This is a genomic window from Xanthomonas sp. WHRI 7945, from assembly GCF_035026585.1.
This window is the reverse complement of the sequence record NZ_JAYIQP010000024.1, coordinates 1-44,979: the sequence shown is the minus strand read 5'-3', so window position 1 is coordinate 44,979 and position 44,979 is coordinate 1. Positions and strand designations below refer to the sequence as shown.

Genomic DNA, 44,979 nt, shown 5'->3' with positions numbered 1-44,979 from the left:
GCTTCAGCCGCGACAGGCACTATCGGCAACGCCTGTCGCGGCTGAAGCCGCTCCTACAAAAGGCCCTGAACCTTGGTCGTTCACCCGGCGCCTGTCACCATAATTGGGGTTGGCGCTAGCGCAGCAGGTCGCCATGCACGATGCATTCGCCGTCGCTGCGCGCCGGGCCCGGGGCGTCGTACAGCACCAGCCAGCTCGGCACGCCCGCGGTCAGCGCCGGCGGCAGGCTGCACAGCGCTTCGGCGCGGTCGCTGTCCTCGCCGTGCGGCAACACCAGCGACTTGACCAGCTCGCGCTGAAACCGCACCGGTGCGCGGTTGTCGGCTAACGCGGTGCGCGCGCCGGGCCAGCGGAACAGGCGGATCTCGCCGTTCAGCACCATGGTCGGGCCGGCCAGCAGGTACAGGTCGTCGCCGTGGAAATGCAGGTCGCGCACGCCCAGCCCGCCCAGTTGCAGGAAATGCTTGCGCAGCAAGGTGCCCTCTGCGTCCAGCGGCACCAGCCGCAGGTGGTCGTGGTGCGCTTCCACCGCGATCTCCAACAGCCCGGCCCAGCCGCGCAGCACCGGGCCGCGCAGGCCCAGCAGCAGGCGCTGGCCGTCCACCGCCATGCCTTCGATGTCGAAGCCGTTGTCCTTGCCGGGGATCTTCAGGTAGGCGCCGAAATGCGGATCGTCCTCGAGCAGCGCGGTGAGCTGGTTGTGCTTGGCGTCGCCCTTCAGCCGCAGCGCGCGGCGGCCGTCGGCGGCTTCGCGCACCAGCTGCGGCGCACCGTCGGCGTCGTGCTCGATCGGCAGGCAGGCGAGCAGGCGGCGGTTGGCGTCGAGCTTGAGCTTGGCCAGGCGCTTGCCGTTGTCGGCGTCGTCGCGGTCGGGCTTGGCGTTTTTGCGCTTCATGCCGTGCGAACCGACCACCCACAGGTAGCCGGGCGACAGCGCCATGCCCTCCAAGTCGGCCTCGTCGTCGCGGTCGCCGGGCAGGTCGAGCAGATCGCCCAGCGCGAAACTGCGGCCTTCGCCGAAGCGCAGCGTTTCCTCGCCGACCGGCGCCAGCGCGTGCAGGCGGTCGACCGCGCAGGCCTCGTCGCCGGCCACCCACAGCCAGTCGTCGGTGAAGGCGGCGCCGGACAGGTTGGCGTGGACCAGCGCGCCGGGCGCGAATTCGAGGCGCACGGCGTGCGGCTGCAGGGTCTTGGGCATGGGGCGATGGGCCGGTAGCGGAGCGGAAGCGACAGCAGAACGCATCGTGCGTTCGGATGGCGTGTGCTGCACGGGCACGAGGAGGCCGCGGCGCGAGACGATCGCGCGCTCGGCGCCATGCCTGGTGCGGCGAGCGGAGGCGGGTCCCATGCTCGGCATCGCGGCGCACCTAGGCGTCTGTGCGCCTGCCCGCGCGGCGGCAGCGCAATCCGAACAAGCCGGCACGGACGCGCGCAGCCGCCCCGTTCTTCCATTGCCGCGCACGCGATTGCCGCGCACGCGCTCGAGCGCCGCGGCGATGCCGGGCGCGCCAGCCAGCGCTACTGGAAGCCGCCCAGCTCCGCGCGCACGATGGCCGGCGCCAGCTGGCCGCGCCAGTCGCGGTCGTTGGCGACCTGGGCGCTGGCGCGGCTGGCCTCGAACGCGTCGAAATCCAGCTCGGCCACCGCCCAGACCTGCTCGCCGCGGGTCTGCGCGACGATGCCGTCGGCCGGGAAGCCGGCGTCCATCGGCGCGTAGATCGCCGCCTCGCCGGTGTTCACGTCCAGCGCCGGGCTCCATTCGGCCAGGCCGGCGGTCACCGACTGGGCGACGAAGATGCGGTTCTCCAGCGTGCGCGCCAGGCAACCGATGCGCACGCGGGTGGCGCCGGCCTCGGTGTCGGTGCAGCTGGGCACCACCAGCAGCCGCGCGCCGGCCTCGTACTGGGCGCGCACCGGCAGCGGGAATTCGCTGTCGTAGCAGACCGCCACCCCGGCGCGCACGCCGTCGGCGGCGAACACCTTCAACGCGTCGCCGCCGTCGATCAGGCCGGTGGCCTTCTCGAAGCCGGTCAGCTGCAGCTTGTCCTGCCAGCCATGGCCGCCGTCGGGCGCGAACCAATAGGCGCGGTTGCGGTAGCGGCCTGCGCCGTTGGCCAGCAGGAAACTGCCGGCGACCAGATGCAGGCGATGCCGCTGCGCCAGCTGCGCGAACAGCGCCAGGTATTGTGGATGCAGCGCCTGGATCGCCGCCAGCGACGCCGGCAGGTCCGCGGCCACGGCCGAGTCGAAGGTCGCAGCCAGTTCCAGCGACAGGTATTCGGGCAGTACCGCCAGCTGCGCACCGGCCTGCGCGGCCTGGCCGATCAGGGCCGCCTGCTTGTCGGCGAAGGCGGCGAAATCGACCGGCGCACCGATCGGGTACTTGGCGACGGCGATCTTCATGCGGCGGGCTCCAGCGGACGGGTCCAGAAACTCAGGCTGTGCGTGATCTCGCCGCGGTCCAGTTCCTCCCACGGCAAATGCATGCGCAACGACGGCTGCGGTTGGTAGCCGCGCTTGCGCCAGAACACGTCGTTGCCGCGATAGCCGGGCGGGCGCCGCGGATCGTCGGGATCGCGGTCCACCGCGCAGAACGCGGTCAGGCGGAAGCGGCCGAGCGCGCGCGCATGCGCCTCGCGCTGATCGAAGAAGGCGTGGCCGACGCCGCGGCCGCGATACGCCGGCAACAACACCGATTCGCCGAAATAGAACACGTCGGCCACCGCGATGGCGCTGCCGGCGAAGGTCCCGCCGAACGCTTCGGCATCGTCGGCGAGCGGCAGCCCGGTGGATGCGCCGACCACGCGCTCGCCGTCGCGCGCCAGCACGAACACGCTGTCCGGCGAGGCGGCATAGGCGGACAGGTAGCCGCGCTCGTAGTCCAGGTCGCCGGCATACAGATAGGGCCAGTCGCGGAACACCGCGATGCGCAGCCGCGCGACATCGTCCAGGAACGGGGCGATCTGCGCGCCGCGCAGGCGCTGGATGGGGAGCGGAGAGTCCATCCGTGAACTCTACCGCAGGCGTTTCCCTGGCGCTGCCGGCTTGGCGATGCCCTGATCGGTGGTGCTCCTGGCGCCGTTCCTGGCGGCGGGCGTCCTGCCCGGTCCTGCGTGCTGCGTCCTGCGGCCGCGTCCATGGCCACGGCTGGGTTGCGCGAGAGCGCTTGCCGGCCAGGCCACGCATGTCGCCATCCATGGCGGTAGGCATCCCTGCCCGGTATTGCGTCCTGCGATGGCGTCCATGCCGTGGCTGCGTTGCGCGAGAGTGCCTTCCGGCCTGCCGCGCATGTCGCCATCCATGGCGGTGGGCGTCCCTGTCCGGTATTGCGTCCTGCGAAGGCGTCCATCGCCGTGGCTGCGTTGCGCGATAGCGCTTGCCGGCCTATCCATGCGTGTCGCCATCCATGGCGGTGGGCATTCCAGTGCCCGACATTGCGTCCTGCGGCAGCGTCCATGCCCGCGATGCCTTTTTGAGACGGCTAGCAGCACGCGCGCCGCAAGCTAAACGGCGTTTCCGACAGCGCCGTCGCGCGCTTCATCGCCACCAGCGGCACAGCAGCGCCGCCTGCGCCGGCAGCACCAGCAGCCGTGCGCGGCCTTGCGCTTCCCAGGTCACGAACCCGGCTGCGTGCGCAGGCTGCTCGCCCTGCCCGGCCGGCGCCCAGGCCGAATCGCGGCGCAGCGCCCTCCACGCGCAGTAGCGCCAGGGCTCTGCCTCGCCGGGCAAGGCGGCGCGGGCCTGCAGCGCCGCTGCCAGGAACGCCAGGCCGTGCGCGGCCAGCGCCTCGCGGCTGCGTTCGCTCAACCGCAGCCACAGCGCGCCGCCGCGGTCGGCGGCGGTGACCAGCGCCGCCTGCGCGCTGCGCGCCAGCGCCGCGCCGGCATTGCCGCGGTGCAGGCCGCGGGTGTCCAACGCGTCCGGCAACAGGGCCTGGACGCGGCGGTGCAGATGGGTGTGCACCGACATGGCGTGGTCCTCGTCGCGTGCCGGCTCAGCGCAAGGCCGCGCCGAGTTCGTACCAGTCGATCTTGCGGGTGATCCACATGATCGCGGCGAGGATGCCGAACAGCAGCAGCGAGCCCATCAGCAAGGCGCTGTCCTCGGAGGCCAGCAACCCGTACAGCGCGCCGTACAGCAGGGTCAGCATGCTGGCGAAGCCGGCGGCGCGGCCGCGGCTGCGCAATACCCCGGCCAGGTAGAAGAACTGCAGGCCGATGCAGGCCACCGCCGAGATCAGGTACGCCTGCCAGAACGCGATGTGCTCGGACAGGCTGAGCAGCAGCAGGAAGAAGATCGCCAGCGCCAGGCCGACCAGCAGGTACTGCAGCGGATGGATCGGCAGGCGCTTGATCAGCTCGAACAGGCCGAAGGCGACGAAGGTCAGCACCACGAACAGGATGCCGTACTTGCTGGCGCGATCGGCCTGGGTATAGACGTCGACCGGGTCGACCAGGTCCACGCGCAACGCATCGACCTCGCTGCTGCCGGTCGCCAGCTGCGACTGGGCGCCGGTCGCCAGCGACGACAGCGCCCAGCTGGCCTGGAAGCCCTGCGGGCCGAAGCGGCGCTCGTTGGGCAGGAAGCGGCCGCCGAACAGCGGGTGCGGCCACGGCGAGGTCAGCGCGATCTGGTTGTCGTCGCCGACCGGCACGATCGACAGCGCCTGGGTCCCGTCGAGCACGAATTCCATTTCCACGCTGTGCAGGTCGGTGAGCCGGCCCTGGCGCGCGTCGGCCAGCGCCGGCAGCACCGCATGCACGCCCTTGGAGATGCCGGTCATCGCCAGCGAGCCCGGCTGCAGCCCCAGCGCCTTGCCGTCGGCGCGCAGGTTGGGCGTACCGACCAGGCCACGCACGTCCTCGATGCCGAGCACCAGGTAGGGCTGGCCATAGGTGCGGCCGTCGACCTCCTCGTAGTCCAGGTCGTCGAACTGCGCCTTGAGCCGCGCGTGCAGGCTGTACACCTGCACCTTGAACAGGCCGATGCTGCGCTGCGATGGCTTCATCTCGCCGTTGATCGCCAGGTGCCGCGGGGTCTGCAGGTCGTAGCCGGTTTCCGTCTCGCGCTTGACCACGCGCTTGCCGTCGGCGTCCACCACTGCGACCTCACGCACCTGCGACCAGGGCAGCACGCGCATCGGGCCGAGCAGGCGCTGCTCGCCGGCCTTGCTCTGCGACACGCGCTCGACCGCCTCGTCGCGATAGCGCTCGCGGCCGCTGATGGTGCCGCGGATCATCAACAGCGGGATCAGCAGCAACAGGATCAATCCGCCGATGGTGGCGAATCGCAGGACAAGCTTCAGGGATTTCATCGACGGTCCTCGGTGTTGGAGGACGCCAGGGTGCCGCTGCTGGGTGTGCGGGGTTTGAGGCGAATTTGAAGCGAGTGTGAAGTCGGCGGCATGCGTGCGCGAGTGGGTTGCTGCCCACGCCGATCCTGGCCGGGCTGAGCGTGGCCAGGCGTTCCACGCGCTACTGGTTCAGGCATGCGGCCGAAACTAGTTCGAGCATGCGGCCGAAAGCGGCAGCGCGCCGAAGCGCCGCGGTTGCTGCTGCCGGCGCGTTCGCGGCCAATGCGTCGGGGCTGAAGTCCCTCCCACAGTGCACCCATCAAGCACCAATGCTTCCTGCAGCAGCGGATTCAGCCGCGATGCGCGCTCCAAGGAGCTCATCGCTGCCGGCGATCTGTCGGGGCTGAAGCCCCTCCTACAGGGCTCCAGCCAACCCCACGCAGTCCCGCTTAGCTTTTTTGTAGGAGCGGCTTCAGCCGCGACGAACGAAGCAGCAGACTTTCCGATGCCGGACATCGTCAGGGCTCGAGCCTCTGCAGTGACCCAGCCGACCAAGCACGACCCCCCTGTAGGAGCGGCTTCAGCCGCGACGAACGAAGCGAGAGGCTTTCCGATGGCGGGACGCCGTCAGGGCTCGAGCCTCTGCAATGAACCAGCCGACCAAGCGCGAATCCGCCCCTGTGGGAGCGACTTCAGTCGCGACGCGCCAAGCTCAGCCCGCCGGCAACGACAGCCGCGCCACGGCGCCGCCGGCCTCGCGGTTGCGCAGGCTCGCCTCGCCACCGTGCAACCGCGCCACTTCGCGCACGAACGGCAGGCCCAGGCCGGAACTGCGCTGCCCGCTCGCCGGCCGCGCCAGCGAATAGAACCGCTCGAACACCCGCTCCAGCGCGTAATCGGGAACGCCGGGCCCCTCGTCTTCCACCAGCAGCACGATGCGTGCGTCGCGGTCGCGCTCGGCGCGCAGGGCCACACTGCCACCGGCGGAAGAGAACCCGATCGCGTTGTCGAGCAGGTTGTGCAAGGCCTGGCGCAGCAGATAGGGATCGCCGACCAGCGCCAGCTCGGTGTCCGCGAGCTGCACCTGCAGGCGCACGCCGCTGCCCTGGAGCTGCGGCGCCAGCGCCTCGGCCAGCTGCGCGAACAGCGGCGCCAGCACGATGCGCTCGCGCCGCTGCAGCCAGCCGTGCTGCTCCACTTCGGCCAGCGCCAGCAGCTTGTCGATGGTCTCGGTGAGGCGCTGCTGCTGCTCGGCGATGTTGCGCACGAAGCGCTGCCGCTCCGCCTCCGGCAACGGCTCCTGCAGCAGTTCGGCGGCGCCGCGGATGGCCGCCAGCGGGCTCTTCATCTCGTGGGTCAGCGACTGCACGTACTGCTCGACATAGGCCTTGCCCTCGAGCTTGCGCCGCATCGTCTCCAGCGCGCGGCCGAGGTCGCCGATCTCGTCGCGGCGCGGCGGCGGCGGCGGCACCGGCTCGCCGGCGCTGACCGCCTGCGCATAGCGGTTGAGCCGGCCGATGCCGCGCAGCAGGCCCCAGGTCATCAGCAACCCGATCAGCGCGGAGATGCCGATCAGCCAGGCGCCGCGCAACAGGATGCTGCGCTGGCTGGCGACGATGAACGGCTCGATGCTGCGGTTGGGCTGCGACAGGGTCAGCACCCCGATCAGGCGGCGGCCGTCGGTCGGGTCGTAGACCGGCGCGGCCACGTGCATGACGGTGTGGTTGGGGTCGCCGTCGCCCTCGGCGCTGGAGCGCGCGCCGTACTCGCCGCGCAGGGTGCGGTAGACGTCGTTCCAGCGCGAGTTGTCGCGGCCCAGGTCCTGGCCGCGCGAGTCGAACACCACCACGCCGGCCGCATCGGTGATGGTGACGCGGTAGTCGACGCTGCGCTTGGGAAAGCGCCACACCATCGCGCGCGGATTGCGCCGTTGCGCGGCGCCCAGGTCGCGAGCGAAGACGCCGCTGCCGATGCGCCCGGCCTTCAGGTCGGCCGCGGCCATCTGCGCCAGCACGTTGGCCGCGTCCACCAGGGTCGATTCCATCGCCTGGCGCACGCCCGGCTTGACCTCGTTGACGAACACCCGCATCACGAAGAACGCGGCGACGCCGACGATCAGGAAGAAGCCCAGGAACAGCTTCAGCCCCAGCCGCATCTCAGTGCTCCAGCGCGTAGCCGAGGCCGCGATGGGTGCGGATCGGGTCGTGCGCGGCGCCGGCCGCGCGCAGCTTGGCGCGCAGGGTCTTGATGTGGGTGTCCACGGTGCGGTCGGCGCTGTCGGCGCTGGCGTCCCAGCCGCGGTCCATCAGTTGCGCGCGGCTGAGGATGGCACCGGGACGCTGCAGCAGCGCGGCCAGCAACGCGTATTCGTAGCGGGTCAGGTCCAGCGCCGCGTCGCGGTAGTGGATGCGGCGGCCGTCGCGGTCGATCGCGAAGTCGCCGTGCTTCTGCCAGCCCGGCTCGGCAGCCGCCACCGGCGCGGCCGGCCGCCGCAGCCGCGCACGCACCCGCGCGACCAGCTCGCGCGGCGAGAACGGCTTGGCCATGTAGTCGTCGGCGCCCAGTTCCAGGCCGAGCACGCGGTCGATCTCGTCGTTGCGCGCGGTCAGGAAGATCACCGGCACCTGGCTGAAGCTGCGCAGTTCGCGGCAGACCTCGAAGCCGCCCAGGTCCGGCAGGCCGACGTCGAGCACCACCACGTCGATGCCGCCGGCGCGCGCCTGCGCCAGCGCCTCGCGCCCGAGCAGGCAATGCCGCACCTGGTAGCCCTCGCTGCGCAACGCGTACAGCACGGTATCGGCGATGGCGGATTCGTCCTCGACGACGAGGACACAGGGGGCGGCGGGCGCAGACATGGCGCGCAGCATAGCCGCAGCCGGGCGTGGCGTGCAGCGGGCGTCCCGCTGCGGCAACACCGGGCGCTTCGACACGATTGCCGCAGCGGCTGGCCGGCGCCGGCGGGCGAGGCGCACTGCCCCGGCGCCGCGCCGGTGCATGGGGCGGCTCAGCGCAGGAAGCGCACTTCGTCCACTTCGACTTCGGCGGAACGGAAGTCCTTGTCGAATTCGCCCAGCAGCTCGACCTGGGCCTTGTCGTCGAACGGACGTCCGGCCGGCAGCCGGTGCGCATCGATCTCGACCTTCACGCTGCCGGTCGCGTCGCGGAAGGTGTAGCGGTCGCCGCCGTCGTGGGACACGATGTTCCCGCGCAGCACCACGTGCTGCTCGTCCTTGCCCTGGTCCAACAGCTGCTTGACCGTGGTCACCGGCACGCTGTTGGGCCCGGTGTACTGCGCGGCGGCCTGGCCGGCGGCGAGGACGGTAAGGGTGGCGATGGTCAGCGTGGAGAGAATGGTCTTGCGCATGGAGTGCTCCTTCGGTTCGATGTCATGGCCGATCGCCATGGACGTCATTGCAACCCACGAAGCTGAAGTGGATCTGATGTCCCGGGCTGCGGTTCAGGCAGGCGCCCCCGACCGGGCGCTGCATCGATTGGCGTACCAGCCCCGCTGCGGTCCTGGCGGCCGCGCGTCGATGCCGCCGCAGCCGACGCTGCGCATCGCGGCAGTGGCGCTCTAGCCGGCCGCCGGCGACCCGCGCTGCGGCAACTCGATCCGCACCGCCAGGCCCATGCCCTCGCCGCCGGAATCCAGCCGCAGCTGCCCGCCATGCAGGGCGACGATGCGCTCCACCAGCGACAGGCCGAGCCCGCTGCCCTGCCCCGCATTGCCGAGCACGCGGAAGAACCGCTGGGTGAGCCGGGCCAGATCGGCCGGGGCCACGCCGGGGCCATCGTCGCGCACCACGATGCGCACCGCGGACAACGCGCCGGCGGCACCGTGCACCGCGGCAGCGTCGATGCGTACCTGGCCCTGCATCCTGCCGTAGCGCACCGCATTGTCGAGCAGGTTGCGCAAGGCGCTGCGCAGCAGATCGGCATGCGCCCACACCGTGCCCACGCCGATGTCCGCGTGCAGATCGATGCGCTTGGCCGCCGCCGCGGGCGCGACATCGGCCAGTACCGCATCGACCAGCGCCGGCAACGCCACCGCTGCGCAGGCCAGGCTGCCGGGTTGCTGCGGATCCAGCCGCGCCAGCATCAGCAGGTTGTCCACCAGCGCCGTGGCGCGGTCCACGTCGCTGCGCAGCGCGGCCAGGTCCTGGCGCTGCGCCGCGTCCAGCGTCGCCGCGTGGCTGCGCTGCATCAGCTGGATCTTCATGCGCAGGGCCGCCAGCGGCGTGCGCAGTTCGTGCGCGGCATCGGCGGTGAAGCGGCGCTCGGACTGCAGCGCCTCGCCCAGCCGCGCGAGCACGCCATTGAGCGCCTGCACGATCGGGCGCAGTTCGTCGGCCTGGCCAGCCGCGGACACCGCGTTCAAGTCCTGCGGCGACTGCCGGCCGATGTCCTCGGCCAGGCGCTCCAGCGGCCGCAACTGGCGGCGGATCACCCACCAGTTGAGCGCGGCCAGCAGCGCCAGCAGCGCCAGCGCCGGCCACACCAGGTTCTCGGCCATGTCCTCGAGCAGCTCGGTGCGTTCTTCCAACGGTTGCGCGACCTGCACGTACAGATCCTGTGCGCGGGCGTGCAGCACGTGCACGCGCCACAGCCGCTGCGCGTGGCGCACGGTGCGTGTCGCATCGTCGCCGTGCAGCTGCCGCGGCGGCACGAACGGCTGCCGCGGCACGTCCGCCGAGCGGCGCAGCACCGTGCCGTGGCGGTCGACGATCTGGTAGTACAGGCGCACGCCGCCGTCGGCGGCCGCCGTATCGCCGTCGTCGGACGCGGCGGCGCCGTGCAGCAGGCCGGGGCCGAAGGTCGCGACCAGGCGCGCGCTTTCCTCCAGCGCGTCGTCGAACACGTCGCTGGTCTCGGTCCAGGCCACGCCGACGATGACGCCCAGGCTGACCAGCCAGCACACGATGCTCGAGCCCAGGGTGGTGGCGATCAGCCGCCGGCGCAGCGAGTAGCGCGCCTGCGCCGGGTGCGCCGCGACCGCTGCGCCGCGCCGCCAGCGCGGCCATGTCATCGCGGCGCTCCCAGGCAGTAGCCCTGACGCCGGATGGTGGTGATCAGTTCGCTGCCCAGCTTCTTGCGCAGGTGCGAGATGTGCACCTCGATCGCGTTGCTCTCCACCTCCTCGCCCCAGCCGTACAGCGCGTCTTCGAGCTGGTCGCGGCCGACGATATGGCCCTTGCGCGCCAGCAGCGCGTGCAGCACCGCGTATTCGCGCGCGGTCAGCGCCACCACCTCGCCGTCGCGGGTGACGCGCTTGGCGACCGGGTCCAGCTGCACGTCGCCATGCGCCAGCACCACGCTGGGATTGCCGTTGCTACGGCGCAGCGCCGAGCGGATCCGCGCCGACAGCTCTTCCAGGTCGAACGGCTTGACCAGGTAGTCGTCGGCGCCCAGGTCCAGGCCCTGCACCCGGTCCTCCAGCGCATCGCGCGCGGTGATCATCAGCACCGGCGTGGTCACCCGCGCCGCGCGCAGCGTGCGCAGCAAGGCGTCGCCGTCGAGCCCGGGCAGGCCGCGGTCGAGCAGCACGCACTGGTAGGGCTGGGCCTGCAGCGCGGCGCGGGCCTCGTCGCCGCGGGTCAGCCAGTCGACGGTATAGCCGTCCAGTTTCAGCCACGCGCGCAGCGTGTCGCCGAGCGAGGGATCGTCTTCTACCAGGAGGATGCGCATCGCGAAAACCTAGCGGGCCGGGCTTAAGGGAATCTGACGGCCGCGACCATACGCCATGCGGGGCCCCGCCGGCGCGAGGACGCGCGCGGGCGAGAACGGCACGCCGCTGGCGGACGGACCTGCGCGATGCCGACATCGGCACCCACCGCCTCGCGCGCCGGCATGGCTCCCCGCGGTGGCGCCCCGTACACTGCGCGGATGAACTATCGCCACGCCTACCACGCCGGCAACCATGCCGATGCGCTCAAGCACACCGTGCTGCTCGCGCTGATCGATGCGCTCAAGCGCAAGGACAGCCCGTTCTTCGTGCTCGACACCCATGCCGGGCGCGGCCGCTACCTGTTCGCCGGCAGCGAGAGCCGCAAGACCGGCGAGGCCGCGGCCGGGGTGCTGAAACTGATGGGCCAGCCGACCCTGCCCGAGGTGTTGGAGCGCTACCTGCGCGCGGTGCAGGCCGACAATCCGGTCGGCGCGCTGGTCGCCTATCCCGGCTCGCCGCTGCTGATCGCCCAGGCGATGCGCGAGCAGGACCGGCTCGCCGCCTGCGAACTGCAGCCCGAGGAAGCGGCCGAGCTGAAGGCGCTGTTCGCCAATGACCGCCGCGTACAGGTGCATGCCGGCGACGGCTACGCGTCGATCCGGGCGTTCCTGCCGCCCAAGGCGGGCGCGACCAAGATCGGCCGCGGCCTGGTGCTGATCGACCCGCCGTACGAGGCGCAGGACGCCGAATACCCGCTGATCGCCGCGACCCTGCGCGAAACGCTGACCCGCTGGCCGCAAGCGATGTGCGCGGTGTGGTACCCGATCAAGCAGCGCCGCAGCCTGCAGCCGTTCTTTCGCAAGGCCGCGGCGATGCCGGCCAAGGCGGTGCTGCTGGCCGAACTGCAGGTTCGCCCGGACGATTCGCCGCTGCGGCTCAACGGCAGCGGCATGCTGCTGCTCAATCCGCCATGGCAGTTCGAGCAGGTGTTGGCGAGCGCGCTGCCAGCGCTGAAGACGCACCTGGGCGAAGCGGGCGCATCGACGCGTCTGGAGTGGTTGAAGCGCGAGGAGTGACGGGCTCTGCGCCTGGCTGGCCGCGCATACCGATATCGCCCGCTCACCGCGCAGCGGGTGCGACCTGCCTTCGATCGCGTGCCTGCATGCCGCGGCGTCGCGGCCCAGCCGCTCGCCTCAGTAGCAATCCCAGTGGAACGCGACCCGGCTGAAGTCGCCGCGCTGCAGGTCGGCCGGATCGATGAAGAAGTTGGCGATGCCGCTGTCGCCCCACATCATGTCTTCGTCGCTGTCCAGCTGCAGCAGCAACACCTGCGCATCCTGCGGCGTACGCGGATCCTGCTGGGTGAATTCCGGATAGCCGCCGAGCTTGTGCCCATTGCGGCTCAGGCTTTCGTACAGCGCATCATCCACTTCGTCCTGCGGCCTGCCGTGTGTCTTCGCATAGGCCGCGGCGACCGCGTCCAGCGGCTGGCCCAGCGCCCGTTCGAAGCCCACATCGCTGCTGCCGATGGTTTCCTCGCCGACGCTGAAGTGCATCGCCCGCGGCCGCGCCGGATCGAACGGCAGCGTGTCCGCGGACAGCAATGGCACAGCGACCTGGCGCGCCGCCGCCTCGGGCCGCGGCCAGTACACCACGCGGAAATTGCGTTGCGCGCTCAGCGCGGCCAGGTCCATGTCGCCGTCGAAGTTGGCGCCGTAGAAGTCGTCGCTGCCGATGAAGAACTGCAGCATGCCCTGCGCCGGATAGCCGCGCAGCGGCGGCATCGTCGCCAGATCGACCTGCGCCAGCAACGCCAGCGGCTGGCCGCGGGTATCGCGCGGGTATGGCTTGTCCGCGGTCCAGTACGGGCGTCCGCCGACCTTGCTGGCCAGGCGATCGTCCTGCGCCATCGGCTGCAGGCGCAGGTGCGCGACCGGCTTGCGCGTCGCCTCCAGGCGCGCGCGATACGGCGCCAGCGCCTGCTCGGCCTGCACCGGCGCAGCGGGTGCGGCAGCTGGTGCCGGTGTCGCCGGCGGCAGCGGCAGCTTCATGCTGTGCTTGAGCCACAGGCTGCCGCCCAGCAGCAGCCCGCCGAACACGGCGAGCAGGGCCAACGTGATCACGGTGGATACGACGACAGCGTGCGAGGTCTTCATTCCATTGAGCGTGGTGGCGAGGCGGCGATCACTGTAGCAACCCCGGTGAGGCGCCGGAAGCAGCGCCCGCCGCGCCCGGTTCCGGCTCGAAGAAGCTCCAGCGCACCATGGGGAACTGCTGCTTCAGGCCGCGCTCGATGCGGGTGATATCGGCGAGCAGCGCCGCCGCGTCGTGCTTCTGGCGCAGCGTCGCCTGCACCGACACCATCACGTCCGCGCCGAGCTGCACCGCAATCAGGTGGATCACCCGCTCGATCTCCGGCCGCGCCTGGAAGTACGCATGCAACTGCCGCTGCAGCGCCGGGTCCACGCTTTGCCCGATCAGCATCGCCTTGATCTCGATCGCCACCAGCACCGCGACCACGATCAGCAGCGCGCCGATGGCGATGGTGCCCAGCGCGTCCCACAGCGGGTTGCCGGTCAGCACCGTCAGCAGCACCGCGGCCAGCGCCAGCGCCAGGCCGAGCAGCGCGGCCAGGTCCTCGCCGAAGATCACGATCAGCTCGGCCTGGCGGCTCTCGCGGAACCAGGTCCACAGCGAACGCCCGCCGCGCACCTTGCCGATCTCCTGCAGGCAGGTGCGCAGCGACACGCCCTCGGCGACCAGCGCGAACCCCAGCACGCCCACCGCCCAGCCCCAGCTGCTCAGCGGCTCGGGCTGCAGCAGCTTGTGCACGCCTTCGTACACCGAGAACATGCCGCCGATGCAGAACAGCATCACCGCCACCAGGAACGACCAGAAATAGATCGCGCGGCCGTAGCCCAACGGATATTCGGCGCTGGCCGGGCGTTTGGCCTGGCGCATGCCCAGCAGCAACAGCAGCTGGTTGCCGCAGTCGGCCAGCGAGTGCACGGTCTCGGCGAGCATCGCGCCCGAGCCGGTGGCCAGCGCGGCCGCGCCCTTGGCCAAGGCGATGGCCAGGTTGGCGCCGAGCGCGAAGAAAATGGCGCGTCGCGAATCGCCGCTGCCGGACATGGCCGCTCCTCATCGAAAGCCGGCGCATAGCGTAGGCAACCGCGGTGAGCGTTGCGTTCACGGCACCGGTCCCAGGTAATGCGAGAATCCAGGCTTCGTCGAGGATCATCCGGCCATGGCTACCCGCAACCGCATGCCTCCGTGGCATGAAAACTTCACCCTGCCCAGCGGCCGCGAGCTGCTGATCCGGCCGATCCGGCCGGAGGACAGCGCGCCGCTGCAAGGCGCCTTCAGCCTGCTCGGGCCGACCGAGATCCGCGAGCGCTTCCTGCATTCGATGCAGGAACTGACCGAGGACATGGCGCAGCGGTTGACCCACCCCAATCCGAAGACGGAACTGACGCTGGTCGCGGCCGAACCGCTGCCGCCGGGCGAAGCGGTGGTCGGCGCGGTGGCGCGCGCCTCGATCACGCCCGGCACCCGCGAGGCCGAGTACGCGATCCTGGTCAGCAACTTCGTCGCCGGCCAGGGCCTGGGCCGGCAGCTGATGCGCAAGCTGGTCAAGTGGGCGCGGCGCAAGTACCTGGACCGCCTGTACGGCGACGTGCTGGAAAGCAACGTGCCGATGCTGCAGCTGGCCGAGTCGCTGGGCTTCCAGCCGATGCCGCACCCGGACACCCCGGGTCTGGTCCGCGTGGTGCTGGAACTGGGCAACTGAGCGAGAGCGGCCCTGATCGGGCTGCCGCGAGGTGCGTCACCCACCTGCAGACCGCGAACCACTCATGGGTTCGCGAGCCCCAGCGGCTCACCCTCAGTGCTGCGGACGCAGCCGCCGCCTGCGCCGCCCGCCTCCGCTGTGCCCGCCCATGCGACCGCGCCGCAACGCGCGCACGCGTCCGGCCAATCCCCAATCCCGACTCCCCAATCCCAGCTTGCTAAACTAAGCGGTCAATGGCGCCTCTTTCCTTCCCCGTTCCGCCGCTGCCCAAGTCCGGCCAGCTCCGCGCCTTCTGGCGCGCCCCTGCGTCCTCGACCGCGCTGGCCTGGCATATCGCCTGCGCCGCCGCGGCGCATCGCGGGCCGCTGCTGGTGGTCGCGCGCGACAACCAGAGCGCGCACCAGATCGAAGCCGACCTGCATACGCTGCTGAGCGGCGACACGCGCCTGCCGGTGGTGCCGTTCCCGGATTGGGAAACCCTGCCCTACGACCAGTTCAGCCCGCACCCGGACATCGTCAGCCAGCGCCTGTCGGCGCTGCACCGGCTGCCGGCGCTGAAACAGGGCATCGTGGTGGTGCCGGTGCAGACGCTGATGCAGCGGGTGGCGCCGTTGCGCTACATCGTCGGCGGCAGTTTCGACCTGCGCGTGGGCCAGCGCCTGGACCTGGAGGCGGAGAAGCGCCGCCTGGAGAGCGCCGGCTACCGCAACGTGCCGCAGGTGATGGACCCGGGCGACTTCGCGGTGCGCGGCGGCCTGCTCGACGTGTACCCGATGGGCGCGGAGACCCCGCTGCGGATCGAGCTGCTGGACGAGGACATCGACTCGATCCGCGCCTTCGACCCGGAATCGCAGCGTTCGCTGGACCACGTGCAGGCGGTGAAGATGCTGCCGGGCCGCGAGGTGCCGATGGACGATGCCAGCGTCGAGCGCGTGCTGACCACCCTGCGCGAACGCTTCGACGTGGACACCCGGCGCAGCGCCCTGTACCAGGACCTGAAGGCGCGGCTGGCGCCCTCGGGCATCGAGTACTACCTGCCGCTGTTCTTCCAGGAACCACGTGGCGCCGGCGCGCCGGCGCGCGACGCCACCGCCACCCTGTTCGACTATCTGGGCGATTCCGTGCTGCCGCTGATCGCACCCGGCGTCGGCGCGGCCGCCGATGCGTTCTGGGCGCAGACCCAGAACCGCTACGAGCAGCGCCGCCACGACGTGGAGCGTCCGCTGCTGGCGCCGGAGGAGCTGTACCAGGCGCCGGACACGTTGCGCGAGAAGCTCAATGGCCTGCCGCGCATCGAAGTGTGGGCGGCCGACCACGCCCGCATCGCCGAGGCACAGGCGCTGGGCGACCAACCGCTGCCGCCGTTGCCGATCGCCGCCAAGGACGCCGCGCCGGCCGAGGCGCTGAAGGGCTTCCTCGGCAACTACCCGGGCCGCGTGCTGATCGCCGCCGACTCGCCGGGCCGCCGCGAGGCGCTGCTGGAACTGCTGGCCGCGGCCGGGCTGAAGCCCGAAGTGATCGCAAACTTCGCCGCATTCCTCCCTTCTCCCCCCGGGAGAAGGTGGCGCGAAGCGCCGGATGAGGGTACGGCGCTCGCGCCGTCTGCGCCGAAGAAGGCTTCTTCGTCCAAGCTTTCTGCAGCAGCGCAGGCAAAGGTCACTAGCGGCCGTACCCTCACCCCAACCCCTCTCCCGACGGGAGAGGGGCTGAACTCTGCCGGCGTCGAGGCTATGCCGGCTGCGTTCGCCATCGCGGTCGCGCCGCTGGACGACGGCTTCGCGCTCGACGATCCGCAGATCGCGGTGCTCACCGAGCGCCAACTGTTCCCCGAGCGCGCCGGCCAGCCGCGGCGCACGCGCCGCGCCGGGCGCGAGCCCGAAGCGATCATCCGCGACCTCGGCGAGCTGACCGAAGGCGCGCCGATCGTGCACGAGGACCACGGCGTCGGCCGCTACCGCGGACTGATCGTGCTCGATGCCGGCGGCATGCCCGGCGAGTTCCTGGAGATCGAATACGCCAAGGGCGACCGCCTGTACGTGCCGGTCGCGCAGCTGCACCTGATCAGCCGCTACTCCGGCGCCTCGGCCGAGACCGCGCCGCTGCATTCGCTGGGCGGCGAGCAATGGACCAAGGCCAAGCGCCGCGCCGCCGAGAAGGTGCGCGACGTGGCCGCCGAACTTCTGGAGATCCAGGCCCGGCGCCGCGCCCGCGCCGGCCTGGCGCTGCAGGTGGACCGGGCCATGTACGAGCCGTTCGCGGCCGGCTTCCCGTTCGAGGAGACCACCGACCAGCTGGCCGCGATCGAGTCCACCCTGCGCGACCTGGCCAGCAGCCAGCCGATGGACCGCGTGGTCTGCGGCGACGTCGGCTTCGGCAAGACCGAGGTCGCGGTGCGCGCCGCGTTCGCCGCGGCCAGCGCCGGCAAGCAGGTAGCGGTGCTGGTGCCGACCACGCTGCTGGCCGAGCAGCACTACCGCAACTTCCGCGACCGCTTCGCCGACTGGCCGCTGCGGGTGGAGGTGCTGTCGCGCTTCAAGAGCGCCAAGGAGATCAAGGCCGAACTGGAGAAGGTCGCCGACGGCGGCATCGACGTGATCATCGGCACCCACCGCCTGCTGCAGCCGGACGTGAAGTTCAAGGACCTGGGCCTGGTCGTGGTCGACGAGGAGCAGCGCTTCGGCGTGCGCCAGAAGGAAGCGCTGAAGGCGCTGCGCGCCAACGTGCACCTGCTCACCCTCACCGCCACGCCGATCCCGCGCACGCTCAACATGGCCATGGCCGGGCTGCGCGACCTGTCGATCATCGCCACCCCGCCGCCGAACCGGCTGGCGGTGCAGACCTTCGTCACCGCCTGGGACAACGCGCTGCTGCGCGAGGCGTTCCAGCGCGAGCTGGCGCGCGGCGGCCAGCTGTACTTCCTGCACAACGACGTGGAAAGCATCGGCCGCATGCAGCGCGAACTCAGCGAGCTGGTGCCGGAAGCGCGCATCGGCATCGCCCACGGGCAGATGCCCGAGCGCGACCTGGAACGGGTGATGCTGGATTTCCAGAAGCAGCGCTTCAACGTGCTGCTGTCGACCACGATCATCGAATCGGGCATCGACATCCCCAACGCCAACACCATCGTCATCAACCGCGCCGACCGCTTCGGCCTGGCCCAGCTGCACCAGCTGCGCGGCCGCGTCGGCCGCTCGCACCACCGCGCCTACGCCTACCTGCTGGTGCCGGACCGGCGCAGCATCACCAGCGATGCGCAGAAGCGGCTGGATGCGATCGCCTCGATGGACGAGCTCGGCGCCGGCTTCACCCTGGCCACCCACGACCTGGAGATCCGCGGCGCCGGCGAGCTGCTCGGCGAGGACCAGAGCGGGCAGATGGCCGAGGTCGGTTTCAGCCTTTACACCGAGCTGCTGGAACGCGCGGTGCGCAGCATCCGCCAGGGCAAGCTGCCGGACCTGGACGCCGGCGAGGGAGCGCGCGGCGCCGAAGTGGAACTGCACGTGCCGGCGCTGATCCCGGACGACTACCTGCCCGACGTACACACCCGCCTGACGTTGTACAAGCGCATCTCCAGCGCGCGCGGCGCCGAGGAACTGCGCGAGCTGCAGGTGGAGATGATCGACCGCTTCGGCCTGCTGCCGGATCCGGTGAAGCACCTGTTCGCGATCGCCGAGCTCAAGCTGCAGGCCAACACGCTCGGCATCCGCAAGCTGGAACTGGGCGAGAACGGCGGCCGCATCGTGTTCGAGGCCAAGCCCGACGTCGATCCGATGACCATCATCCAGATGATCCAGAAGCAGCCCAAGCTGTACGCGATGGACGGCCCGGACAAACTGAAGGTGAAGCTGCCGCTGCCCGAAGCGGCGGACCGTTTCAACGCCGCCCGCGGCCTGTTGGCGGCGCTGGCGCCGCGCTGACGGCGCCTGGGCGCCAGAAACACGCCACCAATCGCGTCGCGCCAGCGCACGCTCCTTACGACGGCCGGTCTTACCGGCCGTTTTCTTTTGTGGCGATGCAGCAGCGCCCGAGGTGATCGCAAACTTCGCCGCCTTCCTCCCTTCTCCCACCGGGAGAAGGTGGCGCGAAGCGCCGGATGAGGGTACGGCGCGCGCGCCGTCTTCATCGAAGAAGGCTGCTGCTGCGTCCGCGTCCTCCACAGCCGTGCAGAAGCAGATCGCTAGCGGTCGTACCTCACCCCAACCCCTCTTCCGCAGGGAGAGGGGCTCGACTCCGGCGGGCTCGACGCTGCGCCGGCTGCATTCGCCATCGCAGTGGCGCCGCTGGACGACGGCTTCGCGCTCGACGATCCGCAGATCGCGGTGCTCACCGAGCGCCAGCTGTTCCCCGAGCCCGCCGGCCAGCCGCCGTCTGGCACGGCGCATGCATTTATTCCTGGCAAGCGGTGAAGCGTTTCCCTTGGAACTGGAATGGGCTGCCGGCTCGGCGCCTGAACCGCTCATCCTTGTCAAGGATTTGCGAGACAAATATGCCATTGGGCCTAAATATTCTGAAAAGGCGCCGATATCTGCTTACAGCAAGCCCGAACCGACTTGTTCGCCCCGTGCCGCGGCCCGGTTCCGCCGTTCCCAATGTTCGTATCGGAGACATGCCATGCGCTCGACCCTCCCGGAATTCCCGCCCCTGCCGCTGCAACTGAGCGTGGAAGGCGACATGACCATCCGCCGTGCCGGCGAACTGAAGCCGTTGCTGCTGCCGGCGCTGGAGCATCCCGGCGGCCTGCAGCTGCAATTGCAGGCGGTCACCGAGATCGACGCCACCGGCGTGCAGCTGTTGCTGGCCACCCAGGCCGCGTTGCGCGCGCTGGGCCGGCCGTTCCGGCTCGACGGCTGCAGCGCGCCGGTCAACGACGCGCTCGACCTGCTCGGCCTGCGCGACACGCTCGCGCCCGGCACCAACGACATCTTGCATTGATCGGCGCCACCCCATGAATCTCGCTCAACTGCTACAGACCTTCATCGCCGAGAGCCGCGACCTGCTCGAGGACATGGAACGCAACCTGCTGGAAGCCGAACGCGGCGAAGCCGGCCCCGACGCGGTCAACGCCATCTTCCGCGCCGCGCATACCATCAAGGGCTCCGGCGGGCTGTTCGACCTGGCGCAACTGGTCGGCTTCACCCACGTCGTGGAAAGCGTGCTCGACCTGGTACGCGAGAACGCGGTGGCGCTGGACACCGAGCTGATCCAGCTGATGCTGGCCTGCTGCGACCACATCCGCGCGCTGGTGGAAGCGGCGGCCGGCGCCGACGCCGACGAAGCCGTGCTCGCCGCCGACGGCGCGCCGCTGCTGGCGCGCCTGCACACGTACCTGCAGCCGAGTGCCGCGCCGGCGGCCGCCACGGCCGCCACGGCCGCAGCCGCGACCGCGGCGCAGACCGGCTACTGGCGGATTTCGCTGCAGCTGTTCAGCGATGCGTTGCGCTTCGGCAACTCGCCGCTGCACCTGATCCGCTGCCTGCGCAGCCTGGGCACTCTGGAAGCGGTACGCACCCGCCACGAGCGCGTGCCGGCGCTGCCGGAGCTTGACCCGGAAGCGTGCTACCTGGGCTTCGACATCCTGCTGCGCTCCGATGCGCAGCAGGCCGCGATCGAGGATATCTTCGAATTCGTCCGCGACGACTGCGACCTGCAGGTGGTCGCGGTGGATCCGCACGGCGACGCCGCCAACCTGGAGCTGCCGTTGCTGATCGCCGAGGCCGGCAGCCAGGCGCACGCCGACGACTTCGCCGGTTTCGACAGCCCCGCACCGGCCGCCGCGCCCGCGTCCGTAGCGCCGCCCAAAGCCACCGCCACCGCTGCCGCTGCCGCCGCGGCACCCGCCGCCGCGCGCGCGCAGGACGGCGGCTCGATCCGTGTCGATGCAGACAAGCTCGACCGCATGATCGACCTGGTCGGCGAACTGATCATCGCCGTCGCCAGCACCGGCGCCAACGCGCAGCGCACCGGCGATGCGCAACTGCTCGAATCCACCTCGATCCTGGCCGGGCTGGTCGAGGACGTGCGCGAGAGCGCGCTGCAGCTGCGCATGGTCAAGATCGGCGGCACCTTCAGCCGCTTCCACCGCGTGGTCCACGACGTGGCGCGCGAACTGGGCAAGGACATCGTGCTGGTGGTCAACGGCGAGGACACCGAGCTGGACAAGTCGGTGGTGGAAAAGATCGCCGATCCATTGACCCACCTGGTCCGCAACGCGATGGACCATGGCATCGAACCGGCCGAACTGCGCCGGGCGCGCGGCAAGCCGGAGCGCGGCACGGTGCGGCTCAACGCGTTCCACGATTCGGGCAGCATCGTCATCCAGATCAGCGACGACGGCGGCGGCCTGAGCCGCGACAGGATCATGGCCAAGGCGCTGGAGCGCGGCCTGATCGAGCCCGGCCGCAGCCTGTCCGACCGCGAAGTGTTCGCGCTGATCTTCGAGCCGGGCTTCTCCACCGCCGAGAAGGTCACCAACCTGTCCGGCCGCGGCGTCGGCATGGACGTGGTCAAGCGCAACATCACCGCGCTGCGCGGCAGCGTGGACATCGCCAGCCAGCAGGACGTGGGCACCACCATCTCGGTACGCCTGCCGCTGACCCTGGCGATCATCAACGGCTTCCAGGTCGGCGTCGGCAGGTCGGTGTTCGTGGTGCCGCTGGACGTGGTCGAGGAATGCGTGGAATTCGCGCCGAACTACCAGAGCGACTACATCGACCTGCGCGGCGGGGTGCTGCCGTACGTGCGCCTGCGCTCGCTGTTCGGCATCGCCGGCGCGCCGCCGGCGCGCGAGAGCATCGTGGTGATCCGCCAGGGCGCGCAACGTTTCGGCCTGGTCGTAGACACGCTGCTGGGCGAATGGCAGACCGTGATCAAGCCGTTGGCCAAGGTGTTCGCCGGGGTCAAGGGCATCAGCGGGTCGAGCATCCTCGGCAGCGGCGGCGTCGCCCTGATCCTGGACGTGCCCTCGCTGCTGACCCAGGTGGAACCCGCCGCCGATTCGCTGGCGGCCTGACCGCCGCGCGCCGACACCAACCAGGAACCGCTGCCATGCCCCATCGCTCATCGTCGACCACGCCGGCAGCGGCACGGATCGACCAGGCCGTTCTCGCAACGGCCTGAACCAACGCCACTCCACCCAGCACCGGTCGCAAGACGCCTGGTGCCCGCCACTCAACCACGCACAGGTACGCCGGCATGTCCAACTCTCTCTCGCTCTCTTCCAAGCTATGGATTGGCTTCGCCGTTGCCGTGCTGGTGCCGTTGGCGGCCAGCGCAACCGGCTTGGCACTGGCGCTGCCGCCCGGCCAGGTGCTGGCGCTGGCGATCGCCGCGGCGGCGGTCGGCGCCGCAGTGCTCGGCTACGCGGTCTTCGCCGCCGCGCGCTCGCTGCGGATCGCCCTGGCTGCCCTCGCGCGCTTCGCCCGCGGCGATTTCGACGTGGTGATGCCCACGGTGCGCAGCGACCAGGCCTGCGAAATCCTGCTGGCGCTGCGCCAGGTGCAGGGCGGCGTGCGCCTGCTCGGTAGCGAGATCCAGCGCATGACGCACGAGCACGATGCCGGCGACATCGACGTGGTCATCGACAGCCAGCGCTTCGACGGCGAGTTCCGCACCATCGCCGAGGGCATCAACCATATGGTCGGCGCCCACATCGCGACCAAGAAGAAGGCCATGGCCTGCATCGCCGAATTCGGCCGCGGCAACTTCCAGGCGCCGCTGGAGAGCTTCCCCGGCAAGAAGGCCTTCATCAACGACACCATCGAGCAGGTGCGCCGCAACCTGCTGGGCCTGATCACGCAGATGAACCACATGTCCGCCGAGCACGATGCCGGCGACATCGACGTGAGCATCGACAGCACCCGCTTCGACGGCGACTTCCGCAGCATGGCCGACGGCATCAACCGCATGGTCGCCGGGCATATCGCGGTCAAGAAGCAGGCCATGACCTGCATCGCCGAGTTCGGCCGCGGCAATTTCGATGCGCCGCTGGACCGCTTCCCGGGCAAGAAGGCGTTCATCAACGACACCATCGAACAGGTGCGCGCCAACCTGCGCGCGCTGATCCGCGACACCAACCTGCTGGTCGACGCGGCCGGCGCCGGGCGCCTGGACGTGCGCGCCGACGCCAGCCTGCATCACGGCGATTTCCGCCGCATCGTCGATGGCGTCAACCAGACCCTGGATGCGGTGATCGGCCCGCTCAACGAAGTGCGCCAGGTGCTCAAGGCAGTCGAGGACGGCGACCTGACCCGCACCGCCGACAGCGCCTGCCAGGGCCAGCTGAAGGAGCTGTGCGACAGCGTCAATGCCACCGTCGCGCGCCTGGCGCAGGTGGTCGCCGAGGTCAACGTCAATGCCGAGGCGCTTGCCAGCGCCTCGGAGGAAGTCAGCGCCACCGCGCAGTCGCTGAGCCATGCCGCCAGCGAGCAGGCCGCGGGCGTGGAGGAAACCAGCGCGGCGCTGGAGCAGATGAGCGCCTCGATCGCGCAGAACACCGAGAACGCCAAGGTCACCGACGGCATGGCGGCCAAGGCGGCACGCGAGGCCAGCGAGGGCGGCGAGGCGGTGCGCTCCACCGTGGCGGCGATGAAGCAGATCGCGCAGAAGATCGGCATCATCGACGACATCGCCTACCAGACCAACCTGCTGGCGCTGAACGCGGCGATCGAGGCGGCGCGCGCTGGCGAGCACGGCAAGGGCTTTGCGGTGGTCGCCGCGGAAGTGCGCAAGCTGGCCGAGCGCAGCCAGGTCGCCGCGCAGGAGATCGGCGACGTCGCCATCTCCAGCGTCGAGCTGGCCGAGAACGCCGGCAAGCTGCTCGACCAGATGGTGCCGTCGATCCGGCGCACCTCCGACCTGGTGCAGGAGATCACCGCCGCCTCCGAGGAACAGACCTCCGGCGTCGGCCAGATCAACGCCGCGGTCGGCCAGCTCAACCAGACCACCCAGCAGGCCGCGTCCAACTCCGAGGAGCTGGCCGCCACCGCCGAGGAAATGAGCAGCCAGGCCGAGCAGCTGCAGCAGCTGATGAGCTTCTTCCGCACCAGCCAGGCGCCGGTGTTGCGACGCGCGCCAGCGACGGCGCGCAAGGCCGCAAAGCCGTCCGCCGCGCAGCGCTCGCGCTCGTTCACCTATGGCGATAGCGGCCTGGCGCTGGTGTCGGCGCCGGACGAAGCGCATTTCGACAGCTTCTGAACGATCGCGGCGCACTGCCTGCAGTCCATCCCCAATGCCACCGCGCCGCGGACGGCTCGCATTTCATCCTCAAGAGATCACGCCCGTGTTCGCCAACATGAAAATCGGTACGAGAATCGGCCTGGGCTTCGCCCTGGTCCTGCTGTTGATGCTTGGCATGGGCGTGTTCGCCACCGACAAGCTGGCCCAGGTCAACCAATCCTCGACCGACATGGCCCAGAACTGGATGCCCAGCATCCGCTACGTGCAGCAGATGAACACCAACACCTCCGACCTGCGCGTGGCCGAGCTGCAGCACGTGGTCAGCGAGCGTCCGGAGGAAATGGCCAAGCTCGATCACGCGATGGAGCAGATCCTGGCGGAGTACGCGAGCAATCGCGACCGCTATCTCAAGCTGATCTCCTCGCCTGAGGAAAAGGCCGACTACGACGACTTCGCGCGCAAGTTCGACGAATACCTGGCGCTGCACAAGCAGGTGCTGCAGCTGTCGCGCGAGCTCAAGACCAGCGAAGCGATGGCGCTGATGAACGGCCGGCAGCAGACCTTGTTCGACGATTCCTCGGCGATCCTGGACAAGCTGGTCGAGATCAACGTCAAGGGCGGCGAAGCCGCCAGCGCGCAGGGCGATGCGCTGTACGCCAGCGCGCGCAGCTGGATCATCGCGGTCATTGCGGCGTGCGTGCTGCTCGGCGCCGGCATCTCGGTGTTCATCGTGCGCGGGCTGATGCGCCTGCTCGGCGGCGAACCGGCCTACGTGGCCGAGATCGCCAACAAGGTGGCGCAAGGCGATCTTGCGCTGGACGTGAAGATCCGCGCCAACGACGGCGGCAGCGCGCTGTATGCGATGCGCAGCATGGTCGAGCGGTTGAAGCTGGTGATCGACGGCCAGCGCCGCGTGGTCCTGGCCGCCAACCGCGGCGACTTCTCCGAGCGGATCGCCCTGGATGGCCTGGCCGGCTTCCAGCGCGAGATGGGCCAGGGTCTGAACGACCTGGTGGACACCACCGGCAACAGCATCCAGGACGTGGTGCGGGTGATGAGCGCGCTGTCCGACGGCGACCTGACCCAGAGCATCGACAAGCCCTACGACGGCGCCTACGCGGAGATGAAGAACTACGTCAACGACACCATCGCGCGGCTGTCGCAGGTGGTCAGCGAGGTCAACGGCAGCGCCGAAGCGCTGGCCAGCGCGTCGGAGGAAGTCAGCGCCACCGCGCAGTCGCTGAGCCAGGCGGCCAGCGAGCAGGCGGCCGGGGTCGAGGAGACCAGCGCCTCGATCGAGCAGATGACCGCCTCGATCGCGCAGAACACCGAGAACGCCAAGGTCACCGACGGCATGGCCAGCAAGGCCTCCAACCAGGCGCTGGACGGCGGCGAATCGGTCCGCGCCACGGTGCAGGCGATGAAGCAGATCGCGCAGAAGATCGGCATCATCGACGACATCGCCTACCAGACCAACCTGCTCGCGCTCAACGCGGCGATCGAAGCGGCGCGTGCCGGCGAGCACGGCAAGGGCTTTGCCGTCGTCGCCGCGGAAGTGCGCAAGCTGGCCGAGCGCAGCCAGGTCGCCGCGCAGGAGATCGGCGACGTCGCCGGCTCCAGCGTCGAGCTGGCCGAGAACGCCGGCAAGCTGTTGGACGAGATGGTGCCGTCGATCAAGCGCACCTCCGACCTGGTGCAGGAGATCACCGCCGCCTCCGAGGAACAGGCCTCCGGCGTCGCCCAGATCAACACCGCGGTCGGCCAGCTCAACCAGACCACCCAGCAGGCCGCGTCCAACTCCGAGGAGCTGGCCGCCACCGCCGAGGAGATGAGCGGCCAGGCCGAGCAGCTGCAGCAGCTGATGAGCTTCTTCAAGCTCGCCGGCGCGGCGCCGGTGCGCCGCGCAGCGGCCGCGACCGCGACCGGGCGCAAGCCGTCACAGCAGCCCGCGCGTACCGCGGCCCGCAAGCCGTTCATGCGTTTCGCCGACAGCCAGCTCGCGCTGGCCGGCGATGCGCCGGACGAAGCCCATTTCGACAGCTTCTGAGGACAGGCCATGACCGCACACGCATCCTCCGCGCCGTCCGGCGGCACCGATCTGGCGCCGGACCAGTTCCTGACCTTCCTGCTCGGCAAGGAAATGTTCGGGGTCGGCATCCTCGGCATCAAGGAAATCATCGAGTACCGCACGCCGACCGACGTGCCGATGATGCCGCCGGCATTGCGCGGGGTCATCAACCTGCGCGGCGCGGTGGTGCCTGTGGTGGACCTGCAGCAGCGCTTCGGCCGCGCCGCCAGCGACGTCACCAAGCGCACCTGCATCGTCATCGTTGAAGTCGCCAACGGCAACGAACGCCAGGTGCTGGGGCTGCAGGTGGATGCGGTCAGCGAAGTGCTGGAGATCGCCGCCGCCGACATCGCCCCGGCCCCGGCCTTCGGCGCCGGCATCCGCCGCGAGTTCATCCACGGCATGGGCAAGGTCGGCGAGCGCTTCGTGATCCTGCTCGATGCCGATGCCGCGCTGTCCACCCAGGAGTTCGTCGCCATGGCCGGCATCGCGCCGGACGTCGAGGCGGGCGTGGCCGCCTGAGTTCACCGCATGGCGTGGCGCATCGCACCGCACCCAGCCCTTGTCCACCGGACGGAGTCCGCATGTCGCTCGTTCACGAAACCGCCACGCTCAGCCAATTCGGGACCGTCCTGGTCGTCGACGACAGCCAGGTCCAGTGCGAACACGCGCTGGCGCTGTGCCTGCGGCTGGGCGCGGTGGCGGTGGAAGGCGTGCACGACGGCCATGCGGCGCTGGCGCGGGTGATCCAGGGGCCGGCGCCGGGACTGCTGATCGTGGACCTGGAAATGCCCGGCATGGACGGCGTGCAACTGCTCGATGCGCTGGCCCGCTGCAACGTGCGCGTGCCGATCGTGGTCGCCTCGCAACGCGGCGCGGCGCTGATCGACTCGGTGCTGCAGGTCGGCCGCGCCAACGGCCTGCAGGTGCTGGCCGGGCTGGAGAAGCCGCTGCGCGCCGCCGAGCTCGGCACCGCCCTGCAGGCCAATCCGCCGCCGGCGCCGGCAGCGCGCAACGACGCCAACCTGGACGGCGCGACCGACGCGGCGATGCTGCGCGAGGCGCTGCGCCGCAGCGACATCGAAGTGGCGTACCAGCCCAAGGTGGACATGCGCAGCGGCCAGGTCAGCGGCGTGGAAGCGCTGGCGCGCTGGCGGCATCCGCTCAACGGCCAGATCGCGCCGGACCGCTTCATCGCCCTGGCCGAACGCGAAGGCCTGATCCATACGCTGACCGCCAGCGTCGCCGACCAGGCGATGGCGCGGCTGGCGACCTGGAAGCAATCCGGCTTCCGCCTGACCCTGGCGATCAACCTGTCGCCCTGCCTGCTGCAGGACCCGGGATTGCTCGACGAACTGCACAGCCAACTGCATCGGCACGGCCTGGTGCCGGCCGACGTGATCCTGGAGATCACCGAAAGCTCGCTGGTCGAGGCCAGCGCGCTGGGCATGCTGGCGCGGCTGCGGCTGCAGGGTTTCGGCCTGTCGCTGGACGACTACGGCACCGGCTTTTCCTCATTGCAGCAGCTGACCCGCATCCCCTTCACCGAACTGAAGATCGACCGCATCTTCGTGCACGACGCGCACCGCAGCCGCAATCTGCGCACCGTGCTGGAATCGGCGTTGGGCATGGCCCAGCGGCTGGGCCTGAGCACCGTCGCCGAAGGCATCGAAACGGTCGAGGACTGGCAACTGCTGCAGGAACTGGGCTGCGACCTCGGCCAGGGCTACCTGCTGGCGCGGCCAATGGGCGGCGGCGCGCTGAACACCTGGTTGCTCGAGCACCAGGCGCGGCTGCAGGAACACGGACCCACTTCGGCGCAAGCGCCGCATCACTGACACGCGGACCATCATGACCAGTACCGACACCATCACCGAGCAGGAATTCGGCAGATTCCAGCGCTTCATCTTCGACGCCGCCGGCATCACCATCTCCCCGGCCAAGAAGGCGATGCTGTGCGGGCGCCTGGGCAAGCGCCTGAAGGCGCATTCGCTGCAGACCTACACCCAGTACCTGAAACTGCTGGAAAGCCGCGAAGGCAGCGCCGAGGTGCAGACCGCGATCGACCTGCTGACCACCAACGAGACCTATTTCTTCCGCGAGCCCAAGCACTTCGACCTGCTGCGCCGGCTGGCCGGCGAGCACAAGGGCAGCGCGCCGTTCCGCAGCTGGAGCGCGGCCAGTTCCAGCGGCGAGGAGGCCTACAGCATGGCGATGGTGCTCGACGACGCGCTGCAGGGACGCGCCTACGAAGTGGTCGGCACCGACATCAGCACCCGCGTGCTGGAAAAGGCGCGCACCGGCCACTACCCGCTGCAGCGCATCGAGCACATGCCGCCGGCGCTGCTCAAGCGCTACTGCCTGAAGGGCCGCGGCGAATACGAGGGCAGCCTGCTGATCGACCGCAAGCTGCGCGACAACGTGCGCTTCCTGCACGCCAACCTCAATGCGTCGCTGCCCAACCTCGGCCAGTTCGACGTGATCTTCCTGCGCAACGTGATGATCTACTTCAACGGCCAGACCAAGCGCGAAGTGGTCGCGCGGGTGCTGTCCACGCTCAAGCGCGGCGGCATCTTCTGCATCGGCCACTCGGAAAGCCTCAACGACATCAACAACGAAGTCGTGCAGGTGGCGCCGTCGGTGTATCGCAAACCATGAGCGCCACTGCGGCCTCCCAAAGGAACGACCGATGACGACGACGATCAAGGCCATGGTGGTCGACGATTCGGCGGTGGTGCGGCAGGTGCTGGTGGCGGTGCTCAACGAAGCGCCCGGCATCGAGGTGATCGCCTCGGCCGCCGACCCGCTGCTGGCGATGGACAAGATGCGCCAGCAATGGCCGGACGTGATCGTGCTGGACGTGGAGATGCCGAAGATGGACGGCATCACCTTCCTGCGCAAGATCATGAGCGAACGCCCTACCCCGGTGGTGATCTGCTCCACGCTCACCGAGAAGGGCGCACGGGTGACCATGGACGCGCTGGCCGCCGGCGCGGTGGCGGTGGTGACCAAGCCCAAGCTGGGCCTGAAGCAGTTCCTCACCGACTCGGCCGAGGAACTGGTGGCCACGGTGCGCACCGCCGCGCGCGCCAACGTCAAGCGCCTGGCCGCGCGCAGCGCCGCGCCGCCGGTGGAACCGGAGATCAAGCACAACGCCGACGTGATCCTGCCGGCGCAGGGCGGCCGCGCGCTGGCGCAGACCACCGAACGGGTGATCGCGATCGGCACCTCCACCGGCGGCACCCAGGCGCTGGAGGAAGTGCTGACCGCGCTGCCGCGGGTCAGCCCCGGCATCGTCATCGTCCAGCACATGCCGGAGAAGTTCACCGCCGCATTCGCCGCGCGCCTGGACGGGCTGTGCCAGATCGCGGTGAAGGAAGCGGCCAACAACGACCGCGTGGTGCCCGGCCGCGCGCTGATCGCACCGGGCGGCAAGCACATGCTGCTGCGCCGCAGCGGCGCGCAGTATTTCGTCGAGGTCGTGGACGGGCCGCCGGTGAACCGGCATCGGCCGTCGGTGGACGTGCTGTTCCGTTCCGCCGCGCGCGCCGCCGGCGCCAACGCGCTGGGCATCATCATGACCGGCATGGGCGACGACGGCGCGGTCGGCCTGCTGGAAATGCGCCAGGCCGGCGCGCGCACCGTGGCCCAGGACGAACAGAGCAGCATCGTGTTCGGCATGCCCAAGGAAGCGATCAAGCGCGGCGGCGCGGAGAAGATCCTGCCGCTGAGCGGGATGGCGCGCGAGATCGTGCAGCAGCTCACATAGCGCGCTCGCCGGATTCTGCATTTGTAGGAGCGGCTCTGGGTGGCCTCGGGCCATCAGCCGCGACAGATGCTATCGGCGCCTGTCGCGGCTGAAGCCGCTTCTACAATTTCGCTGCGGTGCGTGCCGCTACAACTGCGACTCCACCGGCAACCAGCCGATCACCCGCGCCGCGGCGCGGCGCCAGAGGCCCGCTTCCGGCTCGCGCGCCCAGCTGCGCGGCGGCTGCGCCGCGTCGTCGTGCCAGCGCAGCGCACCATCCTGCAACGCCAGCCGGTAGCTCACCGGTGCCGACACCTTGGCCCGGTACAGCCGCTCCAGTTCGGCCGCCGCGGCGCGGTCGCGGAACAGCAGACCCATCTCGGTATTGAGGTTCATCGAGCGCGGGTCGAGATTGAACGAGCCGATGAACCCTTCGTCGCCATCGACCACGAACGCCTTGGTGTGCAGGCTGGCGCCGCTGGAGCCGAACAGGCTGCCGCCCGGGTCGCCCTTGGGCTTGAGCTCGAACAGGGCCACGCCCTGGCGCAGCAACGGCACCCGGTAGCCGGCATAGCCGCCATGCACGGCGACCACGTCGTTGGCCGCCAGCGAATTGGTCAGCACGCCGACCGCGACCCCGCGCTGGCGCAGCTGGCCGATCCAGCGCATGCCGTCGTCGCCCGGCACGAAGTACGGCGAGATCAGCGCCAGCTCGCGCTGCGCGCGGGCCATCTCGCCGACCAGCAGCGGCGTCATCCAGTCAGCGCGCGGCGGCGCGCCTTCAGCCTTCTCCGGCGGGTCGGAAACGATCCTGGCCTCGGCGCTCCAATGGATCGGGCGCTCGCCCTCGAGCAGGTTGCGCACGCTGGGCGAACGGCGCAGGCGTTGCGCGTAGGGGTGCGCCCGCGCCGAGCCCAGGCCGGCATCGATGCTGGCGCGCAGCCTGGGCAGCGCATCCGGCTCGGCCTGCACCAGCGCGCCGAGCGGCACCGCGGTGCGGCTGTTCCAGTAGGCGTCGAAGATCTGCGTGGCCTGCGCCACCGCCGGCCCGACCACGGCGACATCGGTGTCCATGAAGTTGGTGTCGCGCGAGGCATCGAAGTATTCGTCGCCGACGTTGCGCCCGCCGACCACCGCCATGCGCCCGTCGGCGATCCAGGCCTTGTTGTGCATGCGCCGGTTGACGCTGAAGAAGCGCAGCACCAGCTCCACCCCGCGCATCAGCGTGCCTTCGCGGGCGCGAGTCGGGTTGAACAGGCGCACCTCGATCAGCGGGTGGCTGTCCAGCGCGGCCAGCACCGAATTGCTGCCGTGCACGTTCATGTCGTCCAGCAGCAGGCGCACGCGCACGCCGCGGTCGGCGGCGCGCAGCAGTTCGTTGTAGAGCAGGTTGCCGGTGAAGTCCGGATGCCAGATGTAGTACTGCAGGTCCAGGCTGCGCCCGGCCGCGCGTGCGGCCACCGCGCGCACCGCAAACGCCTCGACGTTGTCGGACAGGATCACCATGCCGCTCTGCCCGGCATGGGCCGCGGTCAGCGGCGCCACCACGCGGTCGATCGGGGTGTGCACCACGCTTGCCGGCAGCGTATGGCTGGCCGGGCCGCGCACGCGGTCGGCGAAGCGGCCGTAGAAGTACAACGCCGCCAGCGAGGCCAGGATCAGCCCGGCCAGGGCGATGCCGCTCCGCTTCAACACCTTCTTCTTCATTCGCGCACGTCCCCGGGAAGTCGGCGCAGTGTAGGCAATGCGGTGTGTAGAGGGCCGTGCGGTTCGGCGGCAGCGAGCGTTCGCGCGCTCAGCCCGAATTGATGTGCTCCTTGCAGTACAGCCGCCGGTAGGCGGTCGGGGTCATGCCCAGGCGCTGGCGGAAGATGCGGCGGAAGTAGCCGCCGTCGCTGAAGCCGGCGCGCTGCGCGACCTCGTCGACGCCGCAGGTGTTCACCAGCAGCAGCTTCTCGGCGAAGGCGATGCGCTGGCGATGGATCGCCTCGGTCAGCGTGGTGCCGAACGCACGGCGGTAGATGCGCCCCAGGTAGTCCGGATTGCAGTGCAGCTGCGCGGCCAGCGTGGAGGCGTTGAGCGCGGTGTGGAACTGGGTGCCGATCAGCTGCTTGGCACGGTACGCCAGCGCCACGCCGGCACGGTCGGAGTCATGCGGGTCGGGCCAGGCGCCGGCCACGCATTGCAGCATCGACAGCACGATCGGCTCCAGCATCGGCAGCGTGCGCCGCTCCTCCTGCTCGCCGAGGAACCAGCGGAACAGGCCGACGAAGCGCTCCGGATCGCGGATCGCGGTGCGTTGCGGCATCGACAGCAGGGTCGCCTCGGCGGATGCGGCGGCGGCCGCCGCCACATCCGCCGCCAGTTCGAAATGCACCCAGTAGAAGCGCAGGTCGTCGGCGAAGCGGCCCAGGCCGGCATGCTCGCGGCCCGGCCACAGGAGCAGGGTCTCGCCGGGGCCGATATGGAAGTCGCTGTCCTGCTCGCGGATCGACAAGGTGCCGCGTTCGACGAAGATCAGTTCGTAGGACTGGATCACCCGCGTCGGATGCGCGCCGAGCCCGCGGGAAATGAACAGGCCGCCGTTCTGGACCCGGATCGGATAGGCGACTGCGAGTTCGAGCATGTCGGAAACGTCTCCCCTGTCGCGCCTCACGCTGCATTGCAGCAAATAACGCACGCTGCGACCGTCCGCGGCCACAGCATTGCGCAGGTCGGAATCGTACCGTTTTTATACTGCGCAGGCTCTTGTTCCGTTGCCGGCGGCATGCGACGTTTGCCGGGCGCCGCACTCCGCGCCCCGCAAGGAACCGTTCCGTTGAATGCGACCGCCGTTGGTCCCGTTGCCGCAGGCGCCGAACAGGCCGCCGCGCACAAACTCTCGCGCCTGGAAAAGTTCGGCTATGGCCTGGGCGATGCCGGCGGCACCATCGTCACCTGCCTGATCGCCAATTTCCTCACGTTCTTCTACACCGACGTGTTCGGGCTGACCCCGGCGCTGGTCGGCACCCTGTTCACCGTGCTGCGCATCGCCGACGCGGTGTCCGACCCGTTGATGGGCGTGCTCGCCGACCGCACCCGCAGCCGCTGGGGCCGCTTCCGCGGCTGGCAGCTGTGGATCGCGCTGCCGATCGGCATCGCCTGCGTGCTGACCTTCAGCACCCCGCAACTGGGCTACGCGGCCAAGGTCGCCTATGCCTTCGCCAGCTATTTCCTGCTGTCGCTGTGCTACACCGCGATCAACGTGCCGTACTGCGCGCTGATCAACAGCATGACCGGCGACCATCGCGAAGTGGTGTCGGCGCAGTCGTGGCGCTTCGTGCTGTGCGGCATCGCCGGCTTCCTGGTCTCGGTCGGCCTGCCGTGGCTGGTGCGGGTGCTTGGCGACGGCGACGTCGCACGCGGCTACCAGCTCGGCGTGGGCCTGCTCAGCGTGCTGGCGGTGGCGATGTTCCTGTGCTGCTTCTTCGCCGTGCGCGAGCGCGTGCCGGTCAGCCTGCTCGGCGAGGCGGGCATCGGCCAGCACCTGCGCGGGCTGCTGCGCAACGACCAGATGCGGCTGGTGCTGCTGATGTCGTTCCTGCTGATCAACGTGTTCAACATCCGCGGCGGCGGCTACCTGTACTTCATCACCTACGTGCTCGGCGGCAGCCCCGGCTACGCCTCGCTGTTCTTCGCGATGGTGGCGCTGGCCACGGTGCTGGGCGCGATCGTGGTCAATGCGCTGTGCCGCCGCTTCGATCCGCTGGCGCTGTACCTGCACACCAACCTGGCGCTGGCGGTGCTGGGCGTGCTGCAGTGGTGGATGCCCACCGGCCCGGCGCAGCAGACGCTGTGGCTGGGGCTGATCTTCGTCAACTGCCTGGTGCTGGGCTTCGCGCTGCCGCTGCACTTCTCGATCATGGCCTTCGCCGACGACTACGGCGCCTGGAAGAACCGGGTGCGTTCCTCCGGCATCAATTTCGCCTTCAACCTGTTCTGCATCAAGCTGGCCTGGGCCTCGAGCGCGGTGGTGATCAGCTACCTGTTCGTGCGCGTGGGCTACCGCGCCGGCGCCGAACACCAGACCGCCGCCTCGCTGCAGGCGATCACCCTGCTGGAAACGCTGATTCCCGCGGCTATCCACCTGCTGCTGGCCGCGGTGATCTACCGCTGCCGCCTGCGCCGGCCGCTGCTGGCCGAGGTCGCCGCCGACCTGGCCGCGCGCCCGGTGCACTGACGCCCTTCCCTCTCCCTCTCTCCCTCCCCAGGATCATCGCCTCCATGCCGCTTTCGCTCGCCCCGCCGCCCGAACTCCCGCTCGACCGCCTGCGCATCGCCGACCCGTTCTGGCAGCGCTACCAGCGCCTGGTGCAGGAGGTGGTGCTGCCCTACCAGTGGGACGCGCTCAACGACAACGTCGCCGATGCCGAACCCAGCCACGCGATCGAGAACTTCCGCATCGCCGCCGGCCGCAGCGACGGCGCGTTCTACGGCATGGTGTTCCAGGACAGCGACGTGGCCAAGTGGCTGGAAGCGGTGGCCTACCTGCTCGCGCAGCACCCCGATCCGGCGCTGGAACGCGATGCCGATGCCACCATCGAACTGATCGGCGCCGCGCAACAGGCCGACGGCTACCTCAACACCTATTTCACGGTGAAGGCACCGGAGCAGCGCTGGACCAATCTTGCCGAATGCCACGAGCTGTATTGCGCCGGGCACATGATCGAGGCCGGCGTCGCCTACCACCAGGCCACCGGCAAGCGCGCGTTGCTGGACATCGTGTGCCGGCTCGCCGACCACATCGATGCCACGTTCGGCCCCGGTCCGGAGCAATTGCACGGCTACCCGGGACATCCGGAGATCGAACTGGCCTTGATGCGTCTGTACGAAGCCACCGGCGAGCCGCGCTATCTCGCGCTGACCCGCTACTTCGTCGAACAGCGCGGCCGCACCCCGCACTACTACGACGAGGAATACGAAAAGCGCGGCCGCAGCTTTTTCTGGGGCGGCCACGGGCCGGCATGGATGATCGAGGACAAGGCCTACAGCCAGGCGCACGTGCCGGTCGCGCTGCAGACCACCGCGGTCGGCCATGCGGTGCGCTTCGTCTACCTGTACGCCGGCGTGGCGCATCTGGCGCGGCACAGCGGCGATGCGCAGCTGCGCGCGACCTGCGAGCGGCTGTGGGAGAACACCACCCAGCGGCAGCTGTACCTCACCGGCGCGATCGGCGCGCAGAGCTACGGCGAGGCCTTCAGCGTCGACTACGACCTGCCCAACGACACCGCCTACAACGAGAGCTGCGCGTCGATCGGGCTGATGATGTTCGCCAACCGCATGCTGCAGCTGGCGCCGGACAGCCGCTACGCCGACGTGATGGAGCGCGCGCTGTACAACACGGTGCTGGCCGGCATGGCGCTGGACGGGCGCCACTTCTTCTACGTCAATCCGCTGGAAGTGCATCCGCCCACCGTGCACGGCAACCACGGCTTCGACCACGTCAAGCCGGTGCGCCAGCGCTGGTTCGGCTGCGCCTGCTGCCCACCGAACATTGCCCGCGTGCTGACCTCGCTCGGCCACTACATCTACACCCGCCGCGACGACACGCTCTACGTGAACCTGTACGTCGGCAGCGACGCGGCTTTCGACGTGGACGGGCAGACGCTGACCCTGCGCCAGCGCGGCGATTATCCGTGGCAGGAGCAGGTCGAACTGAGCGTGGATTGCGAGGCCCCGGTCGAGGCGGCGCTGGCGCTGCGCCTGCCGGACTGGTGCCGCGCGCCGCAGCTGCGGCTCAACGGCGAAGCGGTCGCGATCGACGCGCACCTGCAGCACGGCTACTGCGTGCTGCGCCGGCGCTGGCAGCGCGGCGACACCCTGCAACTGGACTTGCCGATGCCGGTGATGCGGGTCAGCGGGCATCCGCGCGTGCGCCATCTGGCCGGCAAGGTCGCGCTGCAACGCGGGCCGCTGGTGTACTGCCTGGAGCAGGCCGACAACGGCGCGCAGCTGCATCAGCTGCGCCTGCCCGCCGGCGCGGCGATCCGTACCGAACCCGGCAGCGGCACGCTGGCCGGCCAGGTGCTGCTGCAGGCCGAGGGCGAACGCCTGCACGGCCACGACGACGCGCAGGCCGACGCCTTGCCGCTGTACCGCTACGACGCGCCGCCGGCATCGCGGCAGGCGCAGACCCTGACCTTCGTGCCCTACTTCGCCTGGGCCAACCGCGGCGAAGGCGAGATGCGGGTGTGGGTGGACGAACGCGGCGACGGCTGAGGCCGCTCGCCAGCGCGCGACGCGCTCACAGATCCGCGAGGATCTGCTCGCGCCGGTGTGCGTATTCCGCCTGATCGATCAGGCCCTGCGCACGCAATGCCTCTAGCGCGCGCAACCGCGCTTCCACCGATGCCGCGGGCGGCAGCGGCGGCGGCGCAGCGGCGCGCTGGGACATTCGTGCACGCCGGTCCGCGCGCATGGCCAACCACACCACCGCCAAGACCAGCACCGGCAGCGCCAGCACCACCAACAGAATCACCAAGTGCCAGACACTGAGATCGAACATCCCATCCTCCTTGATGCGGCGCGCACCGTGCGCGCGTTACTTGGCCTTGCCCTGATTGGCCACGGCCTCGGCCGCCTTCTTCGCCGCTTCCGGATCGCCGAGATAGCGGTAGGACTGCACCAGCAACGCATCGTCCAGCTCGAACAGCAGCGGAATGCCGGTGGGGATGTTGAGCTCCAGGATTTCCTCACGCGAAACGCCGTTCAAATACTTGTACAGCGCGCGCAGCGAGTTGCCGTGCGCGGTGACCAGCACGGTCTGCCCGGCCTTCAGCTGCGGCGCGATCGCGTCGTGCCAGTACGGCAGCACGCGCTCGAGCGTGGTTGCCAGCGACTCGGTGGCCGGCAGCGCGTTGCGGTCGAGCGTGGCGTAGCGGCGGTCGTGCAGCGGGTGGCCCGGGTCCTCGGCGTCCATCGGCGGCGGCGGGATGTCGTAGGAGCGGCGCCAGATCTTGACCTGCTCCTCGCCGTGCTTGGCCGCGGTCTCGGCCTTGTCCAGGCCCTGCAGGCCGCCGTAGTGGCGCTCGTTGAGGCGCCAGCTCTTGTGCACCGGCAGCCAGTCCTGGTCCAGCTCCTTCAGCGCGCCCTGCAGGGTGTGGATGGCGCGCTTGAGCACCGAGGTGTGCGCCACGTCGAACTGCAGCCCCTCCTCGCGCATCAGGCGGCCGGCGGCCACGGCTTCCTGGCGGCCTTGTTCGGTGAGCTCCACGTCCACCCAGCCGGTGAAGCGGTTATCCAGGTTCCACTGGCTCTGGCCATGGCGCAACAGTACGAGTTTGCGGGTCACTGCGACGGTCTCCGTTGGGGGGATGCAAGGGTCGTGCGGCCCTGGATTGTAGCGGGATCGCCGTAAGCGGTGCCGTGGTGGCCGCAGCGCGGATCCACCCAAGCGTTTCGATCCGGATCGATGTCACTTGTGGAAGCGACTTCAGTCGCGACAGGCGTTACCGGGAATGCCCGTCGCGACTGAAGTCGCTCCCACAACGCTTCGCCATCTGCAAATACCCGAGCCATACCGAGCGACGGTGCAGACCTGCACGCCACAGCCACGATCACCGCGCGATCATCGCCAGATGGACACTTCTTCGCACACGGTCTTCGGCGACTGGGACGGCAGCGTCGTGCAGGCGCGGGCGCTGCAGGCCACGCTGGCCAAACAGGTGCGCTTGCACGACGAGGTGGCGGACCCGCCGCGCTGGCTGGCCGGGTTCGACGTCGGCTTCGAGGACGAAGGCCGCATCACCCGCGCCGCCGCGGTGTTGATCGACGCCGACACCCTGCAGCCGCAGCAAGCCGAGATCGCCCGCGTGCCGACCTCGATGCCCTACGTGCCGGGCCTGCTGAGCTTCCGCGAACTGCCGGCGCTGCTGGCCGCGCTGGCGTTGCTGCGGCAGCGCCCGGACCTGGTGTTCGTCGACGGCCAGGGCATCGCCCATCCGCGCCGGCTCGGCATCGCCGCGCACTTCGGCGTGGTCACCGGCCTGCCCAGCATCGGCGTGGCGAAGAAGCTGCTGGCCGGGCGCTACGACGAACCCGGGCCGCAGGCCGGCGACCACAGCCCGATCGTGCATCGCGGCAACACCGTCGGCTGGGCGCTGCGCAGCAAGCCGCGCTGCAATCCGTTGATCGTCTCGCCCGGCCACCGCGTGGCGGTGGACAGCGCGCTGGACTGGACCCAGCGCTACCTGCGCGGCTACCGCCTGCCGGAGCCGACCCGCCTGGCCGACCGCCTGGCCTCGCGCCGCGGCGAGGTCGCGATCCCGACCCAGCCCGGGCTGCTGTAGCCCCGGCGCGACGTGCGCAGGCCGCGGTGTGCCCCGGCGCACAGCGGAACGTTGCGTTTTGCCAGCGCCCAGGCGCCCTGCCGCGACGGCGTGCGAAGCTTGCATCCCCGTTCGCCGCGAGTGCCCGCCATGCCCACCCTGATCGCCCCCCGCGTCCACGACATCGGCGGTTTCCAAGTGCGCCGCGCGGTGCCCAGCCTGCAGGCGCGCAGCGTCGGCCCGTTCGTGTTCATCGACCACATGGGCCCGGCGATCTTCGAGCCCGGCCACGGCGTCGACGTGCGCCCGCATCCGCATATCGGCCTGGCCACGGTGACCTTCCTGTGGTCCGGCGAGATCGGCCACCGCGACACGCTCGGCTCGGACCAGGTGATCCGCGCCGGCGACGTCAACTGGATGACCGCCGGGCGCGGCATCGCCCATTCCGAGCGCACGCCTTCGCCGCTGCGCGCGCAGCCGCATCCGCTGCACGGCATGCAGACCTGGGTGGCGCTGCCGAAGTCGGCCGAGGAAACCGCACCGGCGTTCTACCACCACGCCGCCGCCAGCCTGCCGCAACAGCGCCGCGACGGGGTGTGGCTGCGGGTGATCGCCGGCCGCGCCTACGGCGAGGAATCGCCGGTCAAGGTGTTCGCCGACACGCTGAACGTGGCGCTGGACCTGGACGCGGACGCGGAGATCGACCTGGACACCGGCCACGTGCAGCGCTCGCTGTACGTGCTGGAGGGCGAGGCGCAACTGGACGGCGTGGACATCCCCGCGCGCTACTTGGTGTTGCCCGAACCCGGCGCGCGCGGCCGGCTGCGCGCCAAGACCCCGCTGAAGGCGATGCTGATGGGCGGCGAACCGCTGGACGGGCCGCGCCACCTATGGTGGAACTTCGTCTCCAGCTCCACCGAGCGCATCGAGCAGGCCAAGCGCGACTGGCAAGAAGGCCGCTTCGGCCTGATCCCCGGCGACGACCAGGAATTCATTCCGCTGCCCGAGCCCGGCAAGTAAGGGCTGCCGGCACGCCGGGCCGCCGCCGCGTCCGCAGCGGCGACCTGGCCGTGCATGATTGCGGCACAAACGTTGAACTGAGACCGTCCGCACTATTCAATGGCGGAACCGCCCACACGGGGCGGCGCCTTTCATGACACGGAGCTTGTTATGTCAATGACCAAACGCCTGACGGCGGAATTTCTCGGTACGTTCTGGCTGGTACTCGGCGGCTGCGGCAGCGCGGTGCTCGCCGCCAAGTTCGGCGGCGACGGCAACCCCCTGGGTATCGGCCTGCTCGGGGTCGCGCTGGCGTTCGGCCTGACCGTGCTGACCGGGGCGTATGCGTTCGGCCATATTTCCGGCGGCCATTTCAACCCGGCGGTCAGCCTCGGCCTGTGCGCCGGCGGACGCTTCCCCATGGCCGACGTGCTGCCCTACGTGGTGGCGCAGGTGGCCGGCGCGATCGTGGCCGGATTCGTCTTGCTGCAGATCGCCCAGGGCGCGCCCGGCTTCGCGATCGATCCGGGCCAGGCCGGCGCATTCGCCAGCAATGGATACGGCGCGTTGTCGCCCGGGGGCTATTCGCTGGTTGCCGCCCTGCTGTGCGAAGTGGTGCTCACCGCAGTGTTCCTGCTGGTCATCATGGGCGCGACCCACCAGAACGCACCGGCCGGATTCGCCCCGATCGCGATCGGCCTGGCGCTGACCCTGATCCACCTGATCAGCATCCCGGTGACCAACACGTCGGTCAATCCGGCCCGTTCGACCGGCGTGGCGCTATTCGCCGGCAGCGGCGCGATCGGCCAGCTCTGGCTGTTCTGGGTCGCCCCGCTGCTCGGCGGCGTGATCGGTGGCGCGCTCTACCGCGTGCTTGGCAGGCGCTGAACACCGCCCGCGTCCACGCCGCAATGCCGGCGTGGACGCGGCCGGACATCACATCCCGGCACGCTGCCTGCTGCCGACCGACCCGGGGAATCGCGTCCGCGGCGCGATCGCGGCGTTCGCGGCTCGGAGCGAGGCTTGCGGATCGCGGCAGCCGGATCGGCACGCCAATTGTCAAGTGCCGCCAGCTGGGCTATGGTTCGGCACAGCGGCCGGGGCAATTGCAGCCGCACACACCGGGACACGCACTGCGTAGGGGTATGCACTGCACCGATCCCGCAATGCAACGAGGGTGACGTGGCGTGCCGGCCTGCGTGGGCGTGCGCTGAAAAGATCGAGACCGTCGCACTGCGGCGGCGCATGGGGACATCGCGAATGAAGCTTGCAAACTGGCTTACCGGCCCCTTGGTTCTGGCCGCCGTGCTGCCTGCGGCCGCCGCCATGGCGCAGCAGGCGCAGAACTGCCCGCAACTGCCGCCGCAGGCGAAGCTGCAGTGGAACGAGCGCAGCGACAAGGGCTTCATCGTGTGCCGGGCCGTGGCCGCCGACGGCCGCCAGGTGCTGGGCATGATGCTGACCGCGCGCGACCCGAACATCCCGCTGGCGCGCAACCTGCGCGAAGAGAAAGGCAGCATCGCCGGCGAGAGCATGCACTGGTACCGGCCCGACCTGGGCGGCGTCGACGCCCCCGGCCTGGCCTCGCGCCGCGTCACCGTGGTCGAGCTGGGCAAGGACCACTACGCGCAGGTCTGGATCGACGCCGGCGACGTGCAGGAACTGCAATGGCTGCAGTCGCTGGTGCAGGGCCTGGACATGAGCCCGACCCGGCTGGCGCTGGATCGCTGAAGCAAACTGGCTTTCAGCGCATCGCCCTTTGTGGGAGCGACTTCAGTCGCGACAGGCTTTACCGGGAAGGCCCGTCGCGACTGAAGTCGCTCCCACACTATGCTGCCCGCGACAGCTTAGGCAGAAGCTAGAACCGCCCTTCCTGGAAATCCACGAACGCCTGCATCAGCTCTTCGCGCGTGTTCATCACGAACGGCCCGTGCCGCGCCACCGGCTCGCGCAGCGGCCGCCCGGCCACCAGGATCAGCCGCGCGCCGGCGTTGCCCGCCTGCAGCTGCAGCAGGTCGCCGCCGCCGAGCACGGCCAGGGTCTGCGCCGGCAGTGCGCGCATGGCCTCGCCCTCGCCCACCGCCGCCGCGCCCTCGTAGGCATAGGCGAACGCGTTGTGTCCGTCCGGCAGCAGGAAGTCCCAGCGCGCGTCGGCGTCGAGCGCGATGTCCAGATACAGCGGATCGGTGGCCGGCTGCGCGATCGGCCCGTGCACGTCGCCGACCTGGCCGGCGATCACCTTGACCGTCACCCCCGGCGCCGGCTGCGCCAGCGGAATGCGCTCGGGCGCGAACTCCTGGTAGCGCGGCGCGGTCATCTTGTCGCGCGCCGGCAGGTTCACCCACAGCTGGAAGCCGCGCATGCGCCCGGACTCCTGCTCCGGCATCTCCGAATGCACCAGGCCGCGGCCGGCGGTCATCCACTGCACGCTGCCCGGAGTCAGCAGGCCCTCGTTGCCGTGGTTGTCCTTGTGCCGCATGCGCCCATCGAGCATGTAGGTGACGGTCTCGAAGCCGCGATGCGGATGGCTGGGGAAGCCACCGATGTAGTCCTCGGCGCGGTCGGTGCCGAATTCGTCCAGCAGCAGGAACGGATCCAGCTCGGGCAGTTCGGCGCCGCCGATGACCCGGGTCAGCTTGACCCCGTCGCCGTCGGCGGTGGCGCGGCCACGGATCGTGCGCAGGATGCGCGCGGGCGCGGCGGTGGTGGTGTCGGTCATGGCGGCAATCTCCTGGTGAAGCACCCGATATGGGCGTGCACACGGCGACGGCCAATCGCGACCGGCGCAACCCATCGTTCCATCGCGGACTTACGCCAGGCGTCCCGCGGCCCGCCTGGCGTGCCGGCGCTGCGCTGGTGCCGGCCGTACGAGCTCCTGTGGGAGGGGCTTCAGTCCCGACTGCAGCCAGGCTGGGCGATTCCAGACCCTGCTCTTCCACCCGATGCCTCGGGCCTGATGCCGATCGCGGGCCACCTCAACGCGCCGCGGCCTGCACCACCGTCATCGTCAGGACCTGCGTCGATGGCAGCGCACGCCGGTCCAGCACTGCTGCCCTGCCGCCGGCCCTACAAGCTGCTGTGGGAGGGACTTCAGTCCCGACTGCAGCCAGGCAGGGCGATTCCACGCCCTGCTCTTCCACCCGATACCTCGCACCCGATGCCGATCACGGGCCACCTCAACGCGCCGCAGCCTGCACCACCGTCATCGCCAAGACCAGCGCCGATGGCAGCGCTCGCCGGTCCAGCACTGCTGCCCTGGCGCCGGCCCTACAAGCCGTTGTGGGAGGGACTTCAGTCCCGACTGCAGCCAGGCCCGGCGATTCCACGCCTGCTCTTCCACCCGATGCTTCGGGCCTGATGCCGATCACGGGCCAGCGCGACGCGCGCAGCCTGCACCTGGTCATCGCCAAGACCTTCGCCGATGCGACGCACCCCGGCCCAGCGCCATCGCCCACGACCGCGGCCTACGACCAAAGTACTAGGGCCACGACGTGTCCCGGGATTGACCCCCCAGGCCATCGGGGCGACCCTTGCCGGAATCTCGTCGGGGAGCGATCTGCATGAAAGGGTTTTCCAAACTGGCCTGGGCCGCGCTCGCGGTGCTGGCGGCGTTCTGCCTGGGCACCATCGCCCTGCGCCGCGGCGAACACATCAACGCGCTGTGGATCGTGGTCGCCGCGGTCTCGATCTACCTGATCGCCTATCGCTTCTACAGCCTGTTCATCGCCACCAAGGTGATGCAGCTCGACCCCACCCGCGCCACCCCCGCGGTGCTCAACAACGACGGCCTGGACTACGTGCCGACCAACAAGCACGTGCTGTTCGGCCATCACTTCGCCGCCATCGCCGGCGCCGGGCCGCTGGTCGGCCCGGTACTCGCCGCGCAGATGGGCTACCTGCCCGGGCTGCTGTGGCTGGTGGTCGGCGTGGTGTTCGCCGGCGCGGTGCAGGACTTCGTGGTGCTGTTCCTGTCCAGCCGCCGCAACGGCCGCTCGCTCGGCGACCTGGTGCGCGAGGAGATGGGCCAGGTGCCCGGCACCATCGCCCTGTTCGGCGCGTTTCTGATCATGATCATCATCCTGGCGGTGCTGGCGATGGTGGTGGTCAAGGCGCTGGCGGAAAGCCCGTGGGGCATGTTCACGGTGATCGCGACGATGCCGATCGCGATCCTGATGGGCGTGTACATGCGCTACATCCGTCCCGGCAAGATCGGCGAGATCTCGATCGTCGGGCTGATCCTGCTGCTGGCCGCGATCTGGTTCGGCGGCAAGGTCGCCGCCGACCCGACGTGGGGGCCGGCCTTCACCTTCACCGACGTGCAGATCACCTGGATGCTGATCGGCTACGGCTTCGTCGCCTCGGTGCTGCCGGTGTGGCTGCTGCTGGCGCCGCGCGATTACCTGTCCACCTTCCTCAAGATCGGCACCATCATCGCCCTGGCCATCGGCATCCTGGTGGTCATGCCCGACCTGAAGATGCCGGCGCTGACCCAGTACGCGCACAACGGCATGGGCCCGGTGTGGACCGGCGGCATCTTCCCGTTCCTGTTCATCACCATCGCCTGCGGCGCGGTATCCGGTTTCCATGCGCTGATCTCCTCCGGCACCACGCCCAAGCTGCTCGCCAACGAAGGCCACATGCGCTACATCGGCTACGGCGGCATGCTGATGGAGTCGTTCGTCGCGGTGATGGCGCTGGTCGCCGCCTCGATCATCGAACCGGGCGTGTATTTCGCGATGAACGCGCCGGCCTCGATGGTCGGCAGCGACGTCGTCGCGGTCGCGGCGAAAGTCAGCGAATGGGGCTTCGCGATCACTCCCGAAGTGCTCGAGGCCACCGCCCGCGACATCGGCGAGACCACCATCCTGGCACGCGCCGGCGGCGCCCCGACCCTGGCGGTGGGCATCGCGCAGATCCTGCACCAGCTGCTGCCGGGCGAGGACATGATGGCGTTCTGGTACCACTTCGCGATCCTGTTCGAAGCGCTGTTCATCCTTACCGCGGTCGACGCCGGCACCCGCGCCGGGCGCTTCATGCTGCAGGACCTGCTCGGCAACTTCGTCCCGGCGCTGAAGAGGACCGAGTCGTGGGGCGCCAACATCATCGCCACCGCCGGCTGCGTGGCGCTGTGGGGCTACCTGCTGTACACCGGAGTCAAGGACCCGTACGGCGGCATCCGCACGCTGTGGCCGCTGTTCGGCATCTCCAACCAGATGCTCGCCGGCATCGCGCTGATGCTGGGCACGGTGGTGCTGTTCAAGCTCAAGCGCGACCGCTACGCCTGGGTGACCATCGTGCCGGCGCTGTGGCTGCTGATCTGCACCACCTACGCCGGGCTGATCAAGATCTTCGACCCGAACCCGGCGCAGGGCTTCCTGGCGCAGGCGCACAAGTTCCAGGACGCGATCGCCAGCGGCACCATCACCGCGCCGGCCAAGACGGTGGCGCAGATGCAGCAGATCGTCACCAACGCCTACGTCAACACCGGGCTGACCGCGCTGTTCCTGTTCGTGGTGTTCTCGGTCCTGATCTACGCGGTCAAGACCATCCTCGCCGCGCGCCGCAACCCGCAGCGCAGCGACAAGGAAACCGCGTACGTGGCGCTGCAGCCGCACCAGATGGCGGACCTGTGATGAGCAACGACCTGGTCCCGGTCGGCCAGTACCAGGCGCACCGCCGGCTGTGGCGGCGCCTGGTGCAGACCGCGCGGCTGTGCTGCGGCATCCCCGACTACGATAACTACGTGCGCCACGTGCTGGAGAAGCACCCCGACCGCCAGCCGATGGACTACAAGACCTTCTTCCGCGAGCGCCAGGAAGCGCGCTATGGCGGCAAGAGCGGGTTTCGTTGTTGTTGAAGCTCGGGACTCGGGACTCGGGACTCGGGACTCGGGACTCGGGACTCGGGACTCGGGACTCGGGACTCGGGACTCGGGA

Annotated in this window: 37 protein-coding genes and 1 pseudogene; 21 read left to right on the top strand and 17 right to left on the bottom strand. The window is 69.9% G+C overall.

Going from position 1 to position 44,979, the window contains the following annotated elements:
* Nucleotides 1-115: 115 nt before the first annotated feature.
* The 8 genes from VDQ83_RS16455 to VDQ83_RS16420 all read right to left on the bottom strand — a co-directional run bounded on the left by VDQ83_RS16455 (nucleotide 116) and on the right by VDQ83_RS16420 (nucleotide 8,657).
* Nucleotides 116-1,198 (bottom strand): DUF3616 domain-containing protein, encoded by a 1,083-nt coding sequence (locus VDQ83_RS16455; protein WP_455435739.1) that lies wholly within the window; start codon nucleotides 1,196-1,198, stop codon nucleotides 116-118.
* Between the two features lie 320 nt (nucleotides 1,199-1,518).
* On the bottom strand, nucleotides 1,519-2,403 hold the full coding sequence (locus VDQ83_RS16450; protein ID WP_455435738.1) for a carbon-nitrogen hydrolase family protein: 885 nt from the start codon (nucleotides 2,401-2,403) through the stop codon (nucleotides 1,519-1,521).
* A complete protein-coding gene (locus VDQ83_RS16445) occupies nucleotides 2,400-3,005 on the bottom strand; it encodes a GNAT family N-acetyltransferase (RefSeq protein WP_455435737.1) in 606 nt (201 codons plus the stop codon). The genes VDQ83_RS16450 and VDQ83_RS16445 overlap by 4 nt, the downstream gene beginning before the upstream one ends.
* Nucleotides 3,006-3,537: 532 nt before the next feature.
* Nucleotides 3,538-3,969, bottom strand: coding sequence for a hypothetical protein (locus VDQ83_RS16440; protein WP_455435736.1), 432 nt, complete (start codon nucleotides 3,967-3,969; stop codon nucleotides 3,538-3,540).
* Between the two features lie 25 nt (nucleotides 3,970-3,994).
* The gene (gene creD / locus VDQ83_RS16435) at nucleotides 3,995-5,314 is read right to left on the bottom strand and encodes a cell envelope integrity protein CreD (RefSeq protein ID WP_263395141.1); all 1,320 of its coding nucleotides are present in this window, start codon (nucleotides 5,312-5,314) and stop codon (nucleotides 3,995-3,997) included.
* A 691-nt stretch (nucleotides 5,315-6,005) separates the two neighbouring features.
* Entirely contained in the window at nucleotides 6,006-7,448 is a 1,443-nt protein-coding gene (gene creC, locus VDQ83_RS16430) for a two-component system sensor histidine kinase CreC (RefSeq protein ID WP_455435735.1), read from the bottom strand.
* Nucleotide 7,449: 1 nt separating this feature from the next.
* Complete coding sequence (creB, locus tag VDQ83_RS16425; protein ID WP_455435734.1) at nucleotides 7,450-8,160, bottom strand: two-component system response regulator CreB; 711 nt, start codon at nucleotides 8,158-8,160, stop codon at nucleotides 7,450-7,452.
* Between the two features lie 137 nt (nucleotides 8,161-8,297).
* The gene (locus tag VDQ83_RS16420; protein ID WP_455435733.1) at nucleotides 8,298-8,657 is read right to left on the bottom strand and encodes a YgiW/YdeI family stress tolerance OB fold protein; all 360 of its coding nucleotides are present in this window, start codon (nucleotides 8,655-8,657) and stop codon (nucleotides 8,298-8,300) included.
* On the opposite strand from VDQ83_RS16420, the gene VDQ83_RS16415 reads away from it, so the two are divergent.
* The gene (locus tag VDQ83_RS16415) at nucleotides 8,656-8,871 is read left to right on the top strand and encodes a hypothetical protein (RefSeq protein WP_455435732.1); all 216 of its coding nucleotides are present in this window, start codon (nucleotides 8,656-8,658) and stop codon (nucleotides 8,869-8,871) included. The genes VDQ83_RS16420 and VDQ83_RS16415 overlap by 2 nt on opposite strands.
* Here VDQ83_RS16415 and VDQ83_RS16410 read toward each other — a convergent pair.
* On the bottom strand, nucleotides 8,868-10,319 hold the full coding sequence (locus VDQ83_RS16410) for an ATP-binding protein (protein ID WP_455435731.1): 1,452 nt from the start codon (nucleotides 10,317-10,319) through the stop codon (nucleotides 8,868-8,870). The genes VDQ83_RS16415 and VDQ83_RS16410 overlap by 4 nt on opposite strands.
* Nucleotides 10,316-10,978, bottom strand: a complete 663-nt coding sequence (locus tag VDQ83_RS16405; protein ID WP_309922611.1) for a response regulator transcription factor — start codon at nucleotides 10,976-10,978, stop codon at nucleotides 10,316-10,318. The genes VDQ83_RS16410 and VDQ83_RS16405 overlap by 4 nt, the downstream gene beginning before the upstream one ends.
* Nucleotides 10,979-11,176: 198 nt before the next feature.
* Here VDQ83_RS16405 and VDQ83_RS16400 point away from each other — a divergent pair, with 198 nt between their 5' ends.
* Nucleotides 11,177-12,034 (top strand): 23S rRNA (adenine(2030)-N(6))-methyltransferase RlmJ, encoded by an 858-nt coding sequence (locus VDQ83_RS16400; RefSeq protein WP_309922646.1) that lies wholly within the window; start codon nucleotides 11,177-11,179, stop codon nucleotides 12,032-12,034.
* A 117-nt stretch (nucleotides 12,035-12,151) separates the two neighbouring features.
* Here the strand turns inward: VDQ83_RS16400 and VDQ83_RS16395 are convergent, their stop codons facing one another.
* Together VDQ83_RS16395 and VDQ83_RS16390 are read right to left on the bottom strand one after the other, a co-directional pair.
* Entirely contained in the window at nucleotides 12,152-13,114 is a 963-nt protein-coding gene (locus tag VDQ83_RS16395; protein ID WP_455435730.1) for a YwqG family protein, read from the bottom strand.
* Between the two features lie 28 nt (nucleotides 13,115-13,142).
* Nucleotides 13,143-14,090: a cation diffusion facilitator family transporter gene (locus tag VDQ83_RS16390; RefSeq protein WP_309922618.1), complete on the bottom strand. Its 948-nt coding sequence runs from the start codon at nucleotides 14,088-14,090 to the stop codon at nucleotides 13,143-13,145.
* Nucleotides 14,091-14,205: 115 nt separating this feature from the next.
* On the opposite strand from VDQ83_RS16390, the gene VDQ83_RS16385 reads away from it, so the two are divergent.
* The 11 genes and pseudogenes from VDQ83_RS16385 (at nucleotide 14,206) to VDQ83_RS16335 (ending at nucleotide 29,759) form a co-directional block, all read left to right on the top strand.
* Nucleotides 14,206-14,748 (top strand): GNAT family N-acetyltransferase, encoded by a 543-nt coding sequence (locus tag VDQ83_RS16385; RefSeq protein WP_263395149.1) that lies wholly within the window; start codon nucleotides 14,206-14,208, stop codon nucleotides 14,746-14,748.
* Between the two features lie 233 nt (nucleotides 14,749-14,981).
* Nucleotides 14,982-18,665 carry a transcription-repair coupling factor gene (gene mfd / locus VDQ83_RS16380; protein WP_455435729.1) on the top strand — a complete coding sequence of 1,228 codons (3,684 nt, stop codon included), beginning with the start codon at nucleotides 14,982-14,984 and terminating at the stop codon, nucleotides 18,663-18,665.
* Nucleotides 18,666-18,992: 327 nt separating this feature from the next.
* A pseudogene (locus VDQ83_RS16375) lies at nucleotides 18,993-19,112 on the top strand (hypothetical protein); the annotation flags it as partial.
* Between the two features lie 247 nt (nucleotides 19,113-19,359).
* Nucleotides 19,360-19,680 (top strand): STAS domain-containing protein, encoded by a 321-nt coding sequence (locus VDQ83_RS16370; RefSeq protein WP_309922626.1) that lies wholly within the window; start codon nucleotides 19,360-19,362, stop codon nucleotides 19,678-19,680.
* Nucleotides 19,681-19,693: 13 nt separating this feature from the next.
* On the top strand, nucleotides 19,694-21,757 hold the full coding sequence (locus VDQ83_RS16365) for a chemotaxis protein CheA (protein ID WP_455435728.1): 2,064 nt from the start codon (nucleotides 19,694-19,696) through the stop codon (nucleotides 21,755-21,757).
* Between the two features lie 182 nt (nucleotides 21,758-21,939).
* Nucleotides 21,940-23,940, top strand: a complete 2,001-nt coding sequence (locus VDQ83_RS16360) for a methyl-accepting chemotaxis protein (RefSeq protein ID WP_455435727.1) — start codon at nucleotides 21,940-21,942, stop codon at nucleotides 23,938-23,940.
* 97 nt (nucleotides 23,941-24,037) lie between these two features.
* Entirely contained in the window at nucleotides 24,038-25,969 is a 1,932-nt protein-coding gene (locus VDQ83_RS16355; protein ID WP_455435726.1) for a HAMP domain-containing methyl-accepting chemotaxis protein, read from the top strand.
* A 9-nt stretch (nucleotides 25,970-25,978) separates the two neighbouring features.
* Nucleotides 25,979-26,512 (top strand): chemotaxis protein CheW, encoded by a 534-nt coding sequence (locus VDQ83_RS16350; RefSeq protein ID WP_263395156.1) that lies wholly within the window; start codon nucleotides 25,979-25,981, stop codon nucleotides 26,510-26,512.
* 62 nt (nucleotides 26,513-26,574) lie between these two features.
* Nucleotides 26,575-27,828 carry an EAL domain-containing response regulator gene (locus VDQ83_RS16345; RefSeq protein WP_455435725.1) on the top strand — a complete coding sequence of 418 codons (1,254 nt, stop codon included), beginning with the start codon at nucleotides 26,575-26,577 and terminating at the stop codon, nucleotides 27,826-27,828.
* Between the two features lie 13 nt (nucleotides 27,829-27,841).
* Nucleotides 27,842-28,648: a CheR family methyltransferase gene (locus VDQ83_RS16340; RefSeq protein WP_309922641.1), complete on the top strand. Its 807-nt coding sequence runs from the start codon at nucleotides 27,842-27,844 to the stop codon at nucleotides 28,646-28,648.
* Between the two features lie 31 nt (nucleotides 28,649-28,679).
* Nucleotides 28,680-29,759, top strand: coding sequence for a protein-glutamate methylesterase/protein-glutamine glutaminase (locus VDQ83_RS16335; RefSeq protein ID WP_263395159.1), 1,080 nt, complete (start codon nucleotides 28,680-28,682; stop codon nucleotides 29,757-29,759).
* A 126-nt stretch (nucleotides 29,760-29,885) separates the two neighbouring features.
* Here the strand turns inward: VDQ83_RS16335 and VDQ83_RS16330 are convergent, their stop codons facing one another.
* Together VDQ83_RS16330 and VDQ83_RS16325 are read right to left on the bottom strand one after the other, a co-directional pair.
* Entirely contained in the window at nucleotides 29,886-31,445 is a 1,560-nt protein-coding gene (locus VDQ83_RS16330) for a phospholipase D family protein (protein ID WP_455435724.1), read from the bottom strand.
* A gap of 88 nt (nucleotides 31,446-31,533) precedes the next feature.
* Nucleotides 31,534-32,364, bottom strand: coding sequence for an AraC family transcriptional regulator (locus VDQ83_RS16325; RefSeq protein ID WP_263395161.1), 831 nt, complete (start codon nucleotides 32,362-32,364; stop codon nucleotides 31,534-31,536).
* A 192-nt stretch (nucleotides 32,365-32,556) separates the two neighbouring features.
* Between VDQ83_RS16325 and VDQ83_RS16320 the strand changes: the two genes are divergently transcribed.
* Both VDQ83_RS16320 and VDQ83_RS16315 read left to right on the top strand, forming a co-directional pair.
* Complete coding sequence (locus VDQ83_RS16320; protein WP_263395162.1) at nucleotides 32,557-33,957, top strand: MFS transporter; 1,401 nt, start codon at nucleotides 32,557-32,559, stop codon at nucleotides 33,955-33,957.
* A 44-nt stretch (nucleotides 33,958-34,001) separates the two neighbouring features.
* The gene (locus VDQ83_RS16315; RefSeq protein ID WP_455435723.1) at nucleotides 34,002-35,996 is read left to right on the top strand and encodes a glycoside hydrolase family 127 protein; all 1,995 of its coding nucleotides are present in this window, start codon (nucleotides 34,002-34,004) and stop codon (nucleotides 35,994-35,996) included.
* Between the two features lie 25 nt (nucleotides 35,997-36,021).
* Here the strand turns inward: VDQ83_RS16315 and VDQ83_RS16310 are convergent, their stop codons facing one another.
* Together VDQ83_RS16310 and gpmA are read right to left on the bottom strand one after the other, a co-directional pair.
* Complete coding sequence (locus VDQ83_RS16310; RefSeq protein ID WP_455435722.1) at nucleotides 36,022-36,282, bottom strand: SHOCT domain-containing protein; 261 nt, start codon at nucleotides 36,280-36,282, stop codon at nucleotides 36,022-36,024.
* Nucleotides 36,283-36,318: 36 nt separating this feature from the next.
* On the bottom strand, nucleotides 36,319-37,068 hold the full coding sequence (gpmA, locus tag VDQ83_RS16305; RefSeq protein WP_263395165.1) for a 2,3-diphosphoglycerate-dependent phosphoglycerate mutase: 750 nt from the start codon (nucleotides 37,066-37,068) through the stop codon (nucleotides 36,319-36,321).
* Between the two features lie 286 nt (nucleotides 37,069-37,354).
* Here gpmA and nfi point away from each other — a divergent pair, with 286 nt between their 5' ends.
* The 4 genes from nfi to VDQ83_RS16285 all read left to right on the top strand — a co-directional run bounded on the left by nfi (nucleotide 37,355) and on the right by VDQ83_RS16285 (nucleotide 40,774).
* Nucleotides 37,355-38,065, top strand: coding sequence for a deoxyribonuclease V (gene nfi, locus VDQ83_RS16300; protein ID WP_455435721.1), 711 nt, complete (start codon nucleotides 37,355-37,357; stop codon nucleotides 38,063-38,065).
* Nucleotides 38,066-38,194: 129 nt separating this feature from the next.
* Complete coding sequence (locus tag VDQ83_RS16295) at nucleotides 38,195-39,064, top strand: pirin family protein (RefSeq protein WP_263395167.1); 870 nt, start codon at nucleotides 38,195-38,197, stop codon at nucleotides 39,062-39,064.
* Between the two features lie 150 nt (nucleotides 39,065-39,214).
* Entirely contained in the window at nucleotides 39,215-39,931 is a 717-nt protein-coding gene (aqpZ, locus tag VDQ83_RS16290) for an aquaporin Z (protein WP_206234888.1), read from the top strand.
* Nucleotides 39,932-40,303: 372 nt separating this feature from the next.
* Complete coding sequence (locus VDQ83_RS16285) at nucleotides 40,304-40,774, top strand: hypothetical protein (protein WP_455435720.1); 471 nt, start codon at nucleotides 40,304-40,306, stop codon at nucleotides 40,772-40,774.
* Between the two features lie 127 nt (nucleotides 40,775-40,901).
* Here VDQ83_RS16285 and VDQ83_RS16280 read toward each other — a convergent pair whose 3' ends face one another.
* The gene (locus VDQ83_RS16280; protein ID WP_455435719.1) at nucleotides 40,902-41,762 is read right to left on the bottom strand and encodes a pirin family protein; all 861 of its coding nucleotides are present in this window, start codon (nucleotides 41,760-41,762) and stop codon (nucleotides 40,902-40,904) included.
* Nucleotides 41,763-42,603: 841 nt separating this feature from the next.
* Between VDQ83_RS16280 and VDQ83_RS16275 the strand changes: the two genes are divergently transcribed.
* Complete coding sequence (locus tag VDQ83_RS16275; RefSeq protein WP_455435718.1) at nucleotides 42,604-44,676, top strand: carbon starvation CstA family protein; 2,073 nt, start codon at nucleotides 42,604-42,606, stop codon at nucleotides 44,674-44,676.
* Nucleotides 44,676-44,900, top strand: a complete 225-nt coding sequence (locus tag VDQ83_RS16270; protein ID WP_064539465.1) for a YbdD/YjiX family protein — start codon at nucleotides 44,676-44,678, stop codon at nucleotides 44,898-44,900. Before VDQ83_RS16275 ends, VDQ83_RS16270 begins: the two co-directional genes overlap by 1 nt.
* Nucleotides 44,901-44,979: the final 79 nt, after the last annotated feature.

Bases quoted from the DNA above. Each gene is read 5' to 3' on its own strand.
- VDQ83_RS16455 (WP_455435739.1), bottom strand. From the start codon at position 1,198: ATGCCCAAGACCCTGCAGCCGCACGCCGTGCGCCTCGAATTCGCGCCC.
- VDQ83_RS16450 (WP_455435738.1), bottom strand. From the start codon at position 2,403: ATGAAGATCGCCGTCGCCAAGTACCCGATCGGTGCGCCGGTCGATTTC.
- VDQ83_RS16445 (WP_455435737.1), bottom strand. From the start codon at position 3,005: ATGGACTCTCCGCTCCCCATCCAGCGCCTGCGCGGCGCGCAGATCGCC.
- VDQ83_RS16440 (WP_455435736.1), bottom strand. From the start codon at position 3,969: ATGTCGGTGCACACCCATCTGCACCGCCGCGTCCAGGCCCTGTTGCCG.
- creD (WP_263395141.1), bottom strand. From the start codon at position 5,314: ATGAAATCCCTGAAGCTTGTCCTGCGATTCGCCACCATCGGCGGATTG.
- creC (WP_455435735.1), bottom strand. From the start codon at position 7,448: ATGCGGCTGGGGCTGAAGCTGTTCCTGGGCTTCTTCCTGATCGTCGGC.
- creB (WP_455435734.1), bottom strand. From the start codon at position 8,160: ATGCTGCGCGCCATGTCTGCGCCCGCCGCCCCCTGTGTCCTCGTCGTC.
- VDQ83_RS16415 (WP_455435732.1), top strand. From the start codon at position 8,656: ATGGAGTGCTCCTTCGGTTCGATGTCATGGCCGATCGCCATGGACGTC.
- VDQ83_RS16420 (WP_455435733.1), bottom strand. From the start codon at position 8,657: ATGCGCAAGACCATTCTCTCCACGCTGACCATCGCCACCCTTACCGTC.
- VDQ83_RS16410 (WP_455435731.1), bottom strand. From the start codon at position 10,319: ATGACATGGCCGCGCTGGCGGCGCGGCGCAGCGGTCGCGGCGCACCCG.
- VDQ83_RS16405 (WP_309922611.1), bottom strand. From the start codon at position 10,978: ATGCGCATCCTCCTGGTAGAAGACGATCCCTCGCTCGGCGACACGCTG.
- VDQ83_RS16400 (WP_309922646.1), top strand. From the start codon at position 11,177: ATGAACTATCGCCACGCCTACCACGCCGGCAACCATGCCGATGCGCTC.
- VDQ83_RS16395 (WP_455435730.1), bottom strand. From the start codon at position 13,114: ATGAAGACCTCGCACGCTGTCGTCGTATCCACCGTGATCACGTTGGCC.
- VDQ83_RS16390 (WP_309922618.1), bottom strand. From the start codon at position 14,090: ATGTCCGGCAGCGGCGATTCGCGACGCGCCATTTTCTTCGCGCTCGGC.
- VDQ83_RS16385 (WP_263395149.1), top strand. From the start codon at position 14,206: ATGGCTACCCGCAACCGCATGCCTCCGTGGCATGAAAACTTCACCCTG.
- mfd (WP_455435729.1), top strand. From the start codon at position 14,982: ATGGCGCCTCTTTCCTTCCCCGTTCCGCCGCTGCCCAAGTCCGGCCAG.
- VDQ83_RS16370 (WP_309922626.1), top strand. From the start codon at position 19,360: ATGCGCTCGACCCTCCCGGAATTCCCGCCCCTGCCGCTGCAACTGAGC.
- VDQ83_RS16365 (WP_455435728.1), top strand. From the start codon at position 19,694: ATGAATCTCGCTCAACTGCTACAGACCTTCATCGCCGAGAGCCGCGAC.
- VDQ83_RS16360 (WP_455435727.1), top strand. From the start codon at position 21,940: ATGTCCAACTCTCTCTCGCTCTCTTCCAAGCTATGGATTGGCTTCGCC.
- VDQ83_RS16355 (WP_455435726.1), top strand. From the start codon at position 24,038: ATGAAAATCGGTACGAGAATCGGCCTGGGCTTCGCCCTGGTCCTGCTG.
- VDQ83_RS16350 (WP_263395156.1), top strand. From the start codon at position 25,979: ATGACCGCACACGCATCCTCCGCGCCGTCCGGCGGCACCGATCTGGCG.
- VDQ83_RS16345 (WP_455435725.1), top strand. From the start codon at position 26,575: ATGTCGCTCGTTCACGAAACCGCCACGCTCAGCCAATTCGGGACCGTC.
- VDQ83_RS16340 (WP_309922641.1), top strand. From the start codon at position 27,842: ATGACCAGTACCGACACCATCACCGAGCAGGAATTCGGCAGATTCCAG.
- VDQ83_RS16335 (WP_263395159.1), top strand. From the start codon at position 28,680: ATGACGACGACGATCAAGGCCATGGTGGTCGACGATTCGGCGGTGGTG.
- VDQ83_RS16330 (WP_455435724.1), bottom strand. From the start codon at position 31,445: ATGAAGAAGAAGGTGTTGAAGCGGAGCGGCATCGCCCTGGCCGGGCTG.
- VDQ83_RS16325 (WP_263395161.1), bottom strand. From the start codon at position 32,364: ATGCTCGAACTCGCAGTCGCCTATCCGATCCGGGTCCAGAACGGCGGC.
- VDQ83_RS16315 (WP_455435723.1), top strand. From the start codon at position 34,002: ATGCCGCTTTCGCTCGCCCCGCCGCCCGAACTCCCGCTCGACCGCCTG.
- VDQ83_RS16310 (WP_455435722.1), bottom strand. From the start codon at position 36,282: ATGTTCGATCTCAGTGTCTGGCACTTGGTGATTCTGTTGGTGGTGCTG.
- nfi (WP_455435721.1), top strand. From the start codon at position 37,355: ATGGACACTTCTTCGCACACGGTCTTCGGCGACTGGGACGGCAGCGTC.
- VDQ83_RS16295 (WP_263395167.1), top strand. From the start codon at position 38,195: ATGCCCACCCTGATCGCCCCCCGCGTCCACGACATCGGCGGTTTCCAA.
- aqpZ (WP_206234888.1), top strand. From the start codon at position 39,215: ATGTCAATGACCAAACGCCTGACGGCGGAATTTCTCGGTACGTTCTGG.
- VDQ83_RS16285 (WP_455435720.1), top strand. From the start codon at position 40,304: ATGAAGCTTGCAAACTGGCTTACCGGCCCCTTGGTTCTGGCCGCCGTG.
- VDQ83_RS16280 (WP_455435719.1), bottom strand. From the start codon at position 41,762: ATGACCGACACCACCACCGCCGCGCCCGCGCGCATCCTGCGCACGATC.
- VDQ83_RS16275 (WP_455435718.1), top strand. From the start codon at position 42,604: ATGAAAGGGTTTTCCAAACTGGCCTGGGCCGCGCTCGCGGTGCTGGCG.
- VDQ83_RS16270 (WP_064539465.1), top strand. From the start codon at position 44,676: ATGAGCAACGACCTGGTCCCGGTCGGCCAGTACCAGGCGCACCGCCGG.